The 57671-nt window shown below is 54.7% G+C and carries 52 protein-coding genes (1 of these 52 running past the window's edge); 32 read left to right on the forward strand and 20 right to left on the reverse strand.

All coding sequences use genetic code 11. The features are described 5' to 3' along the window. Positions 1 to 129: 129 nt before the first annotated feature. From G536_RS26315 to G536_RS0104890, 5 genes are all read left to right on the forward strand, one after another. Complete coding sequence (locus G536_RS26315; RefSeq protein WP_022822462.1) at positions 130 to 1446, forward strand: DASH family cryptochrome; 1317 nt, start codon at positions 130 to 132, stop codon at positions 1444 to 1446. Positions 1447 to 1588: 142 nt separating this feature from the next. Next, complete coding sequence (locus G536_RS0104875; protein ID WP_022822463.1) at positions 1589 to 1972, forward strand: DUF4174 domain-containing protein; 384 nt, start codon at positions 1589 to 1591, stop codon at positions 1970 to 1972. Between the two features lie 144 nt (positions 1973 to 2116). Beyond that, positions 2117 to 2779: a DUF2461 domain-containing protein gene (locus G536_RS0104880; RefSeq protein WP_022822464.1), complete on the forward strand. Its 663-nt coding sequence runs from the start codon at positions 2117 to 2119 to the stop codon at positions 2777 to 2779. A 36-nt stretch (positions 2780 to 2815) separates the two neighbouring features. Next, complete coding sequence (locus G536_RS0104885; protein ID WP_169515043.1) at positions 2816 to 3985, forward strand: NAD(P)/FAD-dependent oxidoreductase; 1170 nt, start codon at positions 2816 to 2818, stop codon at positions 3983 to 3985. Positions 3986 to 4174: 189 nt separating this feature from the next. Continuing rightward, positions 4175 to 4945 carry a J domain-containing protein gene (locus tag G536_RS0104890; protein WP_022822466.1) on the forward strand — a complete coding sequence of 257 codons (771 nt, stop codon included), beginning with the start codon at positions 4175 to 4177 and terminating at the stop codon, positions 4943 to 4945. Positions 4946 to 5122: 177 nt separating this feature from the next. Here the strand turns inward: G536_RS0104890 and G536_RS0104895 are convergent, their stop codons facing one another. After that, positions 5123 to 5914 carry an SDR family NAD(P)-dependent oxidoreductase gene (locus G536_RS0104895; protein WP_022822467.1) on the reverse strand — a complete coding sequence of 264 codons (792 nt, stop codon included), beginning with the start codon at positions 5912 to 5914 and terminating at the stop codon, positions 5123 to 5125. A gap of 99 nt (positions 5915 to 6013) precedes the next feature. After that, entirely contained in the window at positions 6014 to 6325 is a 312-nt protein-coding gene (locus tag G536_RS0104900; RefSeq protein WP_157530416.1) for a hypothetical protein, read from the reverse strand. A gap of 369 nt (positions 6326 to 6694) precedes the next feature. Here G536_RS0104900 and G536_RS0104910 point away from each other — a divergent pair, with 369 nt between their 5' ends. From G536_RS0104910 to G536_RS26320, 3 genes are all read left to right on the forward strand, one after another. Then, positions 6695 to 6892, forward strand: a complete 198-nt coding sequence (locus tag G536_RS0104910) for a hypothetical protein (protein WP_022822470.1) — start codon at positions 6695 to 6697, stop codon at positions 6890 to 6892. A 265-nt stretch (positions 6893 to 7157) separates the two neighbouring features. Continuing rightward, positions 7158 to 7643, forward strand: a complete 486-nt coding sequence (locus G536_RS0104915) for an ankyrin repeat domain-containing protein (protein WP_022822471.1) — start codon at positions 7158 to 7160, stop codon at positions 7641 to 7643. Positions 7644 to 7692: 49 nt separating this feature from the next. Next, positions 7693 to 8100, forward strand: a complete 408-nt coding sequence (locus G536_RS26320) for a DoxX family protein (protein ID WP_022822472.1) — start codon at positions 7693 to 7695, stop codon at positions 8098 to 8100. A gap of 121 nt (positions 8101 to 8221) precedes the next feature. Here G536_RS26320 and G536_RS0104925 read toward each other — a convergent pair whose 3' ends face one another. The 4 genes from G536_RS0104925 to G536_RS30355 all read right to left on the reverse strand — a co-directional run bounded on the left by G536_RS0104925 (position 8222) and on the right by G536_RS30355 (position 10761). Then, positions 8222 to 8509 (reverse strand): hypothetical protein, encoded by a 288-nt coding sequence (locus G536_RS0104925; RefSeq protein WP_022822473.1) that lies wholly within the window; start codon positions 8507 to 8509, stop codon positions 8222 to 8224. Between the two features lie 87 nt (positions 8510 to 8596). Next, positions 8597 to 9010 (reverse strand): DoxX family protein, encoded by a 414-nt coding sequence (locus G536_RS0104930; RefSeq protein WP_026879838.1) that lies wholly within the window; start codon positions 9008 to 9010, stop codon positions 8597 to 8599. A gap of 108 nt (positions 9011 to 9118) precedes the next feature. Continuing rightward, positions 9119 to 9874, reverse strand: a complete 756-nt coding sequence (locus G536_RS0104935) for a DUF1349 domain-containing protein (protein ID WP_022822474.1) — start codon at positions 9872 to 9874, stop codon at positions 9119 to 9121. A 143-nt stretch (positions 9875 to 10017) separates the two neighbouring features. Then, positions 10018 to 10761, reverse strand: a complete 744-nt coding sequence (locus G536_RS30355) for an HAD family hydrolase (RefSeq protein ID WP_169515044.1) — start codon at positions 10759 to 10761, stop codon at positions 10018 to 10020. 352 nt (positions 10762 to 11113) lie between these two features. Here G536_RS30355 and G536_RS0104950 point away from each other — a divergent pair, with 352 nt between their 5' ends. The 3 genes from G536_RS0104950 (at position 11114) to G536_RS0104960 (ending at position 14165) form a co-directional block, all read left to right on the forward strand. Further along, a complete protein-coding gene (locus tag G536_RS0104950) occupies positions 11114 to 11611 on the forward strand; it encodes a hypothetical protein (RefSeq protein ID WP_022822477.1) in 498 nt (165 codons plus the stop codon). Positions 11612 to 11950: 339 nt separating this feature from the next. Beyond that, positions 11951 to 13078, forward strand: coding sequence for an adenylate/guanylate cyclase domain-containing protein (locus G536_RS30360; protein WP_022822478.1), 1128 nt, complete (start codon positions 11951 to 11953; stop codon positions 13076 to 13078). Then, positions 13038 to 14165, forward strand: coding sequence for an MBL fold metallo-hydrolase (locus G536_RS0104960; protein ID WP_022822479.1), 1128 nt, complete (start codon positions 13038 to 13040; stop codon positions 14163 to 14165). The genes G536_RS30360 and G536_RS0104960 overlap by 41 nt, the downstream gene beginning before the upstream one ends. A gap of 224 nt (positions 14166 to 14389) precedes the next feature. Here the strand turns inward: G536_RS0104960 and G536_RS0104965 are convergent, their stop codons facing one another. Further along, entirely contained in the window at positions 14390 to 14824 is a 435-nt protein-coding gene (locus tag G536_RS0104965; protein WP_022822480.1) for a hypothetical protein, read from the reverse strand. Between the two features lie 103 nt (positions 14825 to 14927). After that, a complete protein-coding gene (locus tag G536_RS0104970) occupies positions 14928 to 15266 on the reverse strand; it encodes a winged helix-turn-helix transcriptional regulator (protein ID WP_022822481.1) in 339 nt (112 codons plus the stop codon). A gap of 145 nt (positions 15267 to 15411) precedes the next feature. On the opposite strand from G536_RS0104970, the gene G536_RS0104975 reads away from it, so the two are divergent. Further along, complete coding sequence (locus G536_RS0104975) at positions 15412 to 16176, forward strand: MBL fold metallo-hydrolase (RefSeq protein WP_022822482.1); 765 nt, start codon at positions 15412 to 15414, stop codon at positions 16174 to 16176. A gap of 135 nt (positions 16177 to 16311) precedes the next feature. Here G536_RS0104975 and G536_RS32040 read toward each other — a convergent pair whose 3' ends face one another. The 4 genes from G536_RS32040 to G536_RS26340 form a co-directional block, all read right to left on the reverse strand. After that, complete coding sequence (locus G536_RS32040; protein ID WP_022822483.1) at positions 16312 to 16449, reverse strand: hypothetical protein; 138 nt, start codon at positions 16447 to 16449, stop codon at positions 16312 to 16314. A 68-nt stretch (positions 16450 to 16517) separates the two neighbouring features. Beyond that, on the reverse strand, positions 16518 to 17912 hold the full coding sequence (locus G536_RS30365) for a Fic family protein (RefSeq protein ID WP_022822484.1): 1395 nt from the start codon (positions 17910 to 17912) through the stop codon (positions 16518 to 16520). A gap of 25 nt (positions 17913 to 17937) precedes the next feature. After that, positions 17938 to 20076 carry a methylmalonyl-CoA mutase gene (gene scpA / locus G536_RS0104990; protein ID WP_022822485.1) on the reverse strand — a complete coding sequence of 713 codons (2139 nt, stop codon included), beginning with the start codon at positions 20074 to 20076 and terminating at the stop codon, positions 17938 to 17940. A 194-nt stretch (positions 20077 to 20270) separates the two neighbouring features. After that, positions 20271 to 22055 carry a methylmalonyl-CoA mutase family protein gene (locus tag G536_RS26340; protein WP_084708489.1) on the reverse strand — a complete coding sequence of 595 codons (1785 nt, stop codon included), beginning with the start codon at positions 22053 to 22055 and terminating at the stop codon, positions 20271 to 20273. Positions 22056 to 22353: 298 nt separating this feature from the next. Between G536_RS26340 and G536_RS0105000 the strand changes: the two genes are divergently transcribed. The 3 genes from G536_RS0105000 (at position 22354) to dnaA (ending at position 25777) form a co-directional block, all read left to right on the forward strand. Continuing rightward, positions 22354 to 23118 (forward strand): 5'-nucleotidase C-terminal domain-containing protein, encoded by a 765-nt coding sequence (locus tag G536_RS0105000; protein ID WP_022822487.1) that lies wholly within the window; start codon positions 22354 to 22356, stop codon positions 23116 to 23118. A 91-nt stretch (positions 23119 to 23209) separates the two neighbouring features. Beyond that, positions 23210 to 24133, forward strand: a complete 924-nt coding sequence (locus G536_RS0105005) for a bifunctional metallophosphatase/5'-nucleotidase (RefSeq protein ID WP_022822488.1) — start codon at positions 23210 to 23212, stop codon at positions 24131 to 24133. Positions 24134 to 24286: 153 nt separating this feature from the next. After that, positions 24287 to 25777, forward strand: coding sequence for a chromosomal replication initiator protein DnaA (gene dnaA, locus G536_RS0105010; RefSeq protein WP_022822489.1), 1491 nt, complete (start codon positions 24287 to 24289; stop codon positions 25775 to 25777). A 98-nt stretch (positions 25778 to 25875) separates the two neighbouring features. On the opposite strand, the gene G536_RS0105015 is transcribed toward dnaA, so the two are convergent. Together G536_RS0105015 and G536_RS0105020 are read right to left on the reverse strand one after the other, a co-directional pair. Next, positions 25876 to 26367, reverse strand: coding sequence for a hypothetical protein (locus tag G536_RS0105015; protein ID WP_022822490.1), 492 nt, complete (start codon positions 26365 to 26367; stop codon positions 25876 to 25878). A 146-nt stretch (positions 26368 to 26513) separates the two neighbouring features. After that, positions 26514 to 26942 (reverse strand): OsmC family peroxiredoxin, encoded by a 429-nt coding sequence (locus G536_RS0105020; RefSeq protein WP_022822491.1) that lies wholly within the window; start codon positions 26940 to 26942, stop codon positions 26514 to 26516. A 178-nt stretch (positions 26943 to 27120) separates the two neighbouring features. Here G536_RS0105020 and G536_RS0105025 point away from each other — a divergent pair, with 178 nt between their 5' ends. The 10 genes from G536_RS0105025 (at position 27121) to G536_RS0105070 (ending at position 35487) form a co-directional block, all read left to right on the forward strand. Continuing rightward, positions 27121 to 28617 (forward strand): GH3 family acyl-acid amido synthetase, encoded by a 1497-nt coding sequence (locus G536_RS0105025; protein WP_022822492.1) that lies wholly within the window; start codon positions 27121 to 27123, stop codon positions 28615 to 28617. Positions 28618 to 28925: 308 nt separating this feature from the next. Next, positions 28926 to 29657 carry a slipin family protein gene (locus tag G536_RS0105030; RefSeq protein ID WP_022822493.1) on the forward strand — a complete coding sequence of 244 codons (732 nt, stop codon included), beginning with the start codon at positions 28926 to 28928 and terminating at the stop codon, positions 29655 to 29657. Between the two features lie 14 nt (positions 29658 to 29671). After that, positions 29672 to 30121 (forward strand): hypothetical protein, encoded by a 450-nt coding sequence (locus tag G536_RS0105035; protein ID WP_022822494.1) that lies wholly within the window; start codon positions 29672 to 29674, stop codon positions 30119 to 30121. Between the two features lie 182 nt (positions 30122 to 30303). Next, on the forward strand, positions 30304 to 30717 hold the full coding sequence (locus tag G536_RS26345; RefSeq protein WP_022822495.1) for a LytR/AlgR family response regulator transcription factor: 414 nt from the start codon (positions 30304 to 30306) through the stop codon (positions 30715 to 30717). 165 nt (positions 30718 to 30882) lie between these two features. Beyond that, complete coding sequence (locus G536_RS0105045; RefSeq protein ID WP_022822496.1) at positions 30883 to 31245, forward strand: hypothetical protein; 363 nt, start codon at positions 30883 to 30885, stop codon at positions 31243 to 31245. 59 nt (positions 31246 to 31304) lie between these two features. Then, complete coding sequence (locus G536_RS0105050; protein WP_022822497.1) at positions 31305 to 31757, forward strand: hypothetical protein; 453 nt, start codon at positions 31305 to 31307, stop codon at positions 31755 to 31757. A 3-nt stretch (positions 31758 to 31760) separates the two neighbouring features. Next, entirely contained in the window at positions 31761 to 32174 is a 414-nt protein-coding gene (locus G536_RS0105055) for a lysozyme inhibitor LprI family protein (protein WP_022822498.1), read from the forward strand. 52 nt (positions 32175 to 32226) lie between these two features. Beyond that, positions 32227 to 33417 carry a 1-deoxy-D-xylulose-5-phosphate reductoisomerase gene (locus G536_RS0105060; protein WP_022822499.1) on the forward strand — a complete coding sequence of 397 codons (1191 nt, stop codon included), beginning with the start codon at positions 32227 to 32229 and terminating at the stop codon, positions 33415 to 33417. 84 nt (positions 33418 to 33501) lie between these two features. Continuing rightward, entirely contained in the window at positions 33502 to 34902 is a 1401-nt protein-coding gene (locus G536_RS0105065) for a M50 family metallopeptidase (protein WP_022822500.1), read from the forward strand. Between the two features lie 84 nt (positions 34903 to 34986). After that, a complete protein-coding gene (locus G536_RS0105070) occupies positions 34987 to 35487 on the forward strand; it encodes a DUF6702 family protein (protein ID WP_022822501.1) in 501 nt (166 codons plus the stop codon). An 89-nt stretch (positions 35488 to 35576) separates the two neighbouring features. Here G536_RS0105070 and G536_RS26350 read toward each other — a convergent pair whose 3' ends face one another. Continuing rightward, positions 35577 to 37592, reverse strand: a complete 2016-nt coding sequence (locus G536_RS26350; RefSeq protein WP_022822502.1) for an OmpA family protein — start codon at positions 37590 to 37592, stop codon at positions 35577 to 35579. Between the two features lie 276 nt (positions 37593 to 37868). On the opposite strand from G536_RS26350, the gene lon reads away from it, so the two are divergent. The 4 genes from lon to G536_RS0105095 all read left to right on the forward strand — a co-directional run bounded on the left by lon (position 37869) and on the right by G536_RS0105095 (position 43923). Beyond that, a complete protein-coding gene (gene lon, locus G536_RS26355; RefSeq protein WP_051166841.1) occupies positions 37869 to 40370 on the forward strand; it encodes an endopeptidase La in 2502 nt (833 codons plus the stop codon). A gap of 119 nt (positions 40371 to 40489) precedes the next feature. Beyond that, entirely contained in the window at positions 40490 to 41551 is a 1062-nt protein-coding gene (gene porQ, locus G536_RS0105085; RefSeq protein ID WP_022822504.1) for a type IX secretion system protein PorQ, read from the forward strand. Positions 41552 to 41649: 98 nt separating this feature from the next. Continuing rightward, positions 41650 to 43068, forward strand: a complete 1419-nt coding sequence (gene hslU, locus G536_RS0105090; protein WP_022822505.1) for an ATP-dependent protease ATPase subunit HslU — start codon at positions 41650 to 41652, stop codon at positions 43066 to 43068. Between the two features lie 123 nt (positions 43069 to 43191). Beyond that, the gene (locus tag G536_RS0105095) at positions 43192 to 43923 is read left to right on the forward strand and encodes an SDR family NAD(P)-dependent oxidoreductase (protein ID WP_022822506.1); all 732 of its coding nucleotides are present in this window, start codon (positions 43192 to 43194) and stop codon (positions 43921 to 43923) included. A gap of 53 nt (positions 43924 to 43976) precedes the next feature. Here G536_RS0105095 and G536_RS0105100 read toward each other — a convergent pair whose 3' ends face one another. Next, the gene (locus tag G536_RS0105100) at positions 43977 to 45566 is read right to left on the reverse strand and encodes a SusD/RagB family nutrient-binding outer membrane lipoprotein (RefSeq protein WP_022822507.1); all 1590 of its coding nucleotides are present in this window, start codon (positions 45564 to 45566) and stop codon (positions 43977 to 43979) included. Between the two features lie 24 nt (positions 45567 to 45590). After that, positions 45591 to 48758: a SusC/RagA family TonB-linked outer membrane protein gene (locus G536_RS0105105; protein ID WP_084708490.1), complete on the reverse strand. Its 3168-nt coding sequence runs from the start codon at positions 48756 to 48758 to the stop codon at positions 45591 to 45593. A 552-nt stretch (positions 48759 to 49310) separates the two neighbouring features. On the opposite strand from G536_RS0105105, the gene G536_RS30370 reads away from it, so the two are divergent. From G536_RS30370 to G536_RS0105125, 3 genes are all read left to right on the forward strand, one after another. Next, positions 49311 to 49562: a hypothetical protein gene (locus G536_RS30370; protein WP_022822509.1), complete on the forward strand. Its 252-nt coding sequence runs from the start codon at positions 49311 to 49313 to the stop codon at positions 49560 to 49562. 692 nt (positions 49563 to 50254) lie between these two features. Then, positions 50255 to 53434, forward strand: a complete 3180-nt coding sequence (locus G536_RS0105120) for a SusC/RagA family TonB-linked outer membrane protein (RefSeq protein WP_022822511.1) — start codon at positions 50255 to 50257, stop codon at positions 53432 to 53434. A gap of 13 nt (positions 53435 to 53447) precedes the next feature. After that, positions 53448 to 54953, forward strand: coding sequence for a SusD/RagB family nutrient-binding outer membrane lipoprotein (locus G536_RS0105125; protein WP_169515045.1), 1506 nt, complete (start codon positions 53448 to 53450; stop codon positions 54951 to 54953). A 130-nt stretch (positions 54954 to 55083) separates the two neighbouring features. On the opposite strand, the gene prfB is transcribed toward G536_RS0105125, so the two are convergent. The 3 genes from prfB to G536_RS0105140 all read right to left on the reverse strand — a co-directional run. After that, a protein-coding gene (prfB, locus tag G536_RS26365) for a peptide chain release factor 2 (RefSeq protein ID WP_157530418.1) occupies positions 55084 to 56161 on the reverse strand; the annotation gives its coding sequence in 2 pieces (ribosomal slippage) (positions 55084 to 56100 and positions 56102 to 56161; 1077 coding nt in all). A gap of 182 nt (positions 56162 to 56343) precedes the next feature. Then, a complete protein-coding gene (locus G536_RS0105135) occupies positions 56344 to 57408 on the reverse strand; it encodes a branched-chain amino acid aminotransferase (protein ID WP_022822514.1) in 1065 nt (354 codons plus the stop codon). A 106-nt stretch (positions 57409 to 57514) separates the two neighbouring features. Continuing rightward, positions 57515 to 57671, reverse strand: the final stretch of a protein-coding gene (locus G536_RS0105140) for a cob(I)yrinic acid a,c-diamide adenosyltransferase (protein ID WP_022822515.1). 392 nt of this gene lie beyond the right edge of the window; the window shows 157 of its 549 coding nt (coding positions 393–549); its start codon lies off the right edge, out of view; it ends in the stop codon at positions 57515 to 57517.

Here is a 57671-nt window from a genome sequence, read left to right on the forward strand (position 1 = left end):
AGCCGGGCAATAGTTGCATTGCAAAGCTACCGACTTATCTGTGGCGCTGAGTGCAATTACGTGGTCTGGCCGGGAAGAATAGCGCGGCAGCGTGTTACTAGCGCAACCTTCCTATTTCTATCCCAACCCATGACCGTTCTGTACTGGCTGCGCAACGACTTGCGCCTGCACGACAATGCGGTGCTGGCCGCTCTGCCGCCCACTACCACCGCCCTGCTGCCCGTGTACTGCCTCGACCCCGATGCGCTAGGCCCCGACGCCTACCTGGGCCTACCTAAAATGGGTCCGCACCGGCTGCCTTTTTTGCTGGAAACCCTCACCGATTTGCAGCAGCGCTATGCCACTCTGGGGTCGGGTGTGCATTTTGTGGTGGGCCGGCCGGCCGAAGTGCTACCTGAGCTGGTGCGTAAGCTACACCTGGATGCCGTGTGGACCAGTACCGAGCACACCACCGAGGAGCACGCCGCCGAAATCGCGCTGGCGGCAGCGCTGAGCCCCAAAGTACCCGTACGCTACTTCCAGAGCCTGCTGCTGCTCGACCCCGCCGACCTACCGATTCCGCTGGATATTCTGCCGTTTTCGTTCAGCAAGTTTCGGTTTGACGTCTTTTCAAAGATGACAGTCCGGGCTCCTTTGCCCACGCCTCGCCAACTGCCGACCCTGCCCCTCGGCTTCACGCCCGCACCCCTGCTTAGTGCCGATTTGATAGCCGCTCAGCTAGGGCAACCGGCGCTGCCGCGCATTCGGCCCGACCACCGCTCGGCGCTGCCCCAACTGGGCGGCGGCGAAACGGCGGCCCTGGCCCGGCTGCACGATTACGCCGTGGAGCGCCACTTGATTGGCCGCTACGATGACACCCGCAACCAGATGCTGGGCGAGGCCTTCAGTACCAAATTTTCGGCTTGGCTGGCTAATGGCAGCTTGTCGGCGCGGCAGGTGTGGGCGGCTGTTGATGGCTATGATGCCACCTACGGGGCCCGCAGTAAAGGCGCCATGCAGCTGCGGCTGGAATTGCTCTGGCGCGACTATTTCCGGCTGCTGGCCTTGCGCACTGGGCCGGCCTTCTTCCAGTGGCGCGGCCTACGCGACCAGTTACCCAAGCCTACCCGTCCCGACCGGGTTGTATTTCAGGACTGGGCGGCGGGCCGTACCGGCAACGCTTTTGTGGATGCCAACATGCGTGAGCTGGCCGCCACCGGCTTCATGAGCAACCGGGGCCGCCAAAACGTGGCCAGCTACCTCATCCACGACCTGCACCAGGACTGGCGCTGGGGCGCGGCCTGGTTCGAGCACCAGCTCCTCGACCACGACCCAGCCTCGAACTGGGGCAACTGGAAATACATTGCCGGCACCGGCACCGACGTGCGCGACACCGCCTTCGACGTAGCCCAACAAGCCCGGCGCTACGACCCGCAGGGCCGCTACGTGCGTACCTGGCTGAAATAAGCCGCCACTTGTGTAAGCGGCCCGTACACAGCCTCAAGCACCTATTCGGAGGCGTCTCACGCTTACTTTCTCTCTCCTTATGCGAATTTCTTTTCTCGGCTGGGTTTTAGTTTTGGGAGGCTTAGCTTGGTTTTCCTTGCCTTTGAAAGCCCAAACCAAAGCAGTTCCTACTTCCTTGGCCACCCTGCTGAAAACCAGCCGTTGGCAGAAGCGGGTGCTACTGCTGTGTGCGCCTACTAGCACCGATGCGGCACTGCTCCGCCAGCGGCAGTTGCTGTCCGCTGCCCGCCCTCAGCTTGACGCCCGCGACCTACTGGTGCACGAGGTACTGCTCGACAACCTCTCGGCTGCCGACAAGAACTATGTGACCGAAACCCTGCGCACTTCTGGTGCATCCTTTACGGTGCTGCTTATTGGGAAAGATGGCGGGGTGAAGCGCCGCGAAACCGAGCCGGTAATGCCAGTGTCGTTATTTAAAACCATCGACGTAATGCCCATGCGGCAGCAAGAAATGAAAAAGCAATAATTGGACGGTTGACTGTTGGAAGGCTGATTGTGGTCAGACAGTTGGCAATGAAGCTGTCTTCATGAATGCAACAAACCCAACAGACGGACAGCACGAAAAGCAATCAATTGTGTAACAATTCAGCCCTTCATCAATTAACTGTGGATGAACACCTCACACCTATTTGATTTCCTTTCTGAGCTCACCCAACACAACGACCGGGAGTGGTTTCAAGCGCACAAAGCCATCTACGACCAGCTGCGGCAGGATTTTGAAGCGGCTGTGGGACGCTGGCTGAAGCAACTCGCCGCTGATAATCCCTCCCTAGCAGGTCTGGAACCTAAGAAGTGCATCTTCCGCATCTACCGCGACGTGCGTTTCTCCAAGGTGAAGGTGCCTTACAAAACGCATTTCAGCGCGTACTTTTCGGCGGGAGGCAAGGCCGGTAACGGGCCGGGCTACTACGTGCAGTTGGGTCCCAACGGGCAGACGTTGCTAGCTGGTGGCCTCTATGAGCCCGAGAAAGAACAGCTGGCCCGCATCCGCCAGGAAATCGACTACAATGGGGAGGTATTGCACACGCTACTCGATGCGCCTGATTTCCGGAAATACTTTAATGGTGTGGGTGGCGACAAGCTCAAGAAAGCCCCCGCTGGCTACCCCACCGACCACCCTGATATTGAGCTGCTCAAGCACAAAAGCTTCGTGGTGACCCACCACGTGCCCGACGCCACCGCCCGCCAGCTCGACCTAGATACCTACGTGCCCGCCGCTTTTCGCGCTATGCGGCCCTTCTGCGACTATTTGCAGGAAGCCATTGACGCCTGAGCCGTACTAAGTGGGGGTTGCCTAATACCTTTGAGCGTGTTTGATGCGCCTGTTCTGTACGACGTAGTGATTGTGGGCGCCGGCCCGGCCGGTGCGGCTTGTGCGTTGGCCTTGCGCCACAGCGGTTTGCGGGTGGCACTGCTCGACAAAGGCCAGTTCCCGCGCGACAAAATCTGCGGCGACGCCATTCCTAGTCCTACGCTCAAGCATCTCGCCCGCCTAAGTCCCGCATACACTGCGGAGCTATATGAACTGCTGGCCCTGCACCGCGCCGATACTACGTATAGCCGTTTGTTGGCGCCCAACGGCCACGAGTTGCGCATCAAGTGGCACAACCCCGCCTTCAACAGTGCGCGCCTGCATTTTGATACCGCCCTGCTGACCCTCGTGCGCCGCCATACCACCACTGAAGTCCTGGAAAACTACACCGTCCGGAGCTTGCAGTCTGATGCGCTGGGTGTTACGCTGGTACCAGCCCTAAGTGCTCAGGCGCCATTGCAGGCGGCCCTAGTTATCGGCTGCGACGGCGCCAACTCAGTGGTGGCGCGCCATCTGCTGCCTTCAGCAGGGCTAGACCGGGCGCATCATTGCGCGGCCGTGCGCGCCTACTACCGTGGGGTGGCGGAAGCGCCCGAACATACTTCTGACTTCTATTTTCTGCGCGAATACCAAGCGGGCTACTGCTGGGTGTTTCCGGTAGGCAACGGGGTGTACAATGTGGGGTTCGGGGCCCTGTCCAGGGAAGTAGCCGCCCGCCGCCTCGACCTCAAGCATGAGTTGCGCGAGCTGCTGGCCACGCACCCACATCTGGCCCCGCGGTTCGCCGAGGCCGAAGCCCTCACGCCCATCACCGGATTCGGGCTGCCGCTGGGAGGGTCGGGACGTGCGGTGCATGGCGCCCGGCTGCTGCTGTGCGGTGATGCCGCTGCCCTCATCGACCCGCTGCAAGGCCACGGCATTGATAAAGCAGTGCACAGCGGTATTCTGGCGGCTGTGCAGGCACAGCGTTGCTTCCAGGCCCAGCGCTTCGACGCCGACTACCTGGCCCACTACGCGCAAGAAGTGGAACGCCTGATTGGCCGCGAACTAACGCAACGCTACCGGCTGATGCGGTTTCTGGCGGGTAAGGCGTGGCTGGTAAACCTGGCCGTAAGGGCTGCCCGCTGGCCTTGGCTGCGGCGCAAGTTGGTGCGGGCAGTAGGCTGAGAATAAGTGCGCTAGCTGGGCACGAAGCGGGTGGCAAAGCGCGTTGTGTAGGTGAGAGGATTTCGTTGCTACTTGGGTAACAGTCAATCCGTTTTCTTGCTTGCTGCATGGTGGCACGGAGTTGCGCCGGGGCCTACCGTTTGGTATATTCAGGAGGCATTATGCCGGTTGCCCGTCAGCTTTATACTTATGCCAAATCATTTACAGAATTACTATACGCTGCTGGGCGTTCCGCATACGGCTACCCTAGCTGAAATAGAGCAGGCGTACCGTCGCATGCACGCCCGTATGTACCGCCGTGCCGCCGTGGACCCAGCCCAGAATGCTCGTCTGCAAGATGCTTATGAGGGGTTCCAGATTCTGGCCGACCCGCGCCGCCGTTGGGCCTACGACCGGCTGTTGCAGCAGGAACCCGAGTCATTTGCGCCGCCTGTGCGCCCCCCTGATCCTACCAAGCTCATCATTGCCCGCGCCGCCCCCACGGCCCGCTGGGTGAACTGGGTGCTATTGGCCTGCTGCCTGCTTTTCGCGCTGGATTGGAGCCTGCCCTTGCGCGAGTTTGCCAACGAGGAAGTGCTGAGCCGACAGATAGTATCCGTGGGCTCGTCGGCCTCCAATCCCCAGATGGCCTACAACATCATCACGACTAATACCAAGTTCCGGCTACCTAGCGCCATTGCGCCCCGCGCCCGTGAAGGCCAGCGCCTGACGGTGTGGCAAACGCCGCTGCTGCGGGTGGTGCGCCAGCTCAGTTCACCAACCTCTCCCGATGGGCCAGCCCCATTTCAGCCCTATGGCGGTGGCCTCTACAGCGGCCCTATGGCGTTGCTGCCGGTTGCGCTGCTAGGGGTATCGGTGGTAGGAGTGCTACCCCGTCGCCCGCCTGAAGTGCGCGTAAATACGGCGGTGGTGGGTGTGCTGCTATGGGTAGTAGCGGTGGTTTTGCTGCTGCTGTTCTGATAGCAACCAAGCACGCAAAAGTCCCGACGCTGAACATAATTAGCGCCGGGCCTTTTGAGTTTCTTATAATAGCATCAGCTGCAATAGCCTGTCAGGCGTCCCCTGTCTTTGTTCCGCGCATCAAGCGGCGAAAGAGGCTGGGAGGGAGGATGCTCCGCCAGTACAAAAACCATACGCTTAGCCAATGCTGCGGACAACGCCGCCATCCACCCGAACCGAGGCGCCGTTGGTGGCGGAGGCCAGCGGGCTAGCCAGGTACGCTACCATGTTGGCTACTTCGTCGGTGGTGGCGAAGCGCTGGAGCAGGGAAGAAGGACGGGCGTTCTGGAAGAACTCTTTTTCGGCTTCCTGCTTGCTTTTGCCTTCAGCCGACATCTTCTGAATGAACTCATCCACGCCCTCCGAGGCCGTGGGGCCGGGCAGCACCGAATTGACGGTGACGGCGGTGCCCTTGGTGAGTTCGGCCAGGCCGCGGGCTACAGCTAGTTGCGCCGTTTTGGTGGTGCCATAATGAATCATTTCCTCCGGAATCTGGAGGGCCGACTCGCTGGAAATAAACAGGATGCGGCCCCAATTCTGTTTCAGCATAAGCGGGAAGTACTGGCGCGAAAGCCGAACGCCACTCAGCACATTTACCTCGAAAAACCGCAACCAGTCCTCGTCCGGAATTTCAGTGAAAGGCTTGGGGTCGAAGATGCCCACGTTGTTGACCAGAATATCTACGGTCGGCACTTCGCGAAGCAGGTTGTCAACTTCCTCCGCCTTGCCAAAATCAACGGCTACAGTGCGCACGTTGGCGGCGGGCGTTTCGGCGAGGATGGCGGTGCGGGCTTCCGTGAGGCGCGCTTCGGTGCGGCCGGTGATAATTACTTCGGCGCCTTCGGCGGCTAGCCGGCGCGCAATGGCCAGCCCAATGCCAGCCGTAGAGCCAGTAACCAGCGCTACTTTATTAGTGAGTTGCAGATCCATGAGTGAAGAAGCGGGGTTGATAGAACATTGCCTAAACCCGCCGCCTCGGAATTTGTCTACTGAAGCGGTGATATTTTCTTGGTGTTCTAGCTGCCGCTCTTAGTCGAGAGTTGGTACAACGTGCAGGTCGGAGCTGGGTAGCACCTGCCGCAGGGTGTCTTCAAGGCAACGGGATACGCGGCACAGCACCAGCCGAACGTGGCGCCGCCGCAGGCGTTGCTGGCACGCCCAAAGCAGCCAAGCAGTGGTTGCGGACACGGTATCAAGCAAGCGGCAATCCACCCACACGGCCGGGGTGTTGCTGCGGCAGGCGCGGTCCAGATGTTCGGCCAGCGAGGCTTCGGAGGCTTTGCCCGGTGCCAGCACCAGCAGGTAGCGGTCCAGTACTATTTCGTTGTAGATAATCAACACAAGCGGACAGTAAAATGGTGATTAAGAGAGCAATACAAAGGTCATAAGATGGCGCTGGGGTTTATTCGGGGTAAGTACGGGTTGTGCAGGGCGCGCACTACGGAAATTCGGGCGTTGGAAATCCCGCGGCCTAAGAAATGCGGAGCGGTTTGGGCCTAGGGGGCAGCGGCGGCGTGGTGCGGTTTGCCGTGGCTGTGGCCAGCCGCAGTGGGCGGCGGCTATCCGTGCAAGTGCGGAGTTGGGTCTAGCGTAAAATACGTAATCTGGGCCGTAGAGGCGGTTTTGGGCAGCCAAAGCAGCAACTCTTGCGTTTGAAATGCCAGGGCGCCCATCACAGCCTCAACAGCTATTTACTTACTGCTCTACGCTATGAAAACCCAACCCACTTCCAAAAAGCCCGCCGCACAAACGGGCTGGCACATCACCGACCCCGTTCAGCAAGGCCTCGTGCATGCCACCGACTCCACTGTGCTGCCCGGCGAACGAAACCAGGAGTATATTCCGGTGCTTCCGCATTACTGGGCTAAGCCCCGCGGGTTGCGGTTCGGCCCGCAAGACACGTACTAGCCGGCGGGTTTGAACCTGGCTTTGCAACTAGTTCTGCTTTAGTTTACCACACGGCGTTCTGGTGGCGTATTCCAAGTAATAATGGAATGCACCGCCGGAACGCCGTTTCTATGGGCTGAACACGCGTTCCGGTAGCTGCGTGCGAGGGCACTGATGGGGTAAAAGCAAAGCGCTACAACAACCTTTTAGTGGGCAACAGCGGCGGTGGGCAACTACAGCCGGGGCTTCCTGCGTATGCAGCACAGAACTTAATTGCTGCTCATACATGGATTTCACTTCTTCCCGTCCCGAAGACCTCTTATTTGATGCCGCCCGCCGGGGCGACGTCGCCACCATCAAGGCCCTGCTGGCTGAAGGTACCGACGTAAATACGCAGGATGGCCGCGGCTACACGGCCCTTATTCTGGCCGCCTACGACAACCATATTGAGGCCGTGCGGATGCTGCTGGAAGCCGGCGCCGACCCCAACCGACACGATGCCAGCGGTAACACCGCCCTAATGGGCGTCAGCTTCAAAGGCTACCCCGAAATTGCCCAGCTACTCATCGATAACGGTGCCGACCTGAACGCCCGCAACGGCAACGAGGGCACAGCCCTGATGTTCGCCACGTTGTTCGGCCGCCACAACATTGTGCCCATACTGCTCCAGGCTGGGGCCGATACCACCCTGCGCGACGTACGTGGCCTTTCGGCCCGCGATTTGGCCGTGCAGCAAGGCAACGAAGAAGCCCTGAAAGTGCTGCCGCAGTAAAACTGATTTCCGCGTGCTTTTCAAGTTCAACCCTTAAGCTCTCAACGCCATGAATGATTCTATTTCTCGTTTCGCGCCCCACATTTTTGCTATCCTGCGCATTGTAGTGGGCGTGTTGTTTGCCATGCACGGCAGCCAGAAACTATTTGGCACCCCCGGCGACAAGCCGCAGATGGAACTGGCTTCCCTGATGGGCGTGGCCGGCATCATCGAGTTTGCGGGCGGTTTGCTGATTGCGCTTGGCTTCCTGACCCGCCCGGCTGCCTTTCTGGCCAGCGGTACTATGGCCGTGGCCTACTTCATGGCTCATGGTACCCAACACCCGTTGCCCATTATCAACCAGGGAGAACTGGCGGTGGTGTATTGCTTTGTGTTTCTGTACATCTGGGCGCACGGCGCCGGTATCTGGAGCATTGATGGCATGATGAGCCGCAACCGGTCGGGATTGGCCCGCTAGCTTCTGGCAAGAAACAGCCGCACCTACCGTAGTTTCAGCAGCCGATTTTACGTAGCAAAGGCCCGGCAATTTGCCGGGCCTTTGTTGTTATAGCACTCCTCTGAAGTGGAGTTGCTAAAGCTCAGTTGATGGGCTGCCAGGTCACGTCGGCCACGGCGGCGGTGTTGGTGGACAGGTACTGCTCGTACAGGTCTTGGGCGGTACCTTGCTCCGGCTCGCTGCCGTCGGATTGCAGAATTAATAGCAGGTCGTTGGGGGTTAGTTGCAGCCGTTGCATGAGCTGTTGGCGCAAATCAGCGGAGGTATTAGGCAAACCGTCTTGCAGCTTCACCACCGTCACAATCTGGCCGTCTTGCTGAATTTGGGTGTACACACCCGCGGGGCCCGTAGAAAAAGTGTCGTTAGTCATTGGAAAGGATAGGCTGGAATGCTAGAAGTAACTGGTTTATGGTTTAAACGACGTTTTGCGCTGGCTTAGGTGCGAAGCCAAGGTAGGTTAGCGGCGCTTAGTGGGCCAAGCGCCGGTACTCCACAGCGCCCAGCCCATCAGTACCGGTTGGAAAAACAGCCGGCCCAGCCGTTTCTCATCGGAGTCGAGGCCGAAGGCGCTGATGCGGTGCGTGTACTGGTGCACATTGCCCGGAAACACCATCCCGAAAAACGCAGCCAGTCCTTGCCCCATTATCTTTTTGTGGCGCCCAGCCAGCAGCAACGCCAGCCCCAGCCCGATTTCTACCACCCCCGACAGTAGCACAACGGTGTCTTTATCTAGTGGCACCCAGTCGGGTACTTGCGCCTGAAAATCTTTCCGCACGAAGGTTAGGTGTCCGGTGCCGGCCGTTACCATAAAGGTGCCTAGCACAACGCGGCCAAGGTCTTGCAGAGTAGTAGTCTGAGTGGTATGTTCCATGACTTGGGGCGAGGAATAGTTCCGCTACTTCGGCATACGCTCAAATCCAACAACTGGGTGCATCGGGCCGCTGCAACCCGCTGCAACCAGTCCCGGTGCCGACCGACGCTAAATGCCCCGACGGAAGTCCTTGATGCTAGTTTGGGTGAGCGTGCACTGCTCGAAGCGGGCAGTGGTGCCTTTGCCTACCGGAGCCTGGGTGCTGAACCCTAGCCAGATAGTAGCGGGGTATTCGTTTTTGTAGAGGCGGGCCAGCTCCCAGCTGCGGCCATCGAGCGAGAAATAGAACCCAATGGTTTTGGTGTCCGACGAAATCTTCATGAACACGTTCTTCTGCTTCACCAGGTCGTGGTTGTTGTCGTCGGAGGTGCCGATGGTGCGCACGCTCACGATGCGGGTGCGGGCCTGCTCGTCGCGCTCAAAGCAGAATTTCTGCCACAGCCGAGGGTTCAGGTACACGTAGATCACGCCGGCATCGTACATATCCAGGAAATCGGGCGTTACGTTGGCCGTGATGGTGAAGGGCTGGCGGTTGTCCACTGCGGTTAGAAGCACCGGGGCCGTGTTGTTGGTGAGCTTGCCGTCGGGGTCGTTGAAATTGTCGCGCTTGGCGTCGCTGCGGAGCGTGAGGCGGCCGGCATCCACCGTTGCGTTCTGCGCGGCGCCGTTGAGCGAGCGGGTGAACGTGAGGCCCGCCACTTGCACGTTGCAGGCTTCGCCCGGCGCGGCGGTGGTGGTTGCGCTGCTGTCGGCTGGCGCGGCGGCGGACTGGCTGGCGGCGGTAGTGGCCGTGGAGGAAGGCGCGGAGTTGCAGCCGGCAAGCACAGTCAGGGTCAAGGGCAGAACGTAGAAAAAACGCTTCATAGTAGGGAGGAGTTAGGAAGGTGGAAGCTAGGAATATTGTTGCCGACTACTGTTACGTGGCTCGTAAGCAAATAAGAACGTCATGCAGAGGCGCCGCCGAAGCATGACGCTCTATTTGTTTATAGCTCTCCCATCGACAAGCGCTAGTATTGCTGGCCTGTGATTTTCCGCAGCGTATCGGCTAACGGTTCCAGGCTGGTAATTTCCTCGACGTTGATTAGTGGCCGGGTAGCGCCAAAACGGTTCAGCCACAGCGGCCGAATACCTACTTCCAGCGCCCCTATTACATCGGCAGTCCAATTGTCACCCACCATTACGGTTTCGGCGGCGCGGCTTTGCAGGCGTTCCAGCGCCACGTGGTAGATGCGCGGGTCGGGCTTGGGGATGCCCACATCTTCCGACGTAATCAGGGCGTCTACCAAGTGCGTCATGCCCAATTGCGCCAGCTTTTCCTGCTGCTCCGCGGTGCGGTTGTTGGTCACGATACCGATGCGGTAGTGCGGCTTCAAGGCTTCCAGCAGGACCAAGGCACCCGCCACCGGCCGGCGTAGGCGCTGGTAGCTGCCGTAGTGCTGCTCCACAAACTGGCTTATTGCCATGGGCGTAGTGGCGTAGCCGTACGGTCCCAGGAGCCGCTGAAAACGGATTTGGCGCGCCTCCAGGTGGCTGTACTCACCGGCCAACACTCGCGGGTGCATTTCCTCCAGTATTTCGCTGTACTGCTGATAGAGTACTTCCAAATCCACCCCCTGAAATTCGGGCAGGTCGGCAGTGCTGCTGGCCAGGGCTGCTCGCGCTGTGTTGGCGTGGTCAAAGAGGGTATCGTCTAAGTCGAAGAGAATGGTGGTAGGGCGCACAAACGTCAGGGACGGAGAGGGTGACAGCATAGGGGAAATGGCGTGAGCAAAGATTGGGTGGTTTTGGGGAACAACATTAAGCAACAAGCTGCTAGGGCGCATGGACTTCAAGCAGATCAACAAACCACAGCTTAAAAGGCCGTCATGCCTCGGCGGCGCCTGGAATGATGGCCTGTTTCAACTTATGAACGACAGGCATTAGCAGAAGATGCTACACAAGCTGTAGGGAAATAGTCGAATAGAATAGCTGATTGGTCGATTAACACCGGGGCTTGATAGAAGCGGGCCGAAACGAGGGGAATGCGGCACTTGGTTTGAAAGAGGACACACAGAACGCAACGTTCCACCCACATTTCAACCCCACTTTTCACTTCCCCATACCATGAAAAAGCAACTCTTCAGCCTCGCCCTTCTGCTCAGTCTCGGTACTTCTTTCGCTGGCACTTCTTTCGCCGCTACCTCTGCCGCCATCGGCCAGGAGCAGCGCCAGGACCGTGACCACGACAAAGGCAAAGGCGCCAAGAAAGGCCAGCGCGGCGCCCAACACCAGCAGCGCCGCCTCGACCAGATGGCCAAAGAACTCGACCTCAGCAGCAAGGACAAATCCAAAGTCGAGAAGATATTCCAGGAGCAACAGCAGCAGATGCAGGCCCTGCGCAGCCGCTCCAACTCCGCCGACCGCAGCCAGGCCATGGCCGAGCGCAAGCGCATCCAGGAAAGCACCGACAAAAAGTTGAAAGATGTGCTGTCGAAAAAGCAGTATGCCCAGTTTGAGGCCAAGCGCCAGGAGCGCCAGCGCCAAATGGCCGACCGGCACAACGACCGTCGGGGCAACGACCAGCGCGGCAATGACCGCCGCGACGCCAGCCGCCGCAGCTAAGCCCACTCATCTCACGTAAACAACCCGCCTCTTCCGGCTTCGGAGGGGGCGGGTTATTGCTTTTAAGACCTTAGAAAACTAGAAGCTAGTTCCCCTCCTCAGATGAGGAGGGGTTAGGGGTGGTTGATGGTCGTTGAACGACAACTAGCTCTAGTTTCTAGTTCTAGTTTTTCAACCACCCCTAGCCCCTCGCCGCTTGATGCGCGGAATCATCTGAGGAGGGGAACTAGCTTTTAGTTTCTAAACAGCTTATATATTCTTGTTGTAAAGTATTTCGAGTATCATTCCGTTATTAGTAGGTAGCGGCGCGAGTGTCCCGCTGTCAGCTTTCTTTCGTTTATGTCTATTGTCAGTGCTCACGCTGCCCGCCGCGCCCGTTTCTGGGCTGCTCAGCGCCATACGCTCCAAATAATTGGTAGTATCGGCGTTGTGTTTGTGGGGGTGCTCGAAGCTATGGCGCTGTTGCTGTGGGTGCCCCGGCAGGCGCTGTTGCCGCTGGCCATTGTCGGCTTCCCGATTGGGCTGGCGCTGGGCGTGCTGGAAGCCGTGGTGTTTCCAGCTTTGGTGCAGCGCGTAAAGCTGCGCACAGCCACTCTGCTGCAAGGCGTCGCGCATTTGCTGCTGCTAACCGTGCTCTACGGCGCCATTGTGTGGGTAGCGTACCTGCTCGATTTGCCCCAGCTCTGGATACCGCCCTCCGGCAAAACTCCTGGGCCGGTGCAGAATGCGCTGCGGGTATCCTTGATTTATATGTTTGCGGGAGTCGTGACGACGCTGGTGCGCCAGCTGCTGCTGCGCATGGACCGGCAGCGCCTGATGCAGCTGCTGGCGGGCCACTACCAACAGCCCGTCAGTGAAGACCGAATCTTCCTGTTCGTGGACTTGAAAGGCTCGACCCGCCTGGCCGAAACCCTAGGCAACGACCGATACAGCCGCCTCGTGCGCGACTTTTTCGCGGATGCTAGCGTGGCCATCGAAACCACCCGCGGCGAGGTGTACCAGTACGTCGGCGACGAAGTGGTGGTGACTTGGCCATCCAAGCTGGGGTTGTCGCATGCCAACGTGCTGCACTGCTTTTTCGAGATGCAGCACCGCATCGAGGAGCGCCAAGACTACTACCTGCGCAAGTATGGCGTGGTGCCCGAGTTCAAGGCTGGCGCCCACGGGGGCCAGGTTACCACGGTGCTAGTAGGCACGGCGCACCGGGAGTTAGTCTATCACGGCGACGTGCTCAACACCACGGCCCGCATTCAGGCCCAGTGCAATGCGCTGGGCAGCAAGTTCCTTGTTTCCGACAGCCTGCACCGCCAGCTAGGGGCGCAGCCCGAATATCAGTTCACCCAGCTTGGCAACCACCAATTGCGCGGCAAGGCCGGCGCTACTGAGCTGGTTGACGTACAGGAACGGGCATTTTACCAACCACTTCATGCGCAAACCCTTGAGAGTACTTGGCCGGCTGGCAATTAGCCTGTTGGCCGTATTGCTGGTGGCCGGCGTGGCCTTCGCCAACCTCAGCCCCGAGCTGGGCGGCAAACCCACCAAAGCCCAACGCGCCGCCTACGCCAAAACTGGCCGTTACGTAGATGGCGAATTCAAGAACCTGGTGCCTACCACCCTCATGACCGGCGAAGGCAGCATGTTCGGCACGCTGTGGCGGATGCTGTTCGATAAGCTCCCCGACGCCGACCCGCCCGGCCCGCTGCCCACCCAGCCCCTCGATTCAGTAAGCATCATCCGCAAAACCGCTGATATGGTGCGCGTAACGTGGTTTGGGCACTCGGCCAGCCTAGTGGAAATTGCGGGCCAGAACATCCTGCTCGACCCTATGCTCAGCGTGAAAATGGGGCCGCTTTCCTGGGTGACGCCCAAGCGCTACAACCCCTCGGTGGCCATTACCGCCGAGCAGCTGCCGCCCATTGCCGCCGTGCTCATCTCCCACGACCACTACGACCACCTCGACTACAAAACCATCCAGCGCATCAAGGACAAAGTAGGCCATTTCTACGTGCCGCTGGGCGTGGGCGCGCACCTGCTGGCCTGGGGTGTGGCGCCCGAGAAGGTGCAGGAGCTGGACTGGAACGACTCGGTGCAGCTGCCCGGGTTAACCATTGTGAGCACCCCAGCTCGCCACTTTTCCGGCCGTGGCCTCACCAACCGCAATTCCACATCCTGGAGCTCTTGGGTGTTGAAAACGCCCATCAAGCGCGTCTTCTACAGTGGCGACGGGGGCTACGCGCCGCACTTTGCCGCCATCGGCCAACAACACGGCCCCTTCGACCTGGCCCTAGTGGAGTGCGGCCAGTACGACGCGCAATGGGCCCAGATTCATATGCTGCCCGAGCAAAGCGTGCAAGCCGCCCTCGACGTACGGGCGCGGGTGATGCTGCCCGTGCATTGGGGCGCTTTCACGGAGGCCCACCACGCCTGGAACGAATCGGTGAAGCGCGCCACCGCCGCCGCGGCTCTCAAGTTTCTGCCCATCACCACGCCCGAACTCGGCCAGCCCATCACCCTCGGCGCCGGCCCGCTCCCGCAAGCCCGGTGGTGGGAGTAGAGTTGGTGACCGTCATGCCGAGATATTGAACGTCATTCCGAGCCTGCGAGGAATCTCGCGTGCTGACGTTGGATTACTAATCAGCAGTCAGCACGCGAGATTCCTCGCAGGCTCGGAATGGCGTTCAACGATTCAAGCGTCATGCAGAGCAGAGCAAAGTATGACGGGCTTACGTATCCCTTGAAACGAGAAACGGCCCGCTATTGCAGCGGGCCGTTTCTCGTTTAGGCAATTGTAGCCACATCAAGCGCTGTTTGTTCCGCCACGGAACCCGGCAGCCGCGTCCGGCTCAGCAGTTCGGCTAGCGGCGCGGGCAACTCCGACACCAGTAGCGGCCGAAGTGGCCGGGCCACCAAGTGGTAGCGCGTATCGGCGCGCTCGTGCAGGCGGGTTTTCTCGAACGAAAACAGCCCGCGCCGGGCGTAGCGGGCAAAGCTCTGGTAGCTGCTTGCCTCTTCCGCGCCGTTTGCTATTTCCGCCACCTCAAGTTCCGGCAGCGTTAGGAAGTACTGGTGCAGTTCCAGCAGCACCTCCTGCGAAGCCGCTACCGATTCGGGCAGTATGCCGCCGCCGGATGCTACGTGCAGGATATGGCCGTTGCCATCGATGGCAAACCAGTCGATGTCGGCGTCTTCTTGATCTATTTCGTCGATGCGCATGAAACTCTGAGTTGATGGATACCCTTGCAAGGCTAGCCAAGTACGGGTATTGTCGCCGGGCTGTTCTTACTGGGTAGCACTTCATGTGCCGTTAGGAGCACCGTCAGGAAATCTGTACCACACCTTCTATATGGGTTAGCGCCCATTGCTCTAGTTGCTGCAGAATAGGGGCTAGCTCCCGGCCTTTGCTGGAAAGGTGGTAGGTGACTTCGGGCGGAAAGCCGTTGTGTACGGTGCGCTCCACCAAGGTGGCCGCTTCCAACTGGCGCAATTGTTCCAGCATCACCTTCTTCGACACGCGCGGAATCTCGCGCCACAGCTCCGTGAACCGCATTGGGCCCGACGACAAGTGAAACAGGATAATCGGCTTCCATTTGCCCGATATCTGGTCGAGAGCCACTTTGGCGGCGCAGCATTCGATGTCGTGGTAGGTATGGCGCATGGGTTGGAAACGAAAAGGTGAACAGGTAACCAGCAGGTAACCTTCTTGAGCCGGCAGGGGGGTAGGAGTACTTTTGACCGGAGGATGCTGGCTGTCGGGAACGGCGGCGGCGTCCAATCAAGGTAGTGCTTAACCCGCTTTTTCGATGCAAGTTCAATTAATTCGTCATGCTACGCTGCTGCTGAGGGTGGCCGGCAAAACCATCCTGGTAGATCCTATGCTGGCGCCCCGCTTCCAGTACGACCCCGTGCCTAGGTCCGCCGGCAATGACCAGCGTATCCCGCTGGTAGACCTGCCTTTCGCCTCCGACGAGTTACCCCAGTTGCTGGCCTCGCTCGATGCCGTGCTGCTCACCCATACGCACCCCGACCACTGGGATGCCACCACGCAAGAACTCCTCGATAAACACTTGCCCATCCTGTCGCAGCCAGCCGATACGGAAACGCTACGCGCCCAAGGCTTCACGAACGTGCAGCCGATTGAAAACCAACTCGACTGGGAAGGCATCCGGCTATACCGCACCGGCGGCCAGCACGGCACCGGCGAAATCGGGCAGCAGATGGGTACCGTTTCGGGCTTTGTGGTGGAGGCCGAGCAAGCGCGCCTCTACATTGCCGGCGACACCATCTGGTGCGAAGAAGTAAGCGCCGCCCTCGACCACTACCAGCCCACTGCCATCGTGCTGAATGCCGGTGCGGCTCAGTTCCTAGTAGGCGACCCTATCACGATGACGGCCGCCGAGGTAGTGAAAGTGGCCCAGTACGCGCCCCAGGCCACGGTGTACGCCATCCATACCGAAACCGTCAACCATTGTACCGAAGACCGCGCCACCATCCAAAAACTAGTGGAGCAACACGACCTAACGAATCGAGTACACGTGCCAGCTGATGGCGAATGGATAACGATTTAGAAGCATAGGCAGCAACCGCCTACTCTGTAAGTGGCGGCTGAACCAAGCGTTCTGACATAAAAGTAAAATGGCCCGTTAGTAACGCGCCGTTTTACTTTTATGCAGTGCTAGAGGCACACAGATAATTAAACTTTGCTACAGCACTCCTGCGAAGCCGCCACCGACTTGGGTAGTATCCCGCCACCGGATGCTGCAATGTAGGATATGGCTGTTGCCATCGGTGGCAAACCAGTCGATGTCGGCGTCTTCGTGATCTATTTCGTCGATGCGCATGAGTTGTTGTAATATAAATTATGAAAAAACACACAATTAAATACTGTATTATGTGCCTTCATAAATTCTTACACCTTGGTAATCCTGGATTCTATATATTCATAAAGCTTATTAGCTATCTGATAATTTATATTATTGATAATTTCTTCGTTATAAGAAGAAAGGTACATGGAGTCGGAAAGCTTGTCATTCCAATGGAAATTCAGTGTAGACGAATCTGAGCTTGTCGTGGTTACGGCTGCTCTTACTTCAAAATAGTCTAATTTAAACGTGAAGGCTACAAGTACTCCAGCATCAAATCCATTTTTTTCCTGTCGAAAATAATGGAATCCTTTAAATACACTTATGAATTCTATCGTGTCTTTTCTTGTTGCAACAGCTTTCTTTAATTTCTCGCTTACATGAACAAAGTCTTTTTGTTCTTCAATAAAGCTCTCTTTTAAAGAATTTGATACAATGCGACTGGTGTATATTTTTTTAGTAAATAATTCCCCGAATTTATCAGTTTGTTGATCCAAGTCTCTAGTCCAGGGCTCTATTAATATTTTGTATATATTTTCTTGATATTTTTCGTTCCAAAGTATTTTAGCACTATCATTATTTGTAATTAATACTTGCTTCTTTAATAGCGCCAACTTTTTATCCAAGTCATTAGGCTCGTTAATAGATTCTCCTTTAGCAGCACGAATCATAAGTTGTAAGGAGGCGGTCACATTCTCGCTGATAAAGCGAAAGAACGGTTCTATATTGCCAGCATCAGCTTCTGCTAAGGCTGCTAGGTAGCGGTTGCGGTCCGTAGCTTTGATAACAGTCATAGGATATCCGCTACGCATCAGAATCAGATTCATTAGCAGGCGTGACATGCGCCCGTTGCCATCATCGAAGGGGTGAATGCGAACGAAGCGGTAGTGAAACTCAGCAGCCAAGGCTACAGGATGCAATGTGGCTTGTTCGGCCTCTTGACGGTACCAGTCCACAAGGTCCATCATTTTGCCAGGCGTTTCCTCAGGGCTGGCGAAGTAGAACATTTCGCCAGTGGCCGTCTGCACGTTGTTGGGGCCAGATTTGTAGCGGCCCGGCTGAATGTGCTTGCGGGTCGGCTGTCCGTCGGGCGTTTGCGCTGGTACGTCGTAGCCTTCGCCTAACAACACTTCGTGCATGCCTCGAATAAACTGCTCAGTTAAAGGGCGTTCATCCCGCACAATTTCCTCCAGCCAAAGCACCGCTTCATTGTGGCCTTTTATGTCCAGATGGTCACGTATGGGTTTGCCAGCGGCGGTGAGGCCATGTAGCAGGAGTGAGCGAGTTTCGCCAAGCGTTAAGGAGTTGCCTTCAATAGCATTGGAGTTATAATTCCAGTCTAGCCGAAATTTTTGCAAAACGCGCGCCTCTTGTTCTGGTGAGAGAGGGCGCAATTCATCCAATTCCTTTTTTAATCTGTCTACTTCTGCGAACAGAGACATATAACGCGGCTTAATCAGTTATTACTTATTCTTCCCCCAGCCTCTCCAATATCTCCTGCGCCGCTACGGCAATGACGGTTCCCGGACCATATACCCCGGCCACGCCAGCGTTGTATAGGAAATCGTAGTCCTGGGCGGGGATGACGCCGCCGGCAATGACTAGGATGTCTTCGCGGCCGAGCTGCTGTAGCTCTTGGATGAGCTGCGGAATTAGGGTCTTGTGGCCGGCGGCGAGGCTGCTCACGCCCACTACGTGCACGTCGTTTTCGGCCGCTTGGCGGGCTACTTCGTCGGGGGTTTGGAAGAGGGGGGCAATGTCCACGTCGAAGCCCACGTCGGCGAAGGAAGTGGCAATGATTTTCGAGCCCCGGTCGTGGCCGTCCTGGCCCATTTTGGCCACCATCATGCGGGGGCGGCGGCCTTCTTTGGCGGCAAAGTCGTCGGCTGCCTGGCGGGCTTTGGCAAATTCTGCGTCGTAGTCCATTTCCTGCGAGTAAACGCCCGATACCGTACGGATGGTCGCTTGGTGGCGTCCGTACACCACTTCCAGCGCATCCGAAATTTCGCCGAGGGTTGCGCGCAAGCGGCCGGCCTGCACGGCCAGGGCCAGTAAGTTGTCGTTGCCGGAGCGGGCGGCTTCCGTTAGGGCGGTGAGGGCCTGCTGCACGGCGGCGTTGTCGCGCTCCGCTTTCATGGTATTGAGGCGCGCAATCTGTGACTCCCGCACGGCGGCGTTGTCGATGTCGAGGATTTCGATTTGCGTTTCCTGGGCCTGTTGCTCCGGGGTGAGGCGGTAGCGGTTCACGCCCACAATCACCTCCTTACCCGAGTCGATGCGGGCCTGCTTGCGGGCCGAGGCTTCCTCGATGCGCAGCTTGGGCAGGCCGGTTTCAATGGCCTTGGCCATGCCGCCCAACTCTTCCACTTCCTGAATCAGCGCCCAGGCTTTGTTGGCCAGCTCGTGGGTGAGGGTTTCCACGTAATAGGAGCCGCCCCAGGGGTCCACCACGCGGGTAATGTCGGTTTCGTGCTGGAGGTAGAGCTGCGTGTTGCGGGCAATGCGGGCCGAGAAGTCGGTGGGCAGGGCAATGGCCTCGTCGAGGGCGTTGGTGTGCAGGCTTTGAGTGCCACCCAGCGCGGCGGCCAGGGCCTCAATGGCGGTGCGGGCCACGTTGTTGAACGGGTCCTGCTCGGTGAGCGAGTAGCCCGAGGTCTGGCAGTGCGTGCGCAGCGCCAAGCTCTTAGGGTTCTGCGGCTCGAACTGCTTCAGCAGCTTGGCCCACAGCAACCGGCCGGCCCGGAGCTTGGCAATTTCCATGAAGTGGTTCATGCCAATAGCCCAGAAAAACGACAGCCGCGGCGCAAACTGGTCGATGGTCATGCCCGCCGCCAAGCCCGCCCGCACGTACTCCAGGCCATCGGCCAGGGTGTAGGCCAGCTCTAAGTCGGCGGTGGCGCCGGCTTCCTGCATGTGGTAGCCGCTGATGCTGATGGAGTTGAACTTAGGCATGTTCTGCGCCGTGTAGGCGAAGATGTCGGCAATGATGCGCATGCTCGGCTGCGGCGGGTAGATGTACGTGTTGCGCACCATGAACTCCTTCAGAATATCGTTCTGAATGGTGCCCGCCAGCTTGTCCGGTGTCACGCCCTGTTCCTCGGCCGCCACTATATAAAAGGCCATAATGGGCAGCACCGCCCCGTTCATGGTCATGCTCACCGACATCTGGTCCAGCGGAATCTGGTCGAAGAGAATCTTCATGTCCTCCACCGAATCAATAGCCACGCCCGCCTTGCCCACGTCGCCCACCACCCGCGGGTGGTCGGAGTCGTAGCCGCGGTGCGTAGCCAAGTCAAACGCCACCGAAAGGCCTTTCTGCCCGCCTGCCAGGTTGCGCCGGTAGAAGGCGTTGCTTTCCTCGGCCGTGCTGAAGCCCGCGTACTGCCGCACGGTCCAGGGGTTTTGCACGTACATAGTAGGGTAAGGGCCGCGCAAATACGGCGCCTGCCCCGCCCCAAACCCCAGGTGCTCGAAGTCTGCCACATCTTCAGCCGTGTAGTGGCTCTTGAGCTGAATGCCCTCGGGCGTGGTAATGGCAGCTTCCGCAGTAGGCGTTTCGGGCAGCGGGGCAGCGTTATAGGCTATTTGGGAGAAGTTGGGTTTCATCGGTGGGGAGAATAGGGCAATAAGGTAACTATCTAGAAACTAGCTCCCCTCCTCAGATGAGGAGGGGTTGGGGGTGGTTGAAGACTAGAATTAGAAACTAGAGCTAGGTAGTCGTTCAACGATCAGTCAACCACCCCCAACCCCTCCTCATCTGAGGAGGGGAGCTAGTTTCTAGCACACTAGATCATACTTCTTCATTTCCCTTGCAAGCGGGCCAATACATCTTCGGTGCTGTAGCCTTGCACCGTGAACTCTTGGAAGCCAAATACGCGCACGGCTTCCTGCATGGTCACTAAGTCGGCGGTGAGGAGCACAGGTGGTACAAACGTGCTGTCGTCGGGGGCAATGTGCAGGATATAGCGCGCAAACTGCCCGAACTGCTCGGGCGTGGCGTACATCAGCGTGGCTTCCTCGGGCGACGAAAACAGCACCGACAACGTGCCGGTAGGGTGCGCCTCGTGGATGGCCGGCTGTTCTTTTCCCGGCAGCAACCTCAAAAACGACTCCTCAATCAGCTGATTGGTATGCGCGCCCAGCAGCACCACCGCCGCCCGCTTCTTGCGTTTCTCGCGCCGCTCGAAGTGCAGGCTGGTAGCCAGCCGCAGCACCTCCGATGGGTACGTAGCCCGCGTCGAGTCGAACTCCCGGCTGCGCAACAGCTTCTTGGGGTTGAAGTCGAACTGCTCCCGCGTGTTTTGGAAACGGTTGGTGCCTACTACTACCTGCTCGCCGGTGGCAATGCGCCGGAACTGCGCTTGCGCGGCGGTGTGCAGCTCCTGCATCACCCTACCAACAGCCTTGGGCAAACCGCCTTCCTCTTCAATCTGCTGAAACAGTGCCCAAGCTTCCCGCGCCAGCGTGTCAGTCAGGGTTTCCAGGTAATACGAACCGGCGGCGGCATCCTGCACCTGCCCCAAACCCGCTTCCTCGCGCAGCAGCACCGATAGGTTACGGGCCAGCCGGTCGGAAAATTCGTTGGGGTCGTGGAACAGGCTGTCGAAGGGCCGGATGCTGAGGGTATCGGCGCCGCCGAGCACGGCACTCATGGCTTCGGTAGTAGCCCGCAGCAGGTTGGTGTGCGCATCCAGCGTGGTTTGGCTCCAAGACGAGGTTTCGGCCAGAATGCGTAGCGGAGTCGTTGCCAGTGAGAGGCCATACGCATGCAGCAGCGTGGACCAGAGCTGCCGTAGTGCCCGCAGCTTCGTAATTTCAAAAAAGTAGTTTGGGTTGATGGCTACGTGCACCCGCAGCGCTGCTGCCACCTCGGCGGTAGAAAGCGTGTCGGTGGGTAGCTCGTTGAGGTAGGCGGCGGCGGCGGCCAGCGAGAAGGCAATCTGCTGGGTAACGGTGCCGCCCCGATTGCCGAAAAATGCCGCGTTCAGCGTCAAACCCTGAAAATCGGGCATCGTGCGCGTGAGCGTCAGTACTTCCCGCAGCTCCTGAAACTGCCCCTTCAAATCGGGTAAATGGTCGGTGAGGGGGTCGAATTGCAGAAAGCCGCGCAGCTCCGGGGCGCCAGTAGCCAACAGCCGCTGCACGAAGCTAGCCGGCGCGGCCGTGAGCGAGTAACCGATGTACGTGGCATCGAGCGGCAAATGCGCGTGCAGAAATTCCACGTCGAAAGCCGCCGTATCGGCTAGCACAAAGTGCGCCCCATCGGCCCCGCGCCTCAGGGCATCGGCAGCGCGCAGAATGGCGGCGCGGCCTTTTTCCCCGGCTGCCACGGGATAAGTGGGCACATTGCGCCACCCGTTGCTAGTCGCGCCTGGGTGCAGCTGGGGTGCTGGCGCGGCGGGCAAAGTGGCCAGGGCCTCGCGGTGGTAGAACGGCTCCAGCATAAAGCCGTCGGGCGTGTGCCAGCGTAGCGTGGCTGGGTCTGCGCCTTTCAGGTCACGCGCAATGCGCGCCTGCCAGCCCTCCGTGCTCATCGGTTCAAACTCGGCAAAGGAAACAGACACGGGGCGCGGCGTATCAGACATAAGGAAACGTGGGAAGGAGGCTGGAAGCGGAAACGGCTAAAGATACCAGTCGGGCGGGAAACGATGCGCCAGAAAGCCCCAAGGCAGTAAAAGTGTACGCACGATAGGCGACTTGGTGCCGCCACGCAAAAAATGAACTTCCGGCCTTTCATTGCCCTTTAATGCCTGTCTGCAAAGCCGCCGCGCCTCCTATCAAGGAGTGGCCAGCACCGGGCAGCCATTACCGACTTTCGGGGTGGGCTTCCGTCGAACCGTTCGGATGAGTTACCTTTGTAGTCCGTTCCTCCAGTTTTCTGCCATGCACCTGTTTCCTTCACGTCTGGCGGCGCTAAGCCTGCTCGCTACTTTGGCTCTTTCAACGGCTTGCCAGCGTAGCGCATACGTAGCCAAACCGCAGTTGGCGCCTGTTACGTCCCAGCCCGTCAGTTCCGCGCTGCCCGACGACGCCACGGCCCTAGCTACCATTGCGCCGTACCAGCAGCGCGTTACCGACCAGATGGCTATGGTACTAGGTACGGCGCCAGTTGCTATTACCAAGAATTCGGGCGAGTCGCCGTTGGCCAACTTTGTGGCCGACTTGCAGCGCACCCGTGCCAGCCGCGAAATGGGTACTCCTATTGATTTGGGCGTTATGACCAACGGTGGGTTGCGGGCGCCTCTGCCGGCCGGCCCCATCACCATGGGCTCGGTGTTCGAGCTGATGCCGTTTGAAAACGAGTTGGTGGTGCTGGATGCCTCTGGTACAGTGGTGCAGCAGTTCTTCGACTATGCGGCCCGCGTGAAAATGGCAGTTTCCGGCGCTACCTATACCGCCACGCCCGACGGCAAAGCCACGGCCATCCTCATCAACGGACAGTTGTTCAATCCCGCCCAGGACCGGCTCTACACCATTGCCATTTCCGACTATCTAGCCGGCGGCGGCGACCAGCTGACGTTCTTCAAAACCATCAAACCCCGAGACACCGGCGTGCTGTTGCGCACCGCCATTGTCGAGCAGATTCAGGAGCTCAACAAGCAAGGCAAACCCGTGGAAGCCCGCATAGAAAACCGGGTGAAGTTTTGAGTAAATGAGCAATCAACTAGCTGAGTAATCAGTTATCAAGTTGCTCTTCCATTCAGCCATTTACTCACCTACTTAGTTACTGTTACATCAAGTGAACCGTCGCGAATTTCTTAAGCATACTGGAGTTGGAGCCGCGGGCGTAGGTCTGCTGGGGCTGAGCGTGCCGGCCGTAGCCGAAACCAAGGCAGACCGGCTGGTAATTTTGCATACCAATGATATGCACTCCCGCATCGAGCCATTCCCTGCTAATGCCGCGCAGTACGCCGGTATGGGTGGCATGGCACACCGGGCCAGCCTCATCAAGCAAATTCGGGCGCAGGAACCGCACGTGCTGCTCCTCGATTCCGGCGACATTTGGCAGGGCACTCCGTACTTCAACTTCTTCATGGGTGAGCTAGAATACAAGCTCATGAGCCAGATGCAGTACGATGCCAGCACCCTCGGCAACCACGATTTCGATAACGGCCTGGAAGGCTTGCAGAAGCAGCTTCCCAACGCTACTTTTCCCTTCCTGATTGCCAACTACGACTTCTCGAACACCATTCTGGCGGGCCGGTTCCAGCCGTATAAGGTATTCGAGAAAGCCGGTCACCGCATTGGCGTCTTCGGGCTCGGCATTGAAATGGCGGGCTTGGTAGCTGATAAGAACTTCGGTGCCACCAAGTACCTCGACCCCATCGCCACTGCCAACGCCATGGTAGCCAAGTTGCGCGGTGCCGAAAAGTGCGACCTAGTAATCTGCCTCTCGCACCTGGGCTATAAGTACCAAGGCCAGAAAGTAGACGACTTCAAGCTAGCTGCCGGCGCCCCTGGCATCGACCTGATTCTGGGCGGCCACACCCACACCTTCCTCGACAAGCCCGACGTGGTAGCCGGCCCCAACGGCCACCAGACCCTTATTAACCAGGTGGGCTGGTCAGGCATCAACTTAGGCCGCCTCGACTATACGTTTGAACGGGGTACCCGCCGCCCAACAGTGGCTATGGCTGGTGTAGTGCCCGTGCGCGCTGCCTGATAAAAGCTCGACAAATGCAAGTGAAAAAAGGGTTTTTTGTCTCCTGAGTTTTCCACATTTTTGTCTCCCTTTATAAAAAACGGGCCTCTATGAGGCCCGTTCGCGCCTCCTCTATTCTGCCCACGCACCCGCTGCTTTTGTTGTAACTACTTGATGTTGAAGGATTGCCATACAGTCTGGGCCAACTGCCTTCGCGTCATCCAAGCTGCCATTGGTGAGCAGAGCTTCCGCACGTGGTTTCTACCCATTGCGCCGGTGGCGTTGCAAAACAACGTACTTATTATTCAGGTGCCCAGTACCTATTTCTATGAGTTTCTGGAGGAGCACTACGTAGAGGAGCTGAAGCGGGCAATTCACCAGGAATTAGGTCCCGATGGCCGCCTGGAGTACAGCATTGTAGTAGACCAGGGCAACAGCCAGAACCAGCCGCGCACCCTCAACCTGCCAACCACCCGCAAAGCCACTGGCCCCGCGCCGGTAGCCACGCCCGCCGCCGCGCTAGCCACGGGCCCTATGTCGTCGTCGGCGCGTAACGTGGCTGCTGCTGCTGCCGCGCCGCCACAGGCCATGCTGCGTAACCCGTTCGAGGCCAGCAAAGCTGTGGACCGCCACTACCTGCATTCGCAGCTCAATGGCAGCTACACTTTTGAGAACTACATCGAGGGCGACTGTAACCGGCTGTCGCGCTCGGCGGGGTTGGCCGTGGCCAACAAGCCCGGCACCACCAGCTTCAATCCGCTGATGATTTATGGCGGCGTTGGCCTTGGTAAAACGCACTTGGTGCAAGCCATCGGCAACCACATCAAGGCCAGTAACTCCGACAAGTTTGTGCTGTATGTGTCGGCCGAGAAGTTTACTAATCAGTTCATCGAGAGTTTGCGGGCCAACGCGGTGCAGGACTTCGCCAACTTCTATTTGCTGGTGGACATCCTGATTCTCGACGACGTGCAGTTTCTGTCAGGCAAGGACAAGACGCAGGAGATGTTCTTCCACATCTTCAATCACTTGCACCAAGCCGGCAAGCAGATTGTAATGACCTCCGACCGGCCCCCGCGCGACTTGGTGGGTCTGGAAGACCGGCTGTTGTCGCGCTTTAAATGGGGCCTCACCGCCGACTTGCAAAGCCCCGACTTCGAGACGCGTATGGCCATCATCCAAAACAAAATGCAGCAGGATGGCATCGACATCCCGCCGCAAGTGGTGGAATACTTGGCGCATTCCGTAAACACCAACGTGCGCGAACTGGAAGGCGTGTTGATTTCCCTGGTAGCGCAAAGTAGCCTCAACCGCCGCGAAATTGACCTGGAAATGGCTAAGCAAGCGCTCCGCCATATTATCGAGGAAGTGGAGGCCGAGGTCAACATCGACTTTATTCAGAAAACCTGCGCCGAGTATTTCAGCGTGCCGTTGGATTTGCTGAAGGCAAAAACCCGTAAAAAGGAAGTGGTAACGGCGCGGCAAGTAGCCATGTATTTTGCCAAGGAACACACCAGCCACTCGCTGAAAAGTATCGGCCACCACTTCGGCGGGCGCGACCATAGCACTGTCATTCACTCCGTGCAAACCGTGTCGGACCTAATTGATTCCGATAAGAGCTTCCGCGGCCAGATTGTAGAGCTTCGCAAGAAATTCGCCGGCAAGTAGAAGCAGATTTCCGAGTTACAGTTTCCGCACAAAAGGCAAGGCCCGCACTGCTACAGCAGTGCGGGCCTTGCCTTTTGTGCGGAAATAATTCTGGATACCTACGCTGCGTTGCCTTCCTGGAGCGGAATCTGGTATTGGGCGGCGAAGGCGCGGAGTTGCTCCATGAGCAAGCGGCGGCGCTTACGGCCGCGCACTTCGCGCAAGCTCAAGGCATGAGTACCTTCCTCTCTGGTATGTAGGCGTATCTGGCGGGGTACCAGCTCTATGCGGGTGATGCTTTCGGCGGCAAACACCTGCTTGGGGCGAAACAGTCCGCCTTTGTGTACAATGTAACCCGGCGTGAATTCTAAGTAGCTCTGGGTGCCAAACACCGGCGCGTTATGCACCAGCACGTAGCCGATGTAAATCAGGCTGAACACCAAAAACGCGTAATGCAGGAAGTGCATATCGTTCAGGCCGCTGTCCGTGACAATCAGGGCCAGCGTGTAACCTACCCAAACAATACCGAAGAACATCTGCCCCCAGAACGGAATGCGCGATGTGTTGGCGGGTTGGAGGCGGATGCGGGTAGAAGTAGAAGCTGAAGGCATAGCGGCGTAGATGGTCGCAACAAAGGGCAAAGAAAGCGAAAAACCGGCAACGCGGAAGGCGAAGCCGGTTTATTCAGTTGCCAGTTGTTTAGTTGTCAGCTGTGAGTAGCTTAACAACTGGAAACTGATAAGTGATAACTCGCAACTTATTTCAGCGTGGCCGACGCAAGTTCCATTTCGGGTACGGCGCTCAGCAATTGCGAAATTGGGCAGTGCTCTTTGGCATTCTCGGCTTGCTTCTGGAATTCCTCCTGCGAAATACCTTCCACTTCCCCCTCAGTAGTGAGGACGATTTTTACCACTTTTGGTACGTCGCCGGATGTATCTAGCGTTACTTTCGATTCAGTACGAATCTGCTTTACCTGGGCACCGGCTTTAGTGAGTTGGCCCGTGAGGAACATGGTGTAGCAGCCTGCGTGAGCCGCGCCAATCAGTTCCTCAGGATTGGTGCCTTTCTGGCCTTCAAACCGGGCGCCTACTGAATAAGGAGCCGAAACAGTGCCGCTTTGGGTGCTAATAGTACCGCTGCCTTTGATGTCGCCGTTCCATTCGGCTTTGCCACGTTGGTTGATCATGGTGTGGGTTGATTGAGTAGTTGAACTGTTGAGTTGGTGCCGGTAATACGGATTGCCGGCAAATATGGGTACAGTCTTCTGATGTCCGCGCATCTTAGCGGCCTTCTATCTTTGGCGCGGGGGCCAGCTAGTCCTAAAGGGCTATGCACCCATTCACCCATTCACTCATTCACTGCCCATGGGCCTGAAATCTGCTCTTAGCCGCCCGCTGGCTTCTTACGTCGTCAGCCGCTACCAGAAGTGGCAGCAAGACCCTATTGGTACTCAGCAGCGGATTTTACGCACTATTGTGGCAAAAGCCAGTGCCACCGCTTTCGGGCGCGACCATGATTTTGGGGCCATCCGGTCGGCGCAGGATCTGGCCCGCCTGGTGCCCGTGCGCGACTACGAGGCGTTGAGTGCATATTTTGAGCGGGTGAAGCACGGCGAGGCCCATGTGCTGTGGCCCGGCAAGCCTTTATATCTGGCCAAAACCAGCGGCACCACCTCGGGGGCTAAGTATATTCCGCTCACCAAAGACAGTATTCCGAACCACATCAACGGAGCCCGCGACGCGCTGCTTCACTACGTGCACCGCACCGGCAAAAGCGCGTTTCTGGATGGTAAGCTGATTTTTTTGTCGGGCAGCCCCGAGCTAGAGGAGGTGGGCGGGATTCATACGGGGAGGCTGTCGGGCATCGTCAACCACCACGTGCCGGCTTACCTGCGCCGTAACCAGCTGCCGAGCTACGCCACCAATATCATCGACGATTGGGAAACCAAGCTGGGGCGCATTGTGGATGAAACGCTGAGTGCGCCCATGACCCTGATTTCTGGGATTCCGCCGTGGGTGCAGATGTATTTTGATAGGATAGTGGCGCGCACAGGGCGGCCAGTGGGGGAGGTGTTTCCTGATTTCAACCTGTTCGTGTACGGCGGCGTCAACTTTGAGCCCTACCGCAAAAAACTGTTCGAAACCATCGGGCGGCCAGTAGATAGTATCGAGCTGTTTCCGGCTTCGGAAGGGTTTCTGGCGTTTCAGGACGAGCCCGGCAACCCTGGTATGTTGCTGCTGCTCGATGCGGGTATCTACTACGAGTTTGTGCCGGCCGAGCGATTCTTCGAGCCTAACCCGCCCCGCCTGTCGCTGGCCGAAGTGGAGTTGGATAAGCAGTACGCGCTGGTGCTGAATTCCAACGCTGGCCTCTGGGGCTATAGCCTCGGCGACACAGTGCGCTTCACCCAGAAATACCCGTTTCGGGTGGTAGTAAGTGGGCGCATCAAGCACTTTTTGTCGGCGTTCGGAGAGCATGTTATCGGTGAGGAAGTGGAGCAAACCTTACGTGAAGCCATGCAGCAGCACCCTGAGGTGGAGGTAGTGGAATTCACCGTAGCACCCCGCGTCAGCGACGACCCGGCCCTGCCCTCGCGCCATGAGTGGCTGGTAGAATTTGCGCGCCCGCCGCACGATGCTCCTGCTTTTGCTGCTGCCTTGGAAACCGGCCTGCGCCGCCGCAACGTGTATTACGACGACCTGCTGGCGGGCCACATTCTGGCGCCGTTGCTACTTACTGCCTTGCCGACGGGGGCATTTCAGCGCTATATGAAAAGCCTGGGCAAGCTTGGAGGGCAAAACAAAGTGCCGCGCCTTAGCAACGACCGAACCGTGGCCGACGGCCTGTTAGGAATTGGGTAGTACCACTTATCTTGCAGGCAACCGCTACCTATTCAACCATTGACGAATCTGCCTGAATAGGGTATTGCGGCGCAGATTCGTCAGGGGGTTCGACTCCCCCCATTGGCGTGGTGCTGCCCGGAAGGGCATCTGTCTTTTAACAGACCTGCCGAAGGGGAAGGAACAGGGCCTTCGGGCCCGAGCGACTTAGTGGTTTGCAACCACCCGGATACCGGCCGCCGTAGTGCTGGCGGCCTCAAGGGTGGTTCCCTGCTGCGTTGCGTTTCTTCTCCTTCACTGGCTGGTTACAGCTTAACTATGTAGTAGCAATGGGGTTATTCACCAAAACGTATCAGGTTAAGCCAAACCAGCAGGGGTTTCTGTACCGCGACAATGTGCTGGAAAAAGTGCTGCCGCCTGGTCGGTTTGAGGTGGTGGACTGGCGCAACCGCACGGAGCTACTGCTGCTGCCCACTACCAGCCGGCTTCTAACCGTAACCAACCAGGAAGTGCTGACGCGCGACAGTATTGCGCTGCGGTTTTCGTTTGTGGTGCAGTACCGTATTGCCAACGGCCAGCAGTTCCTGAGCCAGTTCGAGTTGAACCGGCCGGCACCGCAGTTGCTGCTAGAGGCCGAGCAGCGCATTTTCCAAACCATCCAGCTGGCGGCCCGCAACAAAATTGCTGCCTTCGACAGTGAGGAGCTACCAGAGCGGCGGGCGGAACTCACAGATTTCAACAGCCCGGAGGTTGCGCAGCAGCTAGCCGAACTAGGCATTGTCATCGAGCAGGCCCAGCTTCGTGACCTCACGTTTCCCAAAAACATTCAGGACCTGTTTGCGCGTTACCTGGAGGCGCGTATTCGTTCCAAGGCCGACTTGGAAAACGCACGTACGGCCGTAGCCACTGCCCGCGCCCTCAAAAACGCCGCCGACCAGATGAAGGGCGACGACAATCTGCGCTTCTTTCAGTATCTGGAAACCATCACCAAGATTGCCGCCAAAGGCAAGCACACGTTCCTGGTGGGCGATTATCCGGCCGGTAATAAACCTGTTTCTTAGCTCCGCCCGCATCCATGCGTATTGCCTTCGACCTAGACAACACGCTGATTCGCTGCGGCTATGATTTTCCGCTGGAAAAGCCTGCACGCTCAATGTGGGCTAAGCTACTCGGCGGAGAGCCGTTGCGGCGAGGCGTGGTAGTAGTAGCGGAATACTGCCGCCAGCGCGAATGGGAGGTATGGGTGTACACCACCTCGTACAGGAGCCATTGGTACATCCGGAAGCTGTTCTGGCTGCATGGTATCAAGTTAGGCGGCGTAGTAAATCAGCAGCGCCACGACCGGGAGGTAACGCCCCGCTGCACCAAGCATCCACCTACTTTTGGTATTGATTTGCTGATCGACGATTCGGAAGGAGTGCGGCTGGAAGGCGAGAAGTTCAACTTCAAAACGGTTGTAATTCAACCGCAAAACACCGAGTGGGCACTAAAGGTGATAGCTACGCTGCAGGAACTGGAGCACTAGCCGGGAAGAGAATAGCAATAATATGAGGTGAATGGTAGAAACAGGGAATGCCGTGAAAGGTAAAATTTCTCTTAATTATCCTATGTTTGTATTTCCAAATAGAAGGGAAGGCAAAGCTAGGAAGTATAGAGAAGTTATTTGTCAGGTAAAGTGCTGTTTTACAAAGGAATACCTAATTGCGTATGATCAATGAATACCCCGCTTCGTCGCCGATCCTGACTTGCGCAGTATTAGACGACGATGAAATCAATAGATTTACTTTAGAGCATTATATTAGACTGAACAAGTCCCTGAACCTGACGGCCTCTTTGTCGGGTAGCGTGCAGGGGCTCGACTTTTTTAGCACCAATCGGCGCGTGGATGTGCTGTTTCTGGATGTAGAAATGCCTGATTTAAGCGGCTTGGATATGCTGCGCTTGTTGCCCGAGCCGCCGCAGGTGGTGCTTACTACCGCTTACGAGGACTGTGCCTGGGATGCTTTTGAGTTGGGAATCGTAGATTATCTGGTCAAACCGTTTGACTACACCCGTTTCGAGCAGGCCGTGCAACGCGTAGCCGAGCGCCTACGCGTTAGCCCGTATCCACCGTTGCGGTAGTAGTGCCTGCCGGGCCCAGGTGCTGCCGGCCGGAGTTGCGGTGGCACGTAGTGCGTCCTATAACGCGGTGCAGAGGATGGTAAGCAGTGCTGGTAGCAGCCGAAATATTGGGAAGCGGGTAGTTACCTATCTTGGCAGGAAACTACATCTATTTATCCCATACAGATGAACAAGTCTCTGCTAACCGCCGCTGCCGGTTTACTCCTCACCGGCCTGTTTGCTTTCATCACGCGCCAGCCGCAGGTGGCCGAAAATAGAACTGAAGAATACGCCGTGGTCAGCGTGTTTCAGTCAGGCAAGAGCAATTATATGAGTGTCACGATTGGCTCCCGGCCATCGGAAGAAAAGGAATTCGAGAAAGAGAAAACTACTAAACGCTTCGACCTGGCACCGGTGCTGGCAGAGGTTGAAAAGCTGAATACGCAGGGATTCGAGCTAGTGAATGGCTCGGCTGCTATTCATGGCATGAACCAATACGGCGGCGGGTCGCCGTTCTATTCGTTTATTATGAAGCGGAAGGCGCGGTAACCGCGCTTATTAGTCTTGGGTGCAGGCCCGAGAACCAAATCCGTCGTATACGCTTCCCTATGTCTTTCCTCAAAAATCAGCTCCACACCTTGTGCGCGGCCTTTGTGCAGCAGCGTATAGCCGCTGCCCAAGCTGCTATGCTTACTGCCCAGGAATCGGCCAACTCCGAAACTAAAAGCAGCGCCGGCGACAAATACGAAACGGGCCGCGCTATGGCCCAGGAAGAGCGCAACCGCAACGCCGTACAGCTCCAGCAGGCCTTACAACTGCAAGGCGAGCTAACCCGCATCAACCCCGATTTGCCCTGCGACACAGTGCGCCCTGGTGCACTAGTAGATAGCACGTTAGGTCGGTTTTTTATAAGTATCAGCGCCGGCAAGCTCACCGTGGATGGCCAGGACTACTTTGCCGTATCGGCGGCGGCGCCGGTGGCAGCGGCATTGAGCGGTAAGCGGGCCGGTGAGCAGGTGGTATTCAATGGCAAGCCGGTGACGATAAGCACAATCGAGTAATCAATGAAAAAGGCCTTCTTACTGGTTGGACTGCTAGCCGTTGGGTGGAACCACAGCCAAGCACAAAGTAAACCACAGCAAAACGTAACCACCTGCCAGAAATGGACACAAGCCGATAAGAAGCTCAATGTGCTTTACAGGCAGATCCTAACGCTATACGCGTCGAATCCAGTTTTTCTGAAGGCATTTAAGGCTTCCCAAGTTGCTTGGCTGAAGTTTCGGGACGCGCAGGAAGAGGCTTTGTACCCTACGCAGCCAGGCCAGTCCAAACAGGTGACGTATGGCTCAGTTTATACCTCGTGTAACTGCGCCGTGCTAACCGACCTCACTACCGCCCGCAACCGCCAGCTGCAGTTGTGGGTTGATGGTATTGAGGAAGGGGATGTGTGCAGTGGTTCGGTCCGCCGGAAGCCCTGACTAGCAGGCCCGCGCATATTGCCTTACCTTCGCGGTGTAAGCTCTTTTTTCGATGCCCTCTGACTTCCCTAAACGCATTACGTTGCTTGGCTCCACCGGCTCTATCGGTACGCAGGCCCTCGACGTGGTGCGTGCTCACCCCACCCGGTTTACCGTGGCCGCCCTATCGGCCCACTCCAATGCCGATTTGCTGATTCAACAGGCCCGCGAGTTCCGACCCGCCGCCGTGGTTATTGGCGACGAAACCAAGTACCAAGCGGTTAAAGCCGCCCTAGTTGGTCAACCCGAAACGGAAGTCCTAGCCGGCGAAGCTGCCCTCGCCGAAGTAGCCGGCCGGCCCACCACCGATATTGTGCTCACAGCTATGGTAGGCTATGCCGGGCTGTTGCCTACCGTGGCGGCCATCAGGGCCGGCAAGGACATAGCCCTGGCCAATAAGGAAACCCTAGTTGTAGCTGGCCAACTGATTACGCAGCTAGTGCGCGAATACGGAGTGGGCCTGTATCCCGTTGATTCCGAGCACTCGGCCATTTTCCAGTGTCTGGTAGGAGAGGAGCGCAACCCCATCGAGAAAATCATTCTCACGGCCTCAGGTGGGCCGTTTCGGGGGCGTAGCCGCGCCGAGCTGGCTTCCGTCACGAAAGCGCAGGCCCTCAAGCATCCCAATTGGGACATGGGCGCCAAAATCACCATCGATTCGGCTTCGCTCATGAACAAGGGGCTGGAGGTGATAGAAGCCAAGTGGCTGTTCGGCCTCCGCGATGACCAGATAGATGTGGTAGTGCACCCGCAGAGCATCATCCATTCCCTCGTGCAGTTCGAAGACGGCTCTCTGAAGGCGCAGCTCGGCCTGCCAGACATGAAGCTTCCGATTCAGTACGCGCTAGGCTACCCGCACCGATTACCGGCCAGCTTCCCGCGCTTCTCCTTTCTCGACTATCCGCAGCTCACCTTCGAGCAGCCCGACAAAACGGCCTTCCGCAACTTGGGATTGGCTTTCGAAGCCATGAGCCGTGCCGGCAACGCGCCGTGCGTGCTCAATGCCGCCAACGAAATAGCCGTAGCCGCCTTCCTGCGCGACGAAGTAGGCTTCCTGCAAATGTCGGAGCTGGTAGAGGATTGCCTTTCGCGGGTTTCGTACCTTGCCGACCCGTCACTCGAGGACTACGTGCAGACTGACAAGGAGGCACGTCGCGTGGCGCAGGAACGGTTATTGAAACAAGCTGGCAAGCTCGCCAATTAGCAGGTTAGCCGGGAACGTAAGCCGATGAAAATAGCATTTCATTGGTTCCTAGACTCTCTAAATCACCATTTCATTTCGTAACTCTTGGAAATTCTCACCATGATTGGCCAGCTTCTGCTGGGCCTTTCGATTTTGGTTGGTATTCACGAATTCGGCCACTTCGCAACGGCGAAGTATTTCAAGATTCGTGTTGATAAGTTCTACATCTTCTTCGATTTCCTGTTTCCGCTTCCCAATGTGCTCAACTTCGCGCTGCTGAAGAAGAAGATTGGCGAGACAGAGTACGGCTTAGGTTGGTTCCCTTTGGGTGGCTATGTGGCCATTCACGGAATGATCGACGAAACCCAAGACGCCGATGCGCTGGCCGCCGAACCACAGCCCAACGAGTTTCGCGCCAAACCGGCTTGGCAGCGCCTGATTGTGATGCTGGGTGGCGTCATTATGAACGTCATTACCGGCATCATCATCTTTAGCTTTGTTATCTATGCTTATGGTGAGAGCTATTTACCGCTTTCAGAAGTGAAAGATGGTATTACTCCTACAGCATTGGGCAAGGAAATGGGCTTCAAACGGTACGATAAAATCGTGAAGATCAATGGACGCCCGTTTGTAGATTTTGATAGTGTGTACAACAGTGATGTACTGTTGGATAAGGATACGTACTACACCGTAGAGCGCGCTAACAGGCTGGTTGACATCCCAACCCCAGCCGACCTCATAACACGTCTCAATGACGAGGGCGGATTTGTAACTCCTCTAACTCGCTTCACTGTAGAGTCAGTGGTAGATAAGACCCCAGCTATGGAAGCTGGTCTACAAAATGGCGACCAAATCCTTAAGGTTGGTAATCAGGAGACGCCGTTTTTCTCTGATTTACAGGAAGCGTTGAAAGCAAATGCCTCTACCGTCGAGGAGCCTTCACTTATACAGCGTTTTATTAACTGGGTGCGTGGTACAGCGGCTGAGTCGGCACCGGAAAAGCTAACTCCATTACTGGTGAAGCGTGGTGGGCAGAATATGACTCTGCAAGTGAAGGTGGCACCTAACGGCACCATCGGGTTTGCTCCCAAAATTTCTATCAATTCCGGAACGCACCATTACAGTTTTCTGGAGTCAGTACCCAAAGGTATTGATAGAGCTTTCGGCGTGATTACTGGACAGATTAAAGCGTTTGGCAAGATATTTCGGGGCGAAATTTCATTTGGCAAATCAGTAGGTGGGCCGGTTGAAATTGCGCAACAATACGGTGGAAACTGGATTTGGGAACGGTTCTGGGTGCTGACTGGGTCTTTGTCGATGGTGCTGGCTTTCATGAACCTGCTACCTATCCCGGCTCTTGATGGTGGCCACGTCATTTTCCTGCTTTATGAAATGATAGCCGGTCGCAAGCCCTCTGATAAATTTCTGGAAAACGCCCAGAAAGTGGGCACTGCCCTGATTTTGGCTTTGATGTTCTTCGTGCTGGTTGTCAAGCGTTTCATTTAAGCCAATTACATAACATGCTTCTCTGAATTTGTGGTGCCTCGGCGTTGTTAGCTGAGGCACCACATTGTTTTTCAGGTTTGATCTATGATTCGCAACTCGTTCCTGCTTTTGCTACTACTGCTCACCGCTAGCCTTACGGCGTGGGCGCATGCCTACCATGCCAGCATCATGGATGTGCGCTACAACGCAAAAAAGCAGCAGCTGGAAATTGCTCTTAAGGTCTTCACCGATGACTTCGAGAAGGCGCTATCTACTGGCCGCCCAACTTCCATAGACCTGGAACAGTCGCCGAAGCCGTTGGTGACGCAACTGACCACTGAGCTATTGCGCAAGCAACTGGCCTTCGGTACACGGCCCGGCGAAACGTTGCCGTTGCAACTGTTGGGTATGCAGAAGGAGAGCGACGCGCATTGGCTGTACTGCACCGTGAAGCTAGCCAAGCCGCTTACCAGTTTCAGTTTGCGCCACTCTCTGCTACTCCCCACTTTCTCCGACCAAATGAACATTGTGAACGTAGAAGCTGGCGGGAAAAAGCAAAGCCTCTTGTTTCGTGACGGGGAGCAGGAACAGAAGGTAAGTTGGTAGAAGCTGCGGCTTGAAATTGAAATACAAAAAGGCGCCTCTTGCATTGTGTAAGAGGCGCCTTTTTCGTGGGTTTGCATTAGAGCAAGTGGCTATTTCCAGTCACTGCTGCCACCGGCTGGTTCTTCTTTCTTGCCTTCTGCGTTGGGCTTAATCAGCCGGAACTCTACGCGGCGGTTGGTTTTGGCGTCTTCGGGGGTGGCCTCCTCCTTGAGTGGTTTCGTAGAGCCGTATCCAAAGCTTTCAATACGGTTGGGCTGGAGCTTGCCTTTGGCCTCGATGTAGCGTCGAATAGCTTCAGCCCGGTCCTGCGAGAGTTTCTCGTTGAAATCCGGGTCGCCCTTCGAATCGGTGTGGCCGGAAATGCTCAGCCGGAACGTAGGGTGGTCAACCATGAATAGCGCAATCCGGTCGAGGACGGGGTGCATGGCCTGCCGGATGGTCGCCTTGTCTTGGTCGAACTCGATGTTCTGGAACACCAGCGGCAAGCCGTAGTCGATGGAGTTGGTCATCAGCTTCATCACTGTGTCGCCTTTCAGCTCAAAACTCTTCTCCACACTAAAGAAATCCGGGCTTTGAATCAGCATTACGTAGTGCGAGCCGTCAATTAAATCGAAGTCGAACGAGCCATCGGGCCGTAGGTACTTGGCTGCCACTTCAATACCATTATCGGTGTCGATAACGGTAACGATGCCATTCAACGGCTTGTGGGAAATAGAGTCCACCAACGAGCCTTCGATGTGCGTGGTAGCCAGCGGCTGGGCTTCCATGGGCAGCGGGAAGGAGTAGAGGTCGAGGTTTTTCATGTCCTTTTCCTCGGAGCGGGCATAGTATAGGTTCTGCGAGTCGGAGTCGATGGTGAAATAGTACTCCGAGCCTTTGCCGTTTACCAGTGGCCCGATGTTTTTGGGTTCCTGCCAGCGGCTGCGCACTCGGTATGTTTTATAAATATCGAAGTCGCCGTAGTTGAGCAGCTGCCCGCGCGAGGAGAAGTAGAGCACGTTGTAGAGCGGGTGGTAAAACGGGCTGACTTCACTTTCGCGCGTGTTTACCACGGGGCCCATGTTTTCGGCGGGTGCCCACTGGTTGTTCTTGTTTTTATACGTGTACCAGATATCGGCCAGCCCGAATCCGCCGAGTCGGTCGGAGGCGAAATACAGCGTGTCTTCATTCAGCGACAGAGTTGGCTGCGAATCCCAGGCCGGCGAGTTCACCTGCGCCCCCAGGCTCTTCGGCACCGACCATTGCCCATCCTTGAACGTGGACGTAAACAAGTCGCAGTTGCCGTGGCAGCTAGGGCACTCGCACCGCGCGAAATAGATGGTTTTGCCGTCTTTGGTAAAGCAAGCCGAGCCTTCGTTGTAGAGCGAGTTGATGGGCTTAGGTAGCGGTTCGGCCTCGCTCCATACCTCGCCGTCCTTGCGCGAAACATACAAATCTTCGTCTACTACCCCATGAATGCCGCGCACCTTGCGCTTCGACGAGAATAGCATCATTCCGGCCGTGGAATTCAGCGTGGGACCATAGTCTTCGGCCTTGGAGTTGATGGCCTCGCCCATGTTGGTGTACACACCCTTGGGCGGCCGGAAGGCCACAATACTCTTGCGGTACTCCACCAAATCATAGTACACTTTTAGCGGCACGTACAAGTCAGCCGTTTTCTGCTCTAACGAGTCGTAATAGAGCTGCACCTTTTTGATGTCCTGCCGATGGTGCTTGAGGGCCAGCCGGTAGTACGCCTTGGCGGTTTCTTCTTTGCCGGCCTTCTCCCATAGCTGCGCCAGACGCCACAGCAGGGGGGTATCTTTAGCAAAATTCTCGATGCCAAACTTGCCTACGTAGGCCGTTAGCAGGGTGCGGGCCTCCGGGTAATTGCGCCGCTTTTCGGCCTTCTGAATAGCCCGCAGTTCCTTCTTATTCTCGTAGTACGGAATGCGGTTCACGTTCGGAAACACCGGCGTGGCATCGGGGCGAAGTCGTAGCTGGCGAACGGTGCGGCCCGTGAGCTTGCGCTGCCGCAGCGGGGCATTGCTTTTCTGCTGGGCCCACAGCCCAACCGGCAGGCAAACCAACAGCAGCAGGAAAAACGTGCGTAAAGAGCGGAGCATAATAATAGGGGCACCGGAGCCAGACGGCGTGGCGCAATAAAGCTCAAAAATAGGAATTTCCAGGTACTAAAAGACTTACGCGGACCTTGGCAACTAATCTACCGATATTGCCGGCGCTACCGCGTAAGCGCAGGGCGTGCGCGTGCCAGAGTGGGCTTACCTTTGCATGGCACGGCACTTGTCAAACTAGTATCTTCGGAAGTCGGCTCACGTAAAAACGACGTCTCGTAGTGCCGGTCTGCCATTGTGGCACTGCTTTTCGCTCCCTGTTTCAGTATGTCTGCTATTCCCCCCGCCTTCTCTTCGCCTTTCCTATTGATGTCTGAAAACTCTGCCGAAGTAGTTTCTATTGTGGCTACCGACCCCGAGCAGCCGCTTGACCTGCAAGATGCCCCGGCTACGCTGCCTTTATTGCCCGTACGCAACACTGTGCTGTTTCCGGGCGTGGTGCTGCCTGTTACGGTTACCCGCAAAAAGAGCGTCCGGTTGGTGCGCAAGGCCTACCGCGGCGACAAACTAGTGGGGGTAGTGGCCCAGAAAAATAATCAGCAGGAAGACCCGGCGCTAGCTGATTTGTACGAAATGGGTACGATGGCCAAAATTCTGAAGCTGCTGGTGCTGCCTGATGGTAACACAACCATCATCATTCAGGGCCAAAGCCGCTTCCAGATTGAAGAGCAAACTCAAGCCACGCCGTTTCTGACGGCGCGGGTGAAATATTTCACCGAGACCTTCCCCACCAAAAATACCAAGGAAGTAAAGGGCTTAGTAGCGTCATTGAAAGACGCCGCGGCCAAAATGCTGCGCCTTAACCCCGATATTCCACAGGAGGCCCAGGTGGCACTCGACAATATTGAGTCGCCGGCTTTCCTCACGCATTTCCTTAGTTCCAACATCAACGTGGAAGTGGGGCAGAAGCAGAAGTTGCTCGAAATCAACGACGGTATTGAGCGAGGCACTCTGCTGCTGGAGATGATGATGAAGGAAATTCAGCATCTGGAAATCAAGCACGAAATCCAAAGCAAGGTCCACACCGACATCGACCAACAGCAGCGCGACTATTTCCTGCGCCAGCAAATTAAGGTGCTGCAAGACGAGCTAGGTGGCTCTGAAGGCCCCGACCAGGACGTGGACAAGTTTCGGCTACGGGCCAAAACCAAACAGTGGCCTGAAGCCGTAGCCAAGCACTTCAACAAAGAGCTAGACAAGCTAAGCCGCGTGAATCCGCAGGCCGCCGAGTACCCGCTGAGCGTGAATTACGTGGAGTTTCTGCTGGATTTGCCCTGGGGCGAGCAAACTAAAGACAACTTCAACCTCAAGCGTACCCGCAAAATCCTGGATGCCGACCACTACGGCATGGAAAAGGTGAAGGAGCGCATTGTGGAGTACTTGGCCGTGCTCAAGCTAAAGCAGGACATGAAGGCGCCCATCCTGTGCCTATACGGCCCGCCCGGCGTGGGTAAAACCAGCCTCGGTCGCTCTATTGCTAAAGCCCTGGGTCGCAAATATGTGCGCATGAGCCTGGGCGGCGTCCGCGACGAAGCTGAAATCCGAGGACACCGCAAAACCTACGTGGGCGCCATGCCCGGCCGCATCATCTCGCAGATCAAAAAAGCTGGGGCGTCCAACCCGGTTATCGTGCTCGACGAAATCGACAAGCTGGCCTCTGATTTCCGCGGCGACCCGTCTTCAGCCTTGCTGGAAGTATTGGACCCCGAGCAGAATTCCACCTTCACCGACAACTATCTTGAGGTGGAGTACGACCTGAGCCGTGTGCTGTTCATTGCCACGGCCAATTCGCTGGATACCATTCAGCCCGCCTTGCGCGACCGGATGGAAATAATTGACCTGACCGGGTACACGCTGGAAGAGAAAACTCAGATTGCCAAAAAGCACCTCTGGCCCAAGCAACTCACCGACCACGGCCTCAGCGTGAAGGACGTAGCCATTACCACTGCGGCGTTGCAGCGCGTCATCGACGACTACACCCGCGAATCGGGCGTGCGGAGCTTGGAGCGTAAGCTGGGCGGCGTAGTGCGCAATATTGCCAAAAGCAAAGCCATGAACGAGGCGTTTCCGGCCTCGTTGGAGCCCAAGGATATCGAGCGAATTCTAGGTCCAGCTGTCTTCGACCGAGACTTGTACCAGGACAATGAAACGGCTGGGGTAGTAACCGGCTTAGCCTGGACTTCGGTAGGCGGGGATATTCTGTTCATTGAAAGCCTGCTGAGCAGGGGCCGCGGCAAGCTTACGCTGTCGGGTCAGTTAGGCGACGTGATGAAGGAGTCGGCCATTACTGCGCTGAGCTACCTGCGCAGTCGCGCCGAGGAACTGGGCATCGACTACCGCCTCTTCGACCAGTACGACCTGCACATTCACTTCCCGGAAGGTGCCGTACCCAAAGATGGCCCCAGCGCCGGTATTGCCATATTTACCAGCATTGCTTCGGTATTCACGCAGCGCAAAATCCGCAGCCATTTGGCCATGACCGGCGAAATCACGCTGCGCGGTAAGGTGCTGCCAGTAGGTGGCATCAAGGAAAAGATTCTGGCCGCCAAGCGCGCTGGCATCCGCGACATTATTCTGTGCAGCAAGAACCGCAAGGATATTCTGGAAATAGCGCCCGAGTATCTCAAGGAAGTTGCCATCCACTACGCCGACCGGGTAGACGACGTGCTGAAGGTGGCTTTGTTAAACGAATTGGTAGAGCACCCGCTGAAACTAGTAGTGCGCGACGAGCCCTTAACGGCACCTTCTCCGAGCGTGGAAGTGCAGTAGTAGCCCTATTAACAACTCATGGCACGAACTTCGGTCCGTGCCATGAGTTGACGCGCAATAAAATGCCTGCTACGGCGTCTTAGTCCCGGAATACTTCTTGAACGCCGTATCTTGTTTTTATGATTTCACTGCTACAGTATCGGGCTATTGCTATTTTATCGGTTGGGCTGGGATTGAGCGTCGCTCCGGCGGCAATGGCTCAGATTGGGGGCCAACAGGCTTTTTCATTCCTGAACTTGCCTACCGGTGCTAAAGCGGCGGCCTTGGGCGGCGTCAACGTATCAGCGCGCGACTCTGACCCGACGTTGTTTCTGAGCAACCCTGCCTTGCTGAACGCTGATATGGAAGGCCGCTTGGCTCTCAGCTTCGTGGACTATGTAGCCGATATCAAGCAAAGTACTGCTGCCTATGCCTTCAAGCAGGGTAAAGCCGGTCGTTTTGGCATCGGGGTTACGTACTTGAGCTACGGAAATTTCGAGCAATACGATGCGGCAGGTAACTCGCTGGGGCAGTTTTCAGTGAATGAATACGCGCTGAGCATAGCTGACTCATACACCCAGGGCAATTTCACGTTGGGTGGTACGGCGCGGTTGGCCGTGTCGGGTATTGCCGGCAACCACTCGGTGGCTGCCCTGGCTGATGTTGGGGCTGTGTTCAAGCACCCCGAGCAGGATTTCACGGTGGGCCTAACCGCCCGTAATGTAGGCTATCAACTCAAAACGTATGCAGGCGCCAGCCGGGAACCGATGCCTCTTGACGTGCAGATTGGCGCGTCCATCAAGCCCGAGCACATGCCCTTGCGCTTCTCCATCACGGCGCATCACCTCCAGCAATTTGATATTGTGTACCTCGACCCCAACCAACGTGGGCAACTTGACGACCAAGGCAATGAGGTGGTAAAGAAAAAAAGCGTCGGTGACAAGATTGCTCGGCACTTTGCGGTAGGTGGGGAGTTGATTCTGGGTAAAAACCTCAATGTGCGCGTCGGCTACAACCATCTCCAGCGCCGCGAATTGCGCCTCGATAATACCAGTGGCGGCGCGGGTCTTTCCTTCGGCGTCATGTTGCGTATCAGCCAGTTTCAGCTTGATTACACGTATGCCGGGGTTCATGCCAGCGGCGGCGCCAACTATTTCACGGTAGCCCGAAACCTGAATACGCTATTCACCAAAACCCAGTAGTGTGCAGTAGTTTTGGGGCATGTTAGGTGTTTGAACGTACTACCTATACTACGTAGGCAAAACTCGCCTAGCTACCACCTTTCCCTGATTCTCTGTTTATGCTTGATTCAAATAGTTTCCTGACCCCGGCTCAGATTGTAGCCGAGCTCGATAAATATATTATTGGCCAGCACGATGCCAAGCGCCATGTAGCCATTGCCCTGCGCAACCGCTGGCGCCGCCTGCACGCTCCAGCGGATATGCAGCGCGAGATTGTGCCCAACAACATCCTCATGATTGGCTCGACGGGCGTTGGTAAAACCGAAATTGCCCGCCGCTTAGCCGCCATTGCCGATGCTCCTTTCACCAAAGTGGAAGCCTCCAAATTTACGGAAGTCGGCTATGTGGGCCGCGACGTGGAGAGTATGGTTCGTGACTTGGTGGAACAATCAGTGAACCAAGTGAAGCAGCGCCGCAAAGAAGCGGTAAAAGTGCAGGCCGCGCAGGCTGTGGAGGATTTGATTCTGGATGCCTTGATTCCGCCCGTTACCGGTGGGGGAGGAGCCAGCAAATCTTCAGTCGGTTTCGGCGGAAGCTTGACCGACGGTTCTGCTATGCCTGAATCAGACTATGAGTTGAACGAGCGGACGCGTGATAAATTCCGTGAGAAGATTCGCAATGGTGAATTGGATGACCGCAAAATCGAGATTAAGGTAGCTCAGAACAATACGCCCGGCATCGGGGTAGTGGGCGGTGCTCCGGGCATGGACGAAGCCTCAATGGCCGGCATCCAGGATATGATTGGGGCCATGCTGCCCAAGAAAACCCGCAAGCGCAAAGTCACCATTGCCGAGGCCCGCAAGATTCTGCTCGACGAAGAAGCAGCCAAACTCATCGATATGGATGAGGTGAAAGATGAAGCCATCCGCCAAGCCGAAAACGCCGGCATCATCTTTATCGACGAAATCGACAAGGTGGCCAGCCGAAGCAGCAAAGGTGGGGGTGGCCCCGATGTTAGCCGGGAAGGCGTACAGCGTGACCTACTGCCCATTGTAGAAGGCTCGGCCGTAAGCACCAAATACGGTGTCGTCAACACCGACCATATCCTGTTCATTGCCGCCGGAGCTTTCCACGTGGCCAAGCCCTCCGACCTAATTCCGGAGCTGCAGGGGCGGTTTCCCATCCGGGTGGAGCTGCAAAGCCTTACCAAAGAAGATTTCTTCCGGATTCTGAAGGACCCCAAGAACGCGCTAACCAAGCAGTACGAGGCCTTATTGCAGGCTGAAGAAGTATTTCTGAGCTTCGAGGATTCGGCGCTGGAGCGGTTAGCGGAAATAGCCTTTGAAGTGAATGCCGAAGTAGAGAATATCGGAGCCCGACGGCTGCATACGGTTATGAGCCGCTTATTGAACGATATTCTCTTCGATGTGCCCGATCTTATCGGTCCCAATGCACGAATCGTTATCAACCGGGAATTAGTAGATGAGCGCCTGCAAGGCATGGTTCGTAACCGCGACGTATCACAGTACATCTTGTAAATCAACTGGGTATAGTTTGCTTAGTAGAAAATAAGAAGAGCCGTTCAACGGTAGAGAAGTACTCCGCGTATTTATTGCGGATTCCTTTCTGCCCTTGAGCGGCTCTCACTTTTTCATCTATCCATGCACTACTATATCATCACCGGCGCCAGCCGCGGGCTAGGCAAAGCACTGGCCGAAGAAGCGCTAAAGCAACCGGATACGTCCGTGCTAGGCGTATCGCGCCATGCCACCATCACACACGAGCGGTATCAGCATCAACCCCTCGACCTCTCCGATATGCTCGCCGTGCAGAACAACCTATACAAATTGTTTCCGGCCCGGCCCGATGCCACCAGCCTTACGCTCATCAACAATGCTGGTGTACTAGGTGAAATAGGTTATGTAGGTGAGTTACCCAACGAGCATTTCGAGTTTGTATTCGATGTGAATGTAGTTGCTCCTGCCATGCTCATGAACACCTTTCTGAGTGCCTATGGCAGCCAGACCAGCATCCCTCGTACTATCCTCAATATCAGCAGCGGAGCCGCCCAACGCCCCATTGATGGCTGGGGAGCCTACGGCGCCTCCAAAGCCGCCCTCGACGCCCTCACCCGTACCGCTCAGAAAGAACAAGATTTACGCAGTTCCGGCATCCGGTTGCGCAGTTTATCTCCTGGAGTAGTGGACACAGCTATGCAGGAACATATTAGAACGGCTGATGAGCAAGATTTTAGCGAAGCAACGCGGTTCTCCGGTTTATATTCTGAGGGGCAATTGGCCCAACCAGAAGTAACAGCGGGAAAAATTTTGGCGTGGCTGCACCGGCCCACTACAAACGGTGAGGAAATCGTACTAAGGATAGACTCTATTTAAAAAAAAAGCTCCCCAGCCTACTGACAGGCTGGGGAGCTTTTTCTCATTCAATTCTAGTCAGCATCCCACCACACTGGTGTTTGGATGTCACCCGGGGCAATGCCAACCGAAGAGAAATTAGGGTTTCGGGTTAGCTCCGAATCAGGATAAGGCAAACGCTTAACAAAATTGCCGGCACCGATGGTATTGTTGATTGGATTACGAAGAGGGGGGTTATTAGTCCGACGAACCTCAGTCCAAGCCTCAACGCCATTTGTTCCATACAAAGACAACCATTTTTGGAAGCTGATCTTCCTCAGACGATCAGCTTGTGCGGCTGTAGTTGTGAAGTTGATAGTTGGTCTGGCCAGATATGTTGTAACGGAAGTTCCGGTAACGCCAAATCTTGCCATTGCAGCCGTAACAGCATCCGTATAGAGTTGAGCTGCATTCTCGCCGCTAGAGGCCCAGCCACGCGTAGCTGCTTCAGCCCGTAGAAAAAGGCTTTCGTCGTAGGTCAACAACAGGGTTGGCCGAGCGCTTGCTGGAGCGTCAGTTGCGGTAATACCAGCGTAGGTACTACCTGCAGCATTGTTTTGCGTGAATCGCGAACCAATAAAGAAAGTACCAGGAAGTGAATACCGAGTTGTATTGAATGCTCCGTTAGGACTCGTAGGTGTAGCAAAATTATTCGGATACACCGATTGCCCTGGAGATACAAAACGATACTCAACAGTATTGGGAGTAGCTAAATCTGCATCTAGAAAATAGATGGGCAGACGTGGGTCGCTCAATGTGACCATCGTATCACCAATCGTACGGCTACCGGCTAGGTTACCAGGTAGGCGGAAGTTAGCTTGGTAAAAAGGATTGGCATTTTGTGTTGTACCCGCTTGGTTGGTGAAAAGAAAGCTGTCGGCACTATTGCGCATCCAATCAGGATTGCTCGCATACAAAGCCTTAATTCCTGCTTCAGCACCAGCCGGGTCCTTTTGGCTGGTGCGCAAATATAGCTTCAGCTTCAGCGTGTTAGCCAAGCGAATCCATTTGCTCATCAGCGCCTCACTAGATGCTCCATAGTTCAGGTCGGCAGTGGCCGGGAATCGTCCTTGCTGCTTGCGAATATCAGCTATACCTTCATCAAGCAGCAACTGCAGACCCGCGTAGATATCTTGCTGGCGGTCATACTTAGGGGTTGTGTTAGTACTACCCTGGAGTGCTTCAGAAAACGGAATGTCACCGTATAAGTCAGTCAAAATTTGAAAGTTGTGTGCTTTCAAAATCTTTGCAATACCAACTATGCGGAATTCTCCTTGTGGAGTGCCCTGCTCGATAATGTTCTGAAAGTCCTGCAATGAGCCCGCGTAAAGGCCCTGAAACTGACGTCCGTCGAAAGAGCTTGAAGGCAGATTATACTGGTCATAGCTACGGTATTGGTTCGCACCCTGAGGGATACCCATATGCTGAGCAAGTACTTCACCTAGAATATTGTACTGGCCGCCCACGATAAAGCTGGTAAAAGCTTGGCCAGAGGGAAGAACCAGATCAATGCTGGCAGTAGTAGGGTTGTTAGGGTCGGTGTTGATGTCAAATATATCGTCGCAGGCACTTGTGCCTACCACGAGCCCTAATAGTGCAACGAATTGAAGTTTTTTGAGCTTCATATGAGAGGTTCTGTGAAACAGATATTAAAGGGTCAGACGGAGGCTAGCACCATATGAACGAGTGGAAGGAAAGGCAAAGAATTCATAGCCTTGCGTGTTACCAGTACCAAATGAACTGCTTTCCGGATCAACGTGCTTCTGCGAAGAAGGAGTCCAGAGGAAAAGGTTACGTCCGATCAAAGAGAATTGAACACCTGTCAGCTTCACTTTGCTTACCAGAGTAGAAGGCAAAGAATAGCTCAGGCTTGCTTCACGCATTTTAACATAAGAAGCGTCGAAAAGCGTATTCTCTCCAGCATTAGCCACCTGCGACCAGTATAGGTAGCCTCCATTCGTTAGCACTGCATTAGACCCTTCATTAGGAACGGTAGTTCCATCAGCCTGTAATACAACAGAATTGGGGTATATAAATGGCTGACGGTCATTTGCTGTTGTCTCCTCTAAGTTACCTGCGAAATAACCAGAAGTAATGGTACGCGAGTAGAATTTGCCCCCTTGCTTGGTGTCAAACAGTACGTTTAGGGCTAGTCCTTTATAAGCAAAGGTGCTGGACAGGCCTGCCAAGTAATCTGGTTGAATGTTACCGAGGGTTTGCTGAGCAGGAGCCAGAAGCGGGAAACCAGTAGTCCGGTTAACCACTATCCTACCTTGGTCGTCACGCCGCATGGCACTACCGTAGAAGCTACCATAAGGCTGACCAACGCGGGCTTCCAACACTGGCGAGCTCAAGCCACCAATGCTGATATTGGGCGTGTTACTGGTTACTTCCAGCACTTGGTTGCGGTTGCGGGTATAGTTCAGATTTAACTCCCATCGGAAGCCGTTGGCGAGCTTAACCGGTGTAGCATTAAGCACCACCTCAATACCGCGGTTACGCATGGTGCCCGCGTTAGAAGTAATAGCAGTATAGCCTGAGGTAGAAGGAATTGGTACAGCAACCAGAATATCCTTGCTCTTGGAATTGTAATAGGTGAAGTCAAGTCCTACCCGATCCGATAAGAAGCGCAACTCCGTGCCAATTTCCCACGCAGTAGTCAGCTCCGACTTCAAATCAGGGTTGCCGAGTGCGTTGCCTACGCGGAAGCCAGGAACACCTGCATATGGGAAGGCATATTGTCCCTGAAATCCGTCATCAACGGAGGCACGTGTAAATACTGCCTGAAGTGCGTAAGGATCAGCTGACTTGCCAACAGATGCCACGTTCGCACGAATTTTGCCTAATGACAGGTACTTCTCATCGAGCTTAAATGCGTCAGAGAAAACAAAGCTGGTGCTGACGCTTGGATAAAAGAAAGAGCGGTTCTTTTTAGGCAAGGTCGATGATTGGTCGTTGCGCCCAGTAACGTTCAACGACAGATAGTCGCGGTAAGTAAACTGCACATCCCCGAAAACACCCAGAAGGCGAGTTTCACTCTGAGATTTATCTACCTGGGATGGGGTAGTAAGGTTGGTCAGTGAATACAGGCCGGGTACAATGATGCCTTGGCCATCGTTCACCGTACGCTCAAGGAACCGCTGCTGATAGTTAAGACCTGCGTTTATGCGCACCGAGAAGTCTTCATTCAATTCTTTCGTAACGGATGCAAAGGCATCAGTGGTTGAAAAACGTCCGAAAACGTTATCCTCGTTGTAGCGGCCTGCTAAGTTACCAATAGTACCAGGGACAATCCGTTGCCGCCGCCGGTCCGCGTACACATCAAGACTTTGGCGCAATGTAAATTCCAGCCAGCTAGTAGGCGCATAAATGATAGACGCACTACCCAGCAAGCGGTCCACGTCGTCAGTGTAGCGGTTGTTATCTAGTAGGAAGTAAGGGTTGTTTCTAAATCCGGTTAAATAATATCCTGTCAGGTTATACCGTGGGTCGTTATAGTCTTTCTGGTCAGTAAACGATACGTCACGGGGGGTATTAACAATGGTTTGGATGATACCAGCGTTAGACTGCCCTTGGATGCCACGGTCGCCGCCAGATTTGATATAGCTTATAGAACCCTGCGTTCTTACTTTCTCAAATATGCTGGTTCCACCGCTGAGGGTGATGTTGGTCCGCTTATAGTTGGTGAAAGGAATAATCGATTTTGTGCGTACGTCGGCAACCGATACGTAATAGTTGGACGCATCATTCGAGCCAGCGAATGAAACCGAGTTGTTATACGTAACGCCCGTATCGAAAAAATCACGAACGTTATCTGGGTTAGGACGAAATGGAATGGAGTCCGCTACCGTGGCACCAGCCGGCTTAGTAGCCACAGTCCGCCAGTCTTCCACCAAGCGGCCATCCATACGTGGGCCCCAACTGGTGTTATAATCAGCAAAATGCTCACCATCAAAACCGCTACCGTATGTGTTCTGAAAATTTGGTAGGCGGTTTACCCGCTCAAAAGTTACGGCACTGTTTACACTAATCTGGGAGCGGCCTTTTATGCCGGTTCCTTTTTTAGTGGTGATAATAATAGCCCCCGAGGCGGCTTGCGCACCATAAAGAGCTGCTGCTGCCGGTCCTTTTAGGATAGTAATCTCTGCTATGTTATTGGGGTCGATGTCGGCCGCACGGTTTGGCAAGTCAACTCCGTTGTTCAAATCGCCACCAGTGTTACCCGTTGAGTTAAGAGCAGAGTTACTAATAACGTTGCCATCTATTACATAGATGGGCTGGTTGTTACCAGTGAAAGACTGAGGGCCACGAATTTGAACGCGCGTTGCACCACCAGCTGACCCCGAAGCACTCGTTATTTGAACCCCTGCTACTCGACCCTGTAAAGAACGAACGGCATTCGTTTCGCTAGCTCGGGTAAGGTCCTCGTTTTTTAGGGTTTGAACAGCATAACCAAGTGTTTTGGTGCTACGTTCGATGCCTAGAGCAGTTACAACTACTTCGTTCAGCTGCTTCGTATCTTGAGCCAAGCTGATATTGATAGTGCTTTCTGCACCTAGAGCACGCTCTATCGTGATATAGCTAACAGAACTGAATGTAAGAGTGCCACCACTAACTGGAACGCCATTGAGCGAGTAAGTGCCATCTGAGTTAGTTGATACCCCGTTAGTAGTGCCTTTTACTAGCACAGTGACGCCTGGTAATCCTTCACCCGTCTCCCGATCTGTAACCCGACCTGAAACTGTTCGGGTTTGTGCCGATACCTGCTGCAACAGGCCAACCATGAGTATAGGACTCATGAGTAAGGTTTTGTTCATGAAAAAAGGTGTGAAAGTGAGAGTTTTAGAATTAAAGAAGGTTTGTATAATGAGTCAATCTGTAGCACAAATTACAATCATAAATTGATATTTTTCGTAGTCAATGAAACGGAGAAGATTTCTTATTTAATATGCTCCTATGGCTATATTATTGATTTTCACGGATAAATTGCATTATTTCTAATGGAATGCTTTTAAATTGTATTTTTCACAAAAAAGTTATTATGTAACAGGCAAATAATTTATAGATGCTAGACTTATGCATACGCTTAAAGCGGTTTACTTTAATCTAAAAATGACAGCAGTTTTATACTAAGTACAATCTTTACTCTTTTCTTAATTTTTATTCTATTTCCAAGAAAATCTATGATTGTATACCTAGATTTGGTTTCATTAAACTATACATCTTCACATGTATTATATGCTACAAACCAAAATATCAGTGAGTTTGATCTTGCGTAGTAATAGGCTTTTTTTAGGCTGTTTGTTTTCAGCTCACCTATGTGCAGAGTGACGATAATACCATATTTCTTGTGGTATAATCATTCGGACTTGGAAAAGAAATTCTCCATTTATGACATTACCAAATACTTAGGTATGTTCATTGCCCATTACCATGGTGTGTTGGTCCTGAATAGTAAGGCTTGTGGAAAGCGCATCAGCGACACATTGGCCGAGAAAGTGCTTTTGTACATAAACGAAGTGGGCTGTAAGCTCAAGCGACTGAATAAGAACCTACGCACTGGTGAAACCTACGTTACCGGGCTGGTAGTAGAAGATATGGCCAACCCATTTTTACCGTAATAGCCGCTTTGATTGAGAAGAAAGCATTAGCCCGTGGTTAATGCATCCTGTATTGTAGCACCAATAACGATACGGCGAAAGCCCTTGACTTGCTAACTATGTTTCAGGAGCGCCATGTTGATAGCTATGTCCTAGCGCTGCCTAATGGGATGGAATCCGAACTCAGCTTTCTATTGCGCCGCGGCAAGCCCATCTTACTCTTCAACCGGGTCTTGTCGGGCATACAGACTAATATGGTGCTACTTCAAAACTGAACTGCTCTACGGCTATAGTTTCCCTGGACTGGTCAAGGCTAAGCTCGAAACTAGTCACCACATTACTTACTACAACGTCGAGGGCCAGCATTCTTCGCTTAGCTATTGGGCTACCCACCCACTTCGAAATCTGCCTCCAAGCCACGTCCTAACTCTGCCCGACTTAGCAAATAGGGTATGTGAATAAACAGGATTGAAAGCATTTGTCAAAACTGAGCAAGAGCTACTGGAAATAAGAATAATGCATTTTTGATATGTATTATTATATGTTATTTACAAGATATTATTTATGTAAGTATAAATTAGGGATGTTATATAAGGCAGAAGCAGTACAAAAAGAGTGGGATTAAATTTCAATGAAATGATAGAGTTTTTTCTTTATGTTTGGGATACACAAGTTTCCTTTCTTCTATTTCACTCACCAAATCACTCAGCTACATGAGAAAACTTCTCCTGAGTGCGCTTCTGGTAACGCCAGCCCTGATGCAGCAGGCGGCGGCGCAGAATCGCAACATTACGGGTCGCGTTACAGACGCGGCTACTGGCCAAGGACTTCCTGGAGTAACGGTGCTCGTTAAAGGCACTTCTATTGGAGCTTCCACCAGTGCAGATGGAGCATACTCCTTAAGTGTGCCAGCTTCAGCCACTACACTTACCTTCAGCTTCATCGGCTACACCAGCATTGATCGGCCTATCGGCGATGCCTCAACGGTAAGTGTGGGCCTTACCACTGATACCAAACAACTAGGCGAAGTAGTAGTAACTGCTCTCGGGCGTGAAGAGCAAAAGCGGAGCCTGGGCTACGCTGTTCAAGAGGTACAAGGAGCTGACTTAACTCAAGCTCGTGAATCCAACGTAGTTAACTCGCTTGCTGGTAAAGTAGCAGGTGTGCAAGTTTCCAACAGTACGGGTGCATCGGGTAGCTCATCTCGTATTGTGATACGAGGCGCGAAGTCTATTGCTGGTAATAACCAGCCTTTGTTTGTTATAGACGGCCAGCCAATCGACAATTCGAGCTTTTCAAACTCCGGTTCAGGTGGTGGTATAGATTACGGTAACGCAGTTTCAGATATCAGCCCAGACGATATTGAAACTATGACTGTGCTAAAGGGCGCAACTGCTTCTGCTCTGTACGGTACGCGCGGAGCGAATGGCGTAATCGTTATTACCACTAAATCAGGGCGAAAGTCCCGTGGTATTGGCCTTAGTTTTAACAGCACTACCTCTTTCGAGTCGCCACTGAAGACTCCTGATATTCAGGACCAATATGGGCAGGGTAGTAACGGGGAATTCGAATACGTAGATGGACGCGGAGGCGGTACTAACGACGGTACAGATGAAAGCTGGGGACCCCGGTTGGATGGTCGTTTGATTCCTCAGTATAACTCTCCTGTAGTTAACGGTGTGCGTCAGGCTACTCCATGGGTGAGCCCAGGAAAAGACAACGTTAGAAAGCACTTCTTTGAAACGGGGCGTACTCTTACCAACAGCTTGGCCTTGTCAGGTGGCAATGAAAAAGCTGGCGTTCGGGTATCTTATACCAACCTTGATAGCAAGGGTATCCTCTACAACACCTTCTTGCGCCGTAATACCGTCAACCTAAATGGTGGCGCTGATATTACAAACAAGTTTAAAGTTAGCACCAACGTCAATTACTCGGAAACTCGCGGCCGGCGCCCAGGTCAAGGTTACGACGAACTTAACGTAATGCAGCAGATGTACACTTGGTATGGTCGCCAAGTTGACGTGCGGGACTTGAAAAGACTTTACGAAAGTGGTCAGCGTAATGCTAGTTGGAATTCCAATTACCACAGCAACCCTTATTTCATCTTGGGCGAAGCTACCAATGATGACAAGCGAGAGCGGGTAATTGGTAATTTGACCTTAACGTACGCTATAAATGACTGGCTGAACCTAACAGCACGTACAACCAATGACTTGTACAATCAGCTAAATCAGCGTCGGGTACCTGCTGAAACAATCAACAACGCAGAGCAAGACGATTACACTGAGGAGCGGATCCGGGTGCTGGAGCGCAACACAGAGTTTTTAGCTACCGCCAACCGCAACCTCACAGAGGATTTTAACTTGGATGTGTTGGTAGGTGCCAACCGTCGGGACAACCAACTGGATAGAAGTCAAGTAGCAGCTCCCGACCTGGCTGTACCTGGCCTGTTCTCACTGGGTAATGCTGCTGGCAACTTGGTCACTGGCAACAATTTTGGGTTGAGTAACACTAACAACTCACCAATTCTTAATCCGAAACAGAACCGCCGCATCAACAGCGTATACGGTTCGGCAAAGATTGGCTATAAGAACTTCGCCTTTTTAGGTGCCACAGTCCGCAATGACTGGTCTTCTACTTTGCCAGCTGCGAACCGTTCCTTCTTTTATCCTTCCGTTGATGCTTCGGTAATCCTGACTGATGCCCTCGGATTGGATGATTCCTTCCTCTCATTTGCTAAAGTCAGAGGGGGGTATGCCCAAGTCGGAAACGATACGAATCCATACAGTTTAACAGATATTTTCACTGGTGGTACGGCCTTCGGTACTCGTCCAATTCAAACGGTGTACAATGTTAGGTATAACCCTAACCTGAAGCCAGAGCGGACTAATTCCAGTGAGGTAGGGGTAGAAGTAAGGTTCCTGAAAGATCGTATCGGACTGGATGTTACTGCCTACCAGGCCACAAGTACTGACCAAATTCTAACAGTACTGACTTCTGCTACTAGTGGCTATACTGCCTCGGTACTGAATGCTGGAACATTAACGAACCGTGGTATTGAAGGGGTACTGACAGTTGCTCCATTAGCACCTTCTAGTGCATTCCAGTGGAATCTGACGGCTAATTTCGCTGCCAACCGTAACCGGGTTAAAGAGTTCGACAAGGCAGGCCAAATCAAAAACTATGTGATTGGGTCATCAGGCTTTGGTGTAAACGTAGAAGCTCGAGTTGGTGAGCCATACGGCGCCCTCTTCGGTGATGCCTTCCTGCGAGTACCAGACGGAGAATTCGCTGGCCAGATAGTAAACGGAGCTGATGGTACGCCATTGGTAGATCCAACTCGGCGAGTTCTTGGTCACTATACGCCCGACTGGGTTGGTGGCTTGACTAACCAGTTTGCTTATAAAGGCCTCAACCTAAGCGTTACAATTGATACGCGTCAGGGAGGAGAAATTCAGAGCGAAACGAACATGTGGGGTATGTATTCGGGCGCGCTCGAATCAACACTCCAAGGGCGTGAAGGTGGACTTATTGCACCTGGTGTAATACGGAACCCTGACGGTACTTTCCGGCCGAACGACGTTCAGGTTAGTGCTCAGAACTATTTCTATGCATATGCCTATAATGCTCGTGAAAGCTCTGTATACGATGCTTCCTTCGTGAAGCTCCGTGAGGTTCGGTTAGGCTATCAACTGCCAAAATCATTAGTTGAGAGAACTTTCCTTAAAGGAATCGGGGTTTCCTTCGTAGGCCGTAACCTATGGTTGATTAGCTCACATGCTCCTGGCATTGACCCCGAAACTTCGTTCAATAACGGCAATGCACAAGGCTTGGAGTCTACGCAGATTCCTTCCACTCGTAGCCTTGGCTTCAACGTGAACCTTACGCTGTAATTGATTTATAGAGTTGCCTAAGCAGCAACTCTATTACTCCTTTAAACTCACCGACATGTTTCTCAAATACAGCAAAACCCTGTTGGCAATTCCCTTGGCTTTGAGCCTAGGTGCCTGCGAAAAGGACTTTGACGCGCTCAATACAAACCCTAATAACGCGACGATTGGTAACCCGGCCTATATCCTGACTAATGCTGAGCAGGCTAATATCTATCGGCTTTTCGACGTGCCAGCAAGCCAGGATGGTGGGTTGCTCATTATTCAGCATTGGGCCAAAGTACAGTACACAGATGAAGATCGGTACGGTTTCCGGCCAGGATCTTATCAGAGTATATGGGACGGCTTTTACGCTGGCGGCTTGCAGGACTTCAATGAATTGATTCGCTTAGGTCAGGCTAGCAACAACCCCAATATTCAGGCAGTTGGCCTGATTATGCGAAGCTACTTCTTCTCAGTATTAACTGACCTGTACGGCGATATACCGTTTTCTGAAGCATTACGTGTTTCAGAAAACATCCTGACGCCTAAGTATGATACCCAGCAGCAAGTATATGCTGGTATTCTTGCTGATCTGAAGTCTGCTGATGGTTTGATCCAAGCTAATGGACCTGAAGTTGGTGGTGATGTCATCTATGATGGCGACATGACTAAGTGGAAGCGCTTCGGTAACTCTTTGCGTTTGCGTTTGGCTATGCGTATTATCGATGCGGATGCTTCATTGGCTCGTACTAACATCAGCGAGGTATTGAATGGCACTACTTCAGTCTTGACAAGCAATAGCGATAATGCCCAGTTTGACTTCTTGGCTAGCGCAGCAAATACAAACCCTGTTTATTTTAACAGATTAACTCGCGACGATCATCGAGTAAGCCGGACTATTACTTCACGGCTTGCACGCTTGAACGATCCACGCTTGGGAATTTATGCGAACCACCCAGAAACAGGTGATTCTACTGCTTTCTACCGTGGTGTTCCTAATGGCTTAATGAATGCAGCTGCAGCTGCTTTAGGTCCATTCTCGACTACTTCTAAAGTGGGCAGCGCATTCACAGCGGCCGATGCACCTGGGGTATTGATGACGTATTCTGAGTTGCTGTTTTTGAAGTCTGAAGCCATAGCACGCGGTATTGTAACTGGTAATGCTACAACGGAATATAATAATGCCATCCGTGCTTCTTTAACTCAGTACGGTATCGGAGCGACGGAAGCTGCAACTTATATAGCGCAGCCCTCGGTTGGGGTAACCATTACGGCAAACAATTATAAGCAAGCCATTGGTACCCAAAAGTGGATTGCACTATATGGTCAAGGTATAGAGGCTTGGTCGGAGTGGCGTCGTTTGGATTATCCGACATTGAAAGTAGCGACTTCCCCAGTTGCTGCTGCTGCTAGTAAGATTCCTGTCCGTTTCCGTTATCCACAAAACGAACAGAGTACTAATAATGCCAGCTATACTGCAGCTGTGGCAAATCAAGGCCCGGATGTACTCACCACTAAACTATGGTGGGACAAATTGTAATAAGCCCAACAGTAATAAAAAACCCTCTGGTATTACCAGAGGGTTTTTTATTACTGTAATGTTTAAGATGTAAGATGATAGTCCTTACAAGTACAGAAATAAGTCAGTAGATGCGGTTGATGAAAGCTGCTTAACTCTGCATCAAGAACCCCTTTATATATTCATCCAAATCGCCATCTAGCACGTTTTGTACATCAGTGCGTTCGATTCCTGTGCGTAGGTCTTTGACGAGCTTGTAGGGATGAAGCACGTAGTTGCGAATTTGGGAGCCAAAGTCGATGCGCTTTTTGTTGGCTTCCACCTTGTCGCGCTCAGCGTGGCGCTTATCCATCTCAATCTGATAGAGACGCGACTTAAGCATGCGTAGGGCATGCTCTTTGTTCATAAGCTGGCTCCGTTCAATCTGTACGGCGATGATGATGCCGGAAGGTGCGTGCGTAAGGCGCACGGCGGTTTCCACCTTGTTTACGTTCTGGCCACCAGCACCACCAGCCCGAAACGTGTCCCACGATATGTCCGCAGGGTTAATTTCGATATTGATGGTGTCGTCAATGACGGGGTAGGCGAATACGGACGCAAACGAGGTGTGCCGCCGGCCACTACTGTCAAACGGGGACATTCGTACTAGGCGGTGCACACCGATTTCACTTTTCAGGTAACCGTATGCAAAATCTCCATCGATTTCCAGGGAGGCGGACTTGATACCAGCGCCTTCACCGGGCTGGTAGCTGATCTGGCGGACGCCGAAACCGTGGCTCTCGGCCCACATGATATACATGCGCATCAGCATTTCGGCCCAGTCCTGGCTTTCGGTGCCACCAGCGCCCGGATTAATGTCGATGATGGCGGAAAGCTGGTCTTCCTCGTCGGAGAGCATCCGCTTGAATTCCAGTTGCTCCACTTTCTTGATAGTAGCTTCGTAATCGGCCTGCATTTCGGCTTCCGGTACGTCGCCTTCCCGGTAGAAGTCGAACAGTACTTCGGTGTCGGCTAGTGTCTGCTGGACGGTTTCGTAATCGTCGGTCCAGGTTTTTACGGCTTTGATTTCGCGTAGAGTAGCTTCGGCTTTCTTGGAATCGTCCCAGAAACCGGGCGCGGTAGTTTGCGCTTCGGCAGCTACTACTTCAGCTTTGCGGTTATCGTAGTCAAAGATACCTCCTCAGGGCCTCAACGCGGCCCTTCAATTCCTTCACCTGGTCTTGGGTCATCGGGAATATATATGCGTGAATGAAAAATGGGGAAACAAAGGTAGCCGGAATAGAGCGCCGGCTTGGCAATAAAGTGCGTTGCCCACAGTTTGGCACGAAAACGCCCTTCTCACAAATATCGTGGTAGGGTCTTGGGAGAACTGCGCACGTATTTGTGAGAAGGGCGTAAACAGCAACGTGGCTTATACAGCTACCATCCAGTTGTGAGTATCAGGAGCCTGGCGGGTACGGATGGCGTGTAGCGCAGCACTGGCGCGGCTAGAGAAACTCTCAGGTGTCGGAGCTGGCAGCTCATAGTCCTGGCCCTGGTAGCCGATAACGGCCATCGGCGCAATAGTAGCCGCGGTGCCAACACCAAATGCCTCTTTCAGCTTGCCGTCGGTCAGAGACTGCATCAGTTCTACAGCCGATACTTTGCGCTCTTCCACAGTCATACCCCAGTCGCGGGCCAATTGGAGCACACTACGGCGCGTAACGCCATCAAGAATGGAAGTGCTGAGGGCCGGCGTTATCACCTTGCCATCAATGACAAAAATAGCGTTCATCGTGCCCGATTCCTCTACGTAGCGGTGCTCGGAAGCGTCGGTCCAGATGAGTTGGTTGTAGCCTTCCGATTGGGCCAACTTGGTGGGGTACATGGCAGCACCGTAGTTGCCGGCGTTTTTGGCGTAACCCGCGCCGCCTTCCGCCGACCGAACGTAGCGCTCCTCGAAGCGTACGCGCAACGGCTTGTTGTAATAGAGGCCTACCGGGCAAGTGAAAATAACAAGCTTATATGTGTCGGACGGCCGCACCCCGATGAACCCATCAGTAGCAAACATGTAAGGACGGATGTAAAGCGCGCTGCCCGGCGAATCAGGCACCCAGGCGCTATCCAGCCGAATCAGTTGGCTTAGACCCTGCATAAACAGTTCTTCGGGTACTGTAGGCATGCACATCCGCTCAGCCGAGGCATTGAGACGGCGCAGGTTATCGTAGGGACGAAAAAGGGAAATTTCGCCGTTGGAATTTTTGTACGCTTTCATACCCTCGAAAATGGCCTGCCCATAGTGCAAAGCCGAGTTAGCAGGGCTGACCGTTATGTCGCCGTAAGGCACAATCTGCGCATCCTGCCACTCTCCGTCACGGTAGTCTACCACAAACATGTGGTCGGAGAAGGTTTTGCCGAACTCAAGGCGTTCGGGGTCCAGGTGATTCAGGCGGGAAGCCGTGGTTTGCTGGGTCCGGATAGTGAGGGTGTCGAGCATGAAGAAAGCGTAAGAGGAGAAGATGGGAATTGGGGTAGGTAGGAGCGGGGTTACGCCGTAGCGCGTTCAATGAAACGGGTAAAGCCAGCGGATGGGTTTGGCAAACCTACATACGAGGCTTCCAGGAAACTTCCTCAGCGCCCAAGTCGTGGGCCATTTGGCGGCTAAGTACAAAAAGATAATCGGATAGGCGGTTCAGGTACATCACCACCAAGTCGTCCACAAACGAATCTTCGCGCAAGTGAATCACTAACCGCTCGGCT

The organism is Hymenobacter norwichensis DSM 15439 (assembly GCF_000420705.1).
Classification (GTDB): Bacteria; Bacteroidota; Bacteroidia; order Cytophagales; family Hymenobacteraceae; genus Hymenobacter; species Hymenobacter norwichensis.

Bases quoted from the DNA above. Each gene is read 5' to 3' on its own strand.
- G536_RS26315 (WP_022822462.1), top strand. From the start codon at position 130: ATGACCGTTCTGTACTGGCTGCGCAACGACTTGCGCCTGCACGACAAT.
- G536_RS0104880 (WP_022822464.1), top strand. From the start codon at position 2,117: ATGAACACCTCACACCTATTTGATTTCCTTTCTGAGCTCACCCAACAC.
- G536_RS0104890 (WP_022822466.1), top strand. From the start codon at position 4,175: ATGCCAAATCATTTACAGAATTACTATACGCTGCTGGGCGTTCCGCAT.
- G536_RS0104895 (WP_022822467.1), bottom strand. From the start codon at position 5,914: ATGGATCTGCAACTCACTAATAAAGTAGCGCTGGTTACTGGCTCTACG.
- G536_RS0104910 (WP_022822470.1), top strand. From the start codon at position 6,695: ATGAAAACCCAACCCACTTCCAAAAAGCCCGCCGCACAAACGGGCTGG.
- G536_RS0104915 (WP_022822471.1), top strand. From the start codon at position 7,158: ATGGATTTCACTTCTTCCCGTCCCGAAGACCTCTTATTTGATGCCGCC.
- G536_RS26320 (WP_022822472.1), top strand. From the start codon at position 7,693: ATGAATGATTCTATTTCTCGTTTCGCGCCCCACATTTTTGCTATCCTG.
- G536_RS0104925 (WP_022822473.1), bottom strand. From the start codon at position 8,509: ATGACTAACGACACTTTTTCTACGGGCCCCGCGGGTGTGTACACCCAA.
- G536_RS0104930 (WP_026879838.1), bottom strand. From the start codon at position 9,010: ATGGAACATACCACTCAGACTACTACTCTGCAAGACCTTGGCCGCGTT.
- G536_RS0104935 (WP_022822474.1), bottom strand. From the start codon at position 9,874: ATGAAGCGTTTTTTCTACGTTCTGCCCTTGACCCTGACTGTGCTTGCC.
- G536_RS30355 (WP_169515044.1), bottom strand. From the start codon at position 10,761: ATGCTGTCACCCTCTCCGTCCCTGACGTTTGTGCGCCCTACCACCATT.
- G536_RS0104950 (WP_022822477.1), top strand. From the start codon at position 11,114: ATGAAAAAGCAACTCTTCAGCCTCGCCCTTCTGCTCAGTCTCGGTACT.
- G536_RS30360 (WP_022822478.1), top strand. From the start codon at position 11,951: ATGTCTATTGTCAGTGCTCACGCTGCCCGCCGCGCCCGTTTCTGGGCT.
- G536_RS0104960 (WP_022822479.1), top strand. From the start codon at position 13,038: ATGCGCAAACCCTTGAGAGTACTTGGCCGGCTGGCAATTAGCCTGTTG.
- G536_RS0104965 (WP_022822480.1), bottom strand. From the start codon at position 14,824: ATGCGCATCGACGAAATAGATCAAGAAGACGCCGACATCGACTGGTTT.
- G536_RS0104970 (WP_022822481.1), bottom strand. From the start codon at position 15,266: ATGCGCCATACCTACCACGACATCGAATGCTGCGCCGCCAAAGTGGCT.
- G536_RS0104975 (WP_022822482.1), top strand. From the start codon at position 15,412: ATGCAAGTTCAATTAATTCGTCATGCTACGCTGCTGCTGAGGGTGGCC.
- G536_RS32040 (WP_022822483.1), bottom strand. From the start codon at position 16,449: ATGCGCATCGACGAAATAGATCACGAAGACGCCGACATCGACTGGTTT.
- G536_RS30365 (WP_022822484.1), bottom strand. From the start codon at position 17,912: ATGTCTCTGTTCGCAGAAGTAGACAGATTAAAAAAGGAATTGGATGAA.
- scpA (WP_022822485.1), bottom strand. From the start codon at position 20,076: ATGAAACCCAACTTCTCCCAAATAGCCTATAACGCTGCCCCGCTGCCC.
- G536_RS26340 (WP_084708489.1), bottom strand. From the start codon at position 22,055: ATGTCTGATACGCCGCGCCCCGTGTCTGTTTCCTTTGCCGAGTTTGAA.
- G536_RS0105000 (WP_022822487.1), top strand. From the start codon at position 22,354: ATGCACCTGTTTCCTTCACGTCTGGCGGCGCTAAGCCTGCTCGCTACT.
- dnaA (WP_022822489.1), top strand. From the start codon at position 24,287: ATGTTGAAGGATTGCCATACAGTCTGGGCCAACTGCCTTCGCGTCATC.
- G536_RS0105015 (WP_022822490.1), bottom strand. From the start codon at position 26,367: ATGCCTTCAGCTTCTACTTCTACCCGCATCCGCCTCCAACCCGCCAAC.
- G536_RS0105020 (WP_022822491.1), bottom strand. From the start codon at position 26,942: ATGATCAACCAACGTGGCAAAGCCGAATGGAACGGCGACATCAAAGGC.
- G536_RS0105025 (WP_022822492.1), top strand. From the start codon at position 27,121: ATGGGCCTGAAATCTGCTCTTAGCCGCCCGCTGGCTTCTTACGTCGTC.
- G536_RS0105030 (WP_022822493.1), top strand. From the start codon at position 28,926: ATGGGGTTATTCACCAAAACGTATCAGGTTAAGCCAAACCAGCAGGGG.
- G536_RS0105035 (WP_022822494.1), top strand. From the start codon at position 29,672: ATGCGTATTGCCTTCGACCTAGACAACACGCTGATTCGCTGCGGCTAT.
- G536_RS26345 (WP_022822495.1), top strand. From the start codon at position 30,304: ATGATCAATGAATACCCCGCTTCGTCGCCGATCCTGACTTGCGCAGTA.
- G536_RS0105045 (WP_022822496.1), top strand. From the start codon at position 30,883: ATGAACAAGTCTCTGCTAACCGCCGCTGCCGGTTTACTCCTCACCGGC.
- G536_RS0105050 (WP_022822497.1), top strand. From the start codon at position 31,305: ATGTCTTTCCTCAAAAATCAGCTCCACACCTTGTGCGCGGCCTTTGTG.
- G536_RS0105055 (WP_022822498.1), top strand. From the start codon at position 31,761: ATGAAAAAGGCCTTCTTACTGGTTGGACTGCTAGCCGTTGGGTGGAAC.
- G536_RS0105060 (WP_022822499.1), top strand. From the start codon at position 32,227: ATGCCCTCTGACTTCCCTAAACGCATTACGTTGCTTGGCTCCACCGGC.
- G536_RS0105070 (WP_022822501.1), top strand. From the start codon at position 34,987: ATGATTCGCAACTCGTTCCTGCTTTTGCTACTACTGCTCACCGCTAGC.
- G536_RS26350 (WP_022822502.1), bottom strand. From the start codon at position 37,592: ATGCTCCGCTCTTTACGCACGTTTTTCCTGCTGCTGTTGGTTTGCCTG.
- lon (WP_051166841.1), top strand. From the start codon at position 37,869: ATGTCTGCTATTCCCCCCGCCTTCTCTTCGCCTTTCCTATTGATGTCT.
- porQ (WP_022822504.1), top strand. From the start codon at position 40,490: ATGATTTCACTGCTACAGTATCGGGCTATTGCTATTTTATCGGTTGGG.
- hslU (WP_022822505.1), top strand. From the start codon at position 41,650: ATGCTTGATTCAAATAGTTTCCTGACCCCGGCTCAGATTGTAGCCGAG.
- G536_RS0105095 (WP_022822506.1), top strand. From the start codon at position 43,192: ATGCACTACTATATCATCACCGGCGCCAGCCGCGGGCTAGGCAAAGCA.
- G536_RS0105100 (WP_022822507.1), bottom strand. From the start codon at position 45,566: ATGAAGCTCAAAAAACTTCAATTCGTTGCACTATTAGGGCTCGTGGTA.
- G536_RS0105105 (WP_084708490.1), bottom strand. From the start codon at position 48,758: ATGAACAAAACCTTACTCATGAGTCCTATACTCATGGTTGGCCTGTTG.
- G536_RS0105120 (WP_022822511.1), top strand. From the start codon at position 50,255: ATGAGAAAACTTCTCCTGAGTGCGCTTCTGGTAACGCCAGCCCTGATG.
- G536_RS0105135 (WP_022822514.1), bottom strand. From the start codon at position 57,408: ATGCTCGACACCCTCACTATCCGGACCCAGCAAACCACGGCTTCCCGC.